Source organism: uncultured Dysgonomonas sp. (assembly GCF_900079725.1).
Lineage (GTDB): Bacteria > Bacteroidota > Bacteroidia > Bacteroidales > Dysgonomonadaceae > Dysgonomonas.
The window spans coordinates 2,075,259-2,132,929 of record NZ_LT599032.1; the positions used below are offsets into that span (position 1 = coordinate 2,075,259).

Here is a 57,671-nt window from a genome sequence, read left to right on the forward strand (position 1 = left end):
TTATTTAAAGCTTTCCTATGCCATGTGTCCGAATTGAGTAATTTGATAAAGATTTTTTTCATGGTCTAAATATTAAAAAAGGTTATACAACTAATTTTTCATTTGTTTCGTTTGCGAAAAAGGGTAAGCGTCAGGCTGTGTACCTCTTTCCTGGTTCTCTTTGTCACTCATCTCAAAATCAATAACTACTCCTTTGGATAAAGAAGAAAAAGAAATGTAGTTTTTAGAATGTTCTTTCTTATCGATTGATATAGAGTTGACATATATATTCTGCTTTGAATTTTTGGGTGCATTTACGACTACTTTATTACCATTGGCCAATGTTAGTTCTGAGTACTGAAACAGCGGACTGCCAAAAACATATTCATTTGCCGTAGGGCATAAAGGATAGAACCCTAATGCCGAGAATACATACCAAGCCGACATTTGCCCATTGTCCTCATCGCCGCAATAACCATCAGGTGTCGCTTGATATAGCCTGTCCATAACCATGCGAACCCAATATTGTGTTTTCCATGGTGCTCCATAGTTATACATATATATCATATGGTGCATGGGCTCGTTAAGGTGTGCATATTGTCCCATTTCTGCATTCTGCATTTCACGTATCAAATGAATAATACCTCTTTTGTAATATGAGATATCGTAGGTTTGAGGTTGAGAAAATACAGAATCCATCTTTTCTATAAAGTCCTGATTGCTTCCCATCAAGTTTGATAAGCCGATAGGATCATGAGGTACAAACCATGTATATTGCCAGCTGTTGCCTTCAGTAAAATGATCGCCCCAACGGTATGGGTCAAAATTCTTTTGAAATATACCCTGACTATCTTTCGGGCGCATCAACTTTGTTTCTTGATCAAATAGATTACGGTAATTAAAACTTCTATTGTAGAATATGTTAATCTGCTCATCAGGTTTGTTTAACATTTTGCTCAACTCGTAAATACAAAAATCATTATAAGCATACTCCAGCGTGCGCGAAACATTTTGGTTTATTCCTGTATCAAATGGAATAAAGCCCATAGAGTTATACTCTTTTGCTCCTAGCCGTCCCAACGAACTTATTTTTTCATTGCTTTCTCTAGTATTTTTCATAATTGCTTCATACAACAGGTCAATATCAACATTGGTGATACCTTTCATATATGCATCTGCAATTATTGAAGAAGAGTGAGAGCCAATCATACAATCTCTGTGTCCCGGGCTTATCCATTCGGGTAACCATCCGCTCTGTTGGTAGATGTTGGTCATACTGTGCAATACTTCTTCTACAATCTGAGGATATAGTAAGTTCATAAAAGGGAATTGTGCTCTGAACGTATCCCAGAAGCCATTGTCTGCATACATGTAGCCTTCATGAACCTTCCCTGTATAGGGGCTGTAGTGTACGACCTTACCCTCGCTATCTATTTCATAGAATTTTCTGGGAAATATTAGCATTCGGTAAAGACATGAGTAAAATGTCTTATATTGATCATCGGTACCTCCCGAGACTTTGACTTTTGACAATTCTCTGTTCCAGATATTATAGGCTTTCTCTTTCGTTTCATCAAAACCAGCATTTCCTATTTCTTTCAGGTTTATATTGGCCTGCTCAAAACTTATATAAGATGAAGAGACTTTCACATTTAATTTTTCGCCTTCTTTCATTTCAAAATGCAGTATAGTACCTACATGGTTATCTTCAATTTCTAATTTGTTATCATACAAGGTATCTTTACTCCATACAGCTCCATCTCTTAGGGGTTTGTCAAACTCCATTACAAAATAATTTTTGAAGTTACTTGGAGCCCCTCCGCTTTTTGTACTCGAATAACCTATAATTTTTTTATCGTCCTTTAGTATCTTGACATATGATCCCTTATTGAAAGCATCTACAACCAAAAACGCACTGTCAGGATGAGTATATGATATGCGAAAACAGGCAGCGCGCTCTGTTGGCGTTACCTCAACATGGGCCTGATGATCTGCCAGATACACAGAGTAATAATGAGGTTTTGCGATCTCTGTCTTATGCGAGTACCAACTCTTTCTTTTTTCTTGAACAAACTGTTGTTTATTGCTAACCGGCATTAGGGAAAACTGCCCATAATCGCCAATCCAGAGACTAGCTTGATGAGTTTGACGGATACCATATAAGTAATTGTTCTGGTATGCATACTGAAAATTGTCCCCCACTTTACCTGTATGCGCAGACCAATTGTGCATGGCAAAAGGCATACATACAGCCGGGTACGTATTGCCTGCCGAAAGTTCCATTTTAGACATTGTACCCACCAACGTGTTGACGTAGTCTACCGGATTAATCTGTTGCGCATATGCGAGATGTGGCATAATCAATAGAAATAAAAGAATTCTTCTCATCATTTTTATTCTTGTTTTAGACATTCTATATCTAGTTGATAGTTATATAATATACACTTACCGGAATATTGATTTGAGGATTATCCAACTCGATAGTGATAGAACTAGTTTTTATTTTTTCTCCCAATTTGATAACATTGATAGTCTGATAGTTTTCTATTTTTTCGTAAATAATATTTCCTGTCTGATCTTTTATCCTGTAGTTCTGTACACAAAAAGGGATTATATTTTCAGGATGCCCCATTTGCACAGATTCCAGAGCATGGTCATAGTCTGTATCGAAATAGAGGGTTATGCTATTTATTTCTTTCTCCGACTCCCACAATACACTCATACACACTTCTTTATCCGAAATATCAGAAGCCCATGCATTAGGTTGGTTTGTCGGTCTGATCAGCCCTTCCAATAAATTTTCTTTTCCAAAAGTTTTCAATGCCGGTACAATCTTCATAGCAATATTATGCCCTTGGGGACGCCTATCCGGACACCAGAATTCAAAAGATTCTATTCCTGAATCGGGAGGAGCAATTTGTGCACCGTTATTATTCACTGCATAATTAAATTTATTGAAGACAGAGACAATTCCGGAGAAACGATCTTCACTCATTTCTATTTTTGCTTTATCATTTTTCAGAAAAGTAAGGAAACCGTACTGATCATTCGGCAGCCCTTTATTAAAAATCAGCTTTATACTCTGTTTCCCTTCAACTAATTCTATCGATAATTTATCTACAACTATATCAGGTGTATAATTATTTATCTTTGACGAACAACGCAGTTCAACTTCAAGTATAGTTTCTTCAGCCGCATCGACCTGTATTTCAAAGGAGTAACATTGTCCTTTCTTTAGCGGAAGCATCTGAGCTACAGAATAATCCAGATTTATCCATATTCCTGCTTCCCGTATTCGATCTAATATCAATTCGCTGGATACAGAAATATTGGCAGAGGCTAAAAGATTGTTCTGATTTTCTATTCTTGTATTAGGTATACTTTGCCCGATAATATTTAGTTGTTGTTGTAGTTCTTTGATTTCTTTGATGTCAATTATATCTTTAGGCTTTAAACCCTTTTTTATACATTGCGCGGCGGCAATTCCAACAGCCTGCCCCCCGAAAGCAGAGGTTGCCATTACCCGACTCGAACCATGAGCTACATGTGAAGAGCTGATATTACGCCCCGCAAAGAAGAGATTCTCTATATCCTTGCTGACAAAACATCTGTAAGGAATTTCATACACACCTTTGGAATGATATTGGATGCATCCGCCTTTTTCGCTATAGACTCCATCTGCCGGATGAAGGTCTATTGCCCAACCTCCAAATAAAACAGCATCGTCGTGATGCCTTTGCTCCATTATATCTTGTTGGACAAGAGTATAAAGCCCAACAAAACGCCGGCTTTCTCTCTTCCCCGGTATAGTGCCCACCCATTCAAGAGTCAAATTATCTGCTTCTGGAAACTTGCCCGAATTTTTTATATAATCCCATACTCCACATACTATACTCCATAATTCCCATTTTATTTTTTCCGTATCATGGATGGTATCCAAACGTCCACCATACTCAAGCCACCAAAATTTACAGCCATGCTGGCCTGAATTGATATTACCAAAACGAGGAATTTTCTTTATATCTTTCAATGCATAAGATGGTGCTACATATTTTATAGGATTACCTACGTTTTTTGTGTAGAAATAAAGGGAATGCCCCAGAAGTTCTCCGTATTCGCTAGTGTCTGGTGCAAATTTTTCATTATACTCTAATTTATCCTCTGCACCCATCCTATATGCTGCACCTGCCTGATATGCAACTATACCATCACCTGAAGCATCGCAAAATAAGGTACCTGCAATTTCGTATCTTATGGAATTTTGACTATTAAAAGCCAAAACAGCAGAAACCCTATTTTTCTCTGATTTTATTGTTTCATAAACAGAGGTGTTCAGTAATAGTTGGATGTTAGATTCTTGTTGTACTTTGTCTAGAAGAATTGTATCAAAAATGACAGGATTGCCTTCTTTATTTTTGTATAAATTTTCCAATAAAATTTCATCGATGATCCCTCCTTCTCTAGACCATCTATTGTTACTACCCATATGCGATGTTGCACCTAATACCCATAGTCTGACTTCACTTGATGCATTGCCTCCTAGTACAGGTCTATCTTGAATCAATACTACCTTTATTCCGGCTCTTGCTGCGGCAATGGCTGCACAGACTCCGGATAAACCTCCACCTACAACGACCAGATTTGTAGTCAGTGTAAGTTTTTTCAGGTTTCGTTTATCTTGATTGAAATCTTCTTTAATCATTTTTACTTTTCTTTTTAATTATAAAAATGCCCAGTAAAGCAAACACACATCCGGTGGTTATAACTAATACTCTGCTCGAGTCGGACATACCACCCAACAATGCCACTCCAATCCCCGTGAATAGTACTCCATAACCAATTACTTTCCTACTGAATTGATTATCATTCTTTCTCTCTTCAATTTCTTCTTCATTTATATTGGATACCTTTGTTTGATTCTTTGATTCCCATGACAAATAAGAGTTATACATAGGTGATGTCTGTTTTTTAAGAATGTAGTACACTTCGAAAACAATCATACACAGAATGGGGAAGCTGACCCCAAGTAGCATCTCCTGTTCTCTATTTAAAGTGAAATTAAAAAGAGGGGCTACAAATTTGAATATTCCATTAACAACTAAACTTATTACAGTTGTAGATACTGTTGACACCTTTGTCTGTCGTTTAGAGAACAATGTCCAGATAACAGGTAAGTATAAAGGAACTCCGGTCAGAGCAGCCAAACTTATAACGACATTTACTACCCCGCCCATCATAGGTATTAGTAATGCGATTAGAATAGTTAAAATCCCAAAAGCGATTGTAGATAGACGGGCTACCTGCATCAATGTCTTATCCGAACTATCAGGCTTAAGCCTTTTGAATATATCGTTTGTAACAACACCTGATGATATATTCAGCTTTGAATTGAGAGCACTTGTTGTTGCAAAAATCATCCCTCCTATCATCAAACCCAATATACCATGCGGAAGTACATCTTTGCACATCATTAGATATGCTCCTTCTGCCTCTACATCGGAGAGACTCCCATTGTACATTTTGTAGACCATTGGAGGCAGCATCCATAGGATTGGGCTGATTATGTAAAGCACTCCAAACATCCAACCTACTTTTTGGGAATCAGCTTGGGTTTTTACACATGTATATCGTTGTACATATGCCCAATTTCCTCCTAAAAATATAGTGTTATATATAGTAAATGCAATTATAAAACCGAGGGTGTATTCTCCATTCAGAAAATTAAAGAACGAATCGGGAGCTTTACCCACAAAGTTGGTTATACCTCCTATTTCCTCTAGAGAGAGAGGTACCACGATAACTACAGCGGCTGTGAGTATTACAAATTGTAAAATATCTGTTGATATTACGGCCCACAGTCCTCCTGCCGAAACATATAATATGCAAAAAGCACCTAGTAATAGGATACATAAGTTCAGGGGTAAAGCTGTTGACACTTCCAATATTTTAGCAACAGGATATAAGAATGATGCTGTCAGAAAAAGTGATATAAACAGGAATAAATAAGTGTATATTTTTTGGGTAGAAACCCCCAACCGTTTATTTATATATTCGGCAACGGTCAATGCTCCTGTCTTGTGCCAACGAGGTGCGATCAGTGTCCCAACAACAAAACCGGCTATAGCCATTGTCCATTGTATGGTAACAGACACCCACCCATGTGAATAGGCTATTGATCCCCAAACAACAAACGTTCCGGCAGAGAAAAACCCCATAAAGAGAGATAATCCACTCATGCTCCAAGGCATCGCTCCTCCTCCGGCAAAGAATGATTTCATATTTTTCCCTTGTTTTGAAAAGGACATCCCAACAAGAATTATTCCCAAGGAAAATATTACAATGGTAATAATATCAATAAAAGTCATAAGGTTATTATAGTATTAGAATAAAGCAATCTTTTTATTTTTTTAATTTAATTACTTCGCTTGCAGCCAGTAGGAACGCTCCCGGACCATAGCTTTCACTACTACTGTCTGCTGAAAATTTTGCTTGCGGTGAATCGGTTATTGGCTGTACCCATCCTACTCGTCCTTCGTCGTTCACACATTGTATCAATGCGATCCAACTCTTTTTTACAACAGGAAGGTAAGATTCATCTAATAGTCCGTTATTGATTCCCCAAGCCAAAGCATAACAGAAAAAAGCAGAGCCACTTACTTCGCCGTTCGAGTAAGATTCAGTATCTAATAAACTTGTACGCCACAATCCATCTTCAGGCTGTAGTTTAGCTATACGGGCTGCTATTTCCTTAAATAGTTGTTCATAAAAAGGTCTTTCTTTATAGGTAGACGGGAGATCTGTCAAAACAAGGGCTAATCCTCCCATTACCCAACCATTTCCGCGTGACCAAAAGATAAGTTCTCCATTTTTTTCGCGGCGCGTGCTGCCATCTTCTTTGATTACATAATTTAAGTCACGGGCAAAAAGAGATTCTTCTTTATTGTACAGCAAGTCATAACATTCTTTATAATAAATATCATTGAAAGCTAAATAACTTTTATCACTGGTTTCTTTGGTTAACTTTACAAAAACAGGAGGTACCATAAATAAGGCATCGCACCACCACAATTTAATCTTTTCAATATCCTTTTTTGAAGGATAAGGTTTAGCTACAAATTTGTTAATCACATCAATAGTCGGTTGTATCATTGCGATTTTCTTTTCTTTGTGATATAGATCTAAGTATGTTTGACAAATAGCTATATCATCGGCATGAAACCAACGGTTATAAGGTTTCCAATTCTGACTATCACCCATACCCATTAAAGCCTGATAAAGAGACTTGTTTTTTGTTGTTTGCCAGGCCGAGAAAAGACCTGAATAAAAAGTGGCATTTGTCCAATGTCTCATATCTCTCTCCGAAGGATTATTTAACTGCCAAAGTGAAACTTTTTCGATTTTATCTTTAATATACTTTTTGCTAAATACATCCTTGTTATAAGATCCTTGAGCGAATGTTGTGATGCAGAATAATAGCAATATGAATTGCATGCTTAATTTTTTAACTGATTTCATAATGGTAATATTTAATATCTCTTTATAAGGTTATATTCAATAGTGAGTTTTTATTATTTTGATTTAATTACTTCGTCACCAGGCAGAAAAAGCGCTTCTGCACCATAGGTTGCCTAGTTACCTCTAGCAAAAAATGGTATCATATTTTTCTTTTTTGGAAAATGATATCCCGACAAGCCTTATTTATATGGAAAATATTATAATGGTATTAACATCAAAAAAGGTCATAAGGTTATTTATAGTACTAGAAAAAACGACTCATTTACTCAATATCAAATTTAGGGCTATTTATGTAATGTTTGCAACATAATTAACCAATATCGTCGGGAACGTTTGCGGGAACGTTCCCATAAAAAGCAAAAGTTAAATCTCAAGGATTAATGAATTAAAAATTATAATTTTGAGAGAAACAAAGTATTTATTATGACCAAAACACGAATAACAATAAAAGATATAGCAAAGGAATTGAGAATTTCGACTTCTACTGTTTCAAGAGCTTTAGCAGACCGATGGGATGTAAACCCTGAAACAAAAAAAGCAGTTTTGGACTTGGCAAAAAGATGGAACTATAAGCCAAATCCTATGTCAAAAAGATTGCAAGAGCAACATTCGAAGCTGATTGGAGTTGTTGTGCCAGAATTTATTAATTCTTTTTTTGCAGAGGTTGTCATTGGCATCGAGAGCATATTACAACCTGAAGGATTCAATATCTTACTAATGCAGTCTAATGAATCTCATACAAGTGAACTAAATAATCTTAATATTCTTGAAGGACAAATGGTCGATGGTATAATCGTATCGGTTTGCCACGAAACAAAAAACTCAAAGAAATACGCTGCGCTTCAGGCGAATAATTATCCTATCGTTTTTTTTAATCGTATTTGTACCAATATTGTAGCTCCTAACGTAATTATAGATGATTATAAATGGGCTTATAAGGCTGTGGAGCATCTTATAAAGCAAGGGGCTAGACGTATAGCTCATCTTGCCGGCCCTGAAAGTCTTACTGTCTCAAAAAGCAGGAAGAGAGGATATTGCGATGCACTAAAAGATTATGACATCCCTATTGATGAAGAATTGATAATTCCATGCGGACTGAAAATGGAAAGGGGAATAATGGCTGCTTATAAACTTTTGGAGATGGAGGAAAAACCCGATGGAATTTTTGCATTTAACGACCCGACAGCTATTGGAGCAATGAAAACTATGCAAAAATGCGGATATAAAATTCCTATTGACATTGCTGTTGTTGGATTTACTCAATCTAGAATGGCAATGATTATAGAACCCAATTTGACAAGTGTGGAACAACCAACTTTTGAAATGGGTAAAGTTGCTGCAGAATTGATGCTGGAGCAGATAAGAAATGGAAATGAGGAAACAATTTCATCGAGAACAGTAACCCTCGATGCTATCTTTAATATTAGAGAATCTTCTTTGAAAAAATTGAAAAAACAGCAGATGCTAAAATAAATCATGAAATATCATCACTATGTAAAATGAAATAGTCACGATTTAATCTAAATATGTCTGGGTAATCTTTTCAGAACTATGCCCTAAAGATTCAGAAATAATAGAATAGTTTTTAAATTCTTGTTTATATGTCCTGTGTATTTGTAAATAGGATTAAACTTCTGTATTGCTGTTATATGTATTTTCTTATTTAAAATAGGAAAAATATAATCGTATTCCGATTTATCTGCATCATAGTATTTGTTTATAATATTTTTTGCTTCACCCTGTTATAGGTTCTCTTTGTAGATTCGATAAGAGTAGATGCTGTAAATTCTTTGTCTTTTGCTTTCAGTTCTAATATTTGCTTTTGATATTCCATCTGCTTATCTAGAATAGTCTTCTTAATATAGTCGATATTGGGACAATTGAATTTTGGTACATCCTTTTTAAAGTCCCAATATTTGGGATCCAAAGATATGCCAAGACTAAGATATTTCACCTTTCCTTGCTTGCAAATACGTAGCATAATTGGATGTTCTCCGTTTTTAATGTCTTTGACTTGTAACAAACCGCATTAATAGTAGCATTCATAATGGTTTTTCGGTTTAAGTCTTGGTTTAAGTCTGACTTTAAAAACCATAGAAAAATAGGAGAGTATAAAAAGAAAAAGACTCACGATTCTCCGTAAGTCTTTAATTTTAAAGTGGGCGTTGACGGATTCGAACCGCCGACCCTCTGCTTGTAAGGCAGATGCTCTGAACCAGCTGAGCTAAACGCCCTTGTTGAGGTTGCATTTTCTCTCAAATGCGATGCAAAGATATAGCTTTTTTCAATATTACAAAACATTTGAAATCTTTTTTTGAAAAATATTTTGAAACGAAATGACTTCAAGCATTTTAAAATCTTAATTTTTATCAATTAGCTAAGTAGATTGCAAAGATTTAACTAATTTCGCAGCAACTATAAATATATGACTTTAAAACGATGAACATAAAAATTATAAATAAATCACATCATCCACTACCCGAATATGCGACACCTTACTCTGCCGGAGTAGATCTGAGAGCAAACATTACAGAACCTGTAACATTGAAGCCGCTGGAACGGACTCTTATTCCGACTGGTCTGTATTTGGAATTACCTCAAGGATATGAAGCGCAAATACGTCCCCGCAGCGGTTTGGCTTTCAAGCATGGACTAACAGTATTAAATTCCCCCGGGACTATCGATGCAGACTACCGTGGAGAAATCCGTGTCATCCTTGTCAACTTATCAAATGATGAGTTTGTTATAAATGACGGTGAGCGCATTTGCCAAATGGTTATAGCTTCACATGAGCAAGTACTTTGGGAAGAGGTGGAGACAATTAACGAAACGGAGCGCGGAGCCGGAGGCTTTGGCCACACAGGAAAACAGTAATATTCAGAAACGTCATTTTTGATATGCATAAAAAAGCACGTGTTTTTTATTTAATCTTACTTGTCATCGCAGGCAATCTTCCGTCTTTTGCTCAAAGCAGTCAAATTTCCAGTCCAATTGCAGAGAAGCTTTCTGTTGACGACAGTCGTAAATTCGACTACTTCTTTTATGAGGCAATGAATGCCAAAGCCACCAATCAATACGATGCGGTTTTCGACTATCTCAAATACTGTATGGCTATCGATTCTACAAATGCAAACGTATTATATGAGCTAGGCAATTACTACAATTCCATCGAAAGCAAAAATAAGGCTATAGATTATTATCGCAGGGCCACAGTATACGATAGCGACAACCATTACTATAATATGGCATACGGAAGCATGTGTCTCGAGTTTAAACAATATAGCGATGCCATAGAACAATTCGAAAAATTAGTAGCCAAAGATCCCGACAATACGGATTTATACATCTATCTATCGGAATCGTACCGTATGGACGGAAATTTCAAAAATGCCATATCGACACTGGATAAACTGGAACAGATAGTGGGGATGAACGAAAAAATAAGCCTCCAGAAATACCAGCTATATACGATGATGAAGCAAGAGAAACAGGCCTTTGCTGAAATACAGAAATATATAGACAAATATCCGCAGGAAATCAAATATCAGATTCTTCTCGGAGATTTGTATTTACAGGCTGGAAAAACGCAGGAAGCATACATGGTATACAGCCGTGCCAAATCCATTGATCCTGATGATCCCTACCTCATTTCATCTATGGCCGAATACTATCAGCAGACAGGAAATAAGGATGCTGCAGAAAACGAATTGCACATTGCTCTTGTTAGCCCAAAAATGGACATCGATACCAAACTATCCATCCTTGCACAGTACGTAGGCACTTTGCAAAGAACTCAAAAAGATACGCAGGCAGCTAACGCCTTGTTCGATACACTGATGATACAGCATCCGCAAGAACCGAAACTCAACCTGATGTATGGCAACCTGTTGATGATGCAGAATAAAAAAGAGGAATCCCGTTTTCAATATCAGCTGTTTGCTGAAGCTAATCCTACAAATCCTGTTGGATGGGAACAGATGTTGTATACCACTTTCCCTGACAGCATCGATTTATCCATAAAAGTATGTGAACAAGCACTCACCTATATCACCGACCAACCACAGTTCTATTTCTATTTGGGAGTATCTCAATATATGAAAGAGAATTATAAGGACGCACTCGATGCTCTGCAAAAAGGAGTTGTATATGTAGATGAGAACAATACAAAGCTTCTGGCCGACTTCTACGGACAGATAGGAGACCTTTATTATCAGATAGAAAAACGCGATAGCGCATTTGCTATCTACGATAAGGCTCTTTCCTACGATCCTAATAACCTGGGTGTACTGAACAATTATAGTTATTATTTGTCTTTAGTAAAAAAAGATCTCGACAAAGCGGAACGAATGAGCAGTATCACTGTAAAGGCCGAACCATCGAACCCAACATATCTGGATACATATGGCTGGGTATTATTTGAACAGGGAGCTTATACCATCGCTAAAATTTATATCGAGAATGCGATAAAATACAGCGAGGAAAAGAAAGAAGATGTCAGTGCCGAAGTACTGGAACACTACGGCGATGTATTATACAAAACGGATGAACCCGAAAAAGCCTTGGAATATTGGGAGAAAGCAAAGGAAAAAGGGGGTAGCAAGTCCAAAACATTGGAAAAGAAAATAGAAACGAAAACTTTTATTGCTGAATAATGAGACTAAACGGATTAAATAAAATAGCTGTACTACTGTTCATCATATCCGCATTATTTGCAGGAAGCAGTTGTAAATCAAAAAAAATAATTACCACAGGTGGGACTCTGGAAGAAAAGTCCCATAATCGTATAATTGAAGATGCATTATCCTCGGAAGTCAATTTCAAGACATTAACAACTAAAGGGAGTGTCGAATTCAAGGCCGGAAATTCTTCTCAAAAAGTACCTGCTGTATTCAAAATAGTAAAGGATAGCATCTTACAAGTATCGATTCGTATCCCGATCCTTGGAGGGGAAGCCATGAGGCTGACTATCACTCGCGACAGCATTTTCATGGTAGACAGGATGAAAAAGCAATATATTGCAGAACGTTTCAAAGATTCGAAAGCTATAGCCGGTTTCGACTTTAACTTTTATAATTTACAGGCTTTATTCACCAACAAATTATTTATTCCGGGCAACAGGGAAGTAACCGAGAAAGACTTTCAGAAGTATGATATATCATCAGCAAACGATGTATACATGCTAAAGACAAAAGGAAAAGGCGATTTGTTATACAACTTTGCTGTAGACGCCACCAACCATGTGGCATCAACATTGATCTACAATGAAAAGAAAAAGATAACCCTGCAATGGTCTTACAACGATTTCATCAAAGACAACAATCTGGTATATCCGACTAATATGCAGGCTAAGGTCGATGTTGCAAAAAGGCGTGTCGACATTAATATCACATATGACAAATTGGAAATAGACAAGAGTTTCAGCATAGATAATTCCATATCATCTAAATATACCAAAGTGGATTTCTCTGATCTTATAGGCACATATATCAAAAAGAAATGAGAGTAGCAGCTTTTCTCTTTATTCTCCTTATCAGCATTTGTTCTTTCGCTCAAAATTCGAAAATAAAAGAACTCGAACAGCAAAGGAAGAACGCCCTGCGTGAAATATCGAACACCGACAAACTGCTGAAAGAGACTAAAAGAAGCACCACTACCTTGCTGGACAGAATACAGCTTATATCCAACCAGATATTCTCACGGCAAAAAGTATTAGACCTTCTGGGACAAGAAATAACAGGTATAAATGTAGAGGAAAAACGGATCGAAGCCGAAATAACGATACTTGAAGCCGAACTTAAAGACAAGCAGAAAAACTACTCGAAAGCTATTGACGGAATGCTTCAGAACCGCCAAAGTGAGAATAAAATGCTTTTCGTACTCTCCGGGAAATCTTTGACAGAATCGTACCGGAGGCTCCGTTACCTACGCGATTACTCGGAATGGAGAAAAGAACAGGCCACAGAAATTAAAGATAAAAGTGCGAAATTAAAAGAGCGGAAAGAAGCGCTAATAAAAACAAAACAAGAGAAAACGGCCTTATTAGGGCAACGTAATACCGAACAGGAAAACTTAAAGAAGGAAGAAACAAACTACCAGACAGAAGTAAGTGAAGCACAAAAAAAGCAAAAAGACCTGCAAAAAATACTGACTCAAAAACGCCAGCAGGCGGAAGCCCTCGACAGACAGATAGCTAAACTGATAGCAGAAGAGGTTGCCCGTCAGGAGCGGGAAGCAAAACGCATTGCAGCTGAAAAAGCCCGCGCCGAAGCAGCAAAAAGGACCTCGAAGAAAAGCGGATCTGGTACTACCACTGTGACACCTCCTAAAGAGGATGCAGCTAAAGTCGTAGCAACACCCGAAAACATAGCTTTATCAAACAACTTCGCTTCGAACAGGGGAAGACTCCCTTACCCTATAACAGGCAATTATACCATAACCACACGATTCGGTTCTCATCAGCATAGCCGTTTCGTTACCACATCGAGCAGCGGGATAGATATACAGTCGCAATCGGGAGCCGAAGCCAAATCCGTATTCAACGGCGAAGTGACTTATGTAGCAGCCATACCGGGATACAACACCTGTATTATTGTGCGTCACGGAAACTACTATACATTCTACGGAAATATACAAAGTATATATGTAAAGCAAGGCGACAAGGTAAAAACAGGCCAGTCGCTCGGCAAAGTATATACAGATGCGGATACAGGCCTTTCGCAACTGCATTTCCAGTTGTGGCAGGGGACCAACAAACTCAATCCTGAGCCTTGGTTGAGATAAAGTAACCGGATTGCTATGAAAAGAGAACAATTCATCGAATTACCGGGAGTCACGGATCAAAGGGGAAGTCTCTCTTTCATCCAAGCCGGAGATCATATTTCTTTCCCTATTTCGTCTATCTGTTGGAAATATGACAGTCAGCACAATGACAGCGATATACATAAAGCCCAGGATAAGATAATAGTGGCTTTATCGGGAAATTTTACCATTTTGCTTGATAATGGAAAAGATGAACGAAGCTACATTCTAAACAATCCGTCTCAGGGCCTTTATATTCCAGCCCTAGTGAGTTGCAGGCTTGAAGGCTTTTCACCTGACTCCGTATATCTGATTATTTCATCAGCGCCTTCTACTGCCGGGCTATCCGGTGAAACAGAGAAAAATCAGTTAAAGACATTCTCTGTAGAAGATTGTACACTCATTAAGTTTCCACTGGTACAAAATAGCGCCGAAAATATTCCGTTCGATATAAAACGTATATTTTATATATATGATATCCCATCGGGGCAAACAAGGGGTATGCATGTCCATAAATATTGCCACGAAGTATTGGTTGCAACAAGCGGTAGCTTTCAGGTAGAGTTGGATGACGGAACCAATAAGAAAATAGTATTACTCGACCGACCTGATCAGGGACTGTATATACCACCTGGCATATGGGCAACAGAAACAGAGTATTCGTCCGGAGCTGTTTGTCTTGTTTTGGCCTCTGATGTATATGACGCGGAAAATTATATACATACCTATTCGGAATTTAAAAAATACCGGCAGCATGAAAATTAAGCTTTATAGTTCGGAATATAAGGACGCATGGGATAAATTTGTACGCACCTCTAAAAATGGTACATTTCTTTTCTATCGCGACTTTATTGAATACCATGCCGACCGTTTCAGAGATTACTCCCTGATGTTTTATCTGAACGATGTTTTGGTGGCTTTAATGCCTGGGCATATGAAGGATAGGATATTTTATTCGCACAAAGGGCTTACATACGGAGGTCTTATTATGGGTGATAAGACTACTGCTGCAAATGTACTTTCCATATTCGAGTATCTTACAACGACATTCCGCCATCAGGGAATCAGGAAGATTATATATAAGGCTATTCCGCATATCTATCATATTCGTCCTGCCGAAGAGGATTTATACGCGTTGTTCAGATATAAGGCGACACTCACATCATGTAATATATCTTCTACCCTATTACTTGCGGACAGAACAAAATTTTCGGACTTGCGTAAACGGGGTGTAAAAAAAGCTCAAAAGAACAATTTGTCCGTAAAAAAGACTACAGATTATTCCGGTTTCTGGCAAATACTTTCCCGGAATCTGAAAGATAAATACGAAACAGAGCCTGTTCATTCTTTAGCGGAAATTAATTATCTGAAAAGTAAATTTCCACGTAACATACATCTGTTCACTGTCGGGAATACAGATAGTAGCATAATAGGCGGCTGCCTTGTCTTCGAGACAGAAAGAGTAGCACACGTCCAGTATGTAGCAGCAACGGAGGAAGGTAAAAGACTCGGAGCGACAGATTTGGTTATCGACCATATAATAAATACAGCATTCGCTCACAAAACATACTTCGATTATGGCACATCGACAGAAAACGGCGGCTGGCACCTGAACGAAAACCTGATACACCAAAAGGAAGGATTTGGGGCACGGGGAACTGTATATAATATTTATACGATTGATTTATCTATATAGTGTGGCTGATCGTTTTCAGCCGATAGCCGGCTCTTTGATATTCTGTATTTACATTTAAGATTCAATGTTTAAGGATTTAAAAATTGATTAGAAAAGTAAAGTAAAAGTGTAACCTTTGTTACCTTTTTAAAGTAGTAAGTATTGAGTTAATAAGTAAAGGTATTCTAATTGTTGACTGTTAACTGAATCATGTGTTACCTTTGTTACCTTTTTGAGTCTTTTCCTTTTGGGAGAGATTTTTAAACACACAAAAAAGAGTAATACAGAGTTTTCAGAAAAATAGTAACAATAAGAAATTATGTAAAAGTGTCAAGTTTGTCAACTTTTATAATGAATAGAAAACTCTCTTTAGAATTATCACATAAACGAAATGAGTTTAAATTCCTTTTTTAGAAAAAAAAATATCGATAGTATATCCGGAGATGGAGACTCTATCGGGTCGGGAATGAAAAGAGTATTGGGCGTAAGAGACCTTACTCTTTTCGGTATAGCCGCCATTGTAGGCGCAGGCATTTTCAGTACTATCGGGCGGGCGGCATTTCACGGAGGCCCGGCGGTATCGCTTCTCTTTGTATTTGTGGCTATCGCCTGTGTGTTTACAGCCTTGTGTTACGCACAATTTGCATCCATGATCTCAGTCAGTGGCAGCGCCTATACCTACACATATGTATCATTGGGCGAAATATTCGCGTGGGTGATCGGATGGGCGTTGATACTGGAATATGCCGTATCGAATATGGTAATTGCCATCTCCTGGTCGGAATATTTCACTACCCTGCTCGAAGGTTTCGGCATCATGTGGCCCGACTGGCTTGGCATTGGGTATTCGACAGCCTATAAAGCATATAATATAGTATCGCAAGGTGTAACAGATTTACCATACCACACCATCAAAGCAGCGCAGACATACCAGAATGCGCCCGAGCTTTTCGGCACAAAAATACTGATAAACCTACCCGCCGGATTAGTGGTTACAGCCCTTACATTCCTTGTCTTTATAGGCATTAAGGAATCCAAGTTTGTGAACAACCTCTTGGTGTATCTCAAAATCGGCATCATACTATTAGTCATCGGAGTAGGGGTCTTCTTTGTAAAACCCGAAAACTGGTCGCCATTCGCACCAAACGGGCTGCAAGGAGTGCTCGGAGGAGTCGCTGCTGTATTCTTCGCCTTTATCGGATTCGATTCTATATCTACCACTGCCGAAGAAAGTAAAAATCCGCAACGGGATATGCCCCGTGCCATGCTCTACTGCCTGGGTATCTGCACCATACTTTATGTAACGATAGCGCTGGTACTGACCGGAATGGTCAACTACAAAGAATTAGGTGTGGACGATCCTCTTGCGTACGTATTTCAGGTGGTGAATATGGACTTTGTAGCAGGCGTTATTTCCGCTACTGCAATTATTGCGATCACAAGCGCCATCCTTGTCTTTCAGATAGGGCAGCCTCGCATATGGATGAATATGAGCCGGGATGGTCTCCTTTGGCCTAAGTTTGGAAAGATTCACCCGAAATATAAGACTCCTGCTTTCTCTACTATTATCACGGGAATAGTTGTCTGTATACCGTCGCTGTTTCTGGATATGCAGTTTGTTGTAGACCTTACCAGTGTGGGCACATTCTTTGCTTTCATCCTTGTATGTGCGGGAGTGTTGTTCCTCGATCATAAAGGAGACAGTAAAAAGGCGAAATTCAAGGTGCCTTATATAAATGGACAGTATATCATTTTCATATTACTCATAGTTGCCGTATATTTGTTCGTCAGTAAGACGGATTTCCTGACAGTCATAAGCGAAAAACCGCTATTGATCGTTTTCTGGGCTGTGTGGCTGGGATTATCGGCAGCGGCATTCAAGTATAAGTTTTCACTATTGCCTGTAATGGGGATTCTTACCAACTTATACCTGATGACAGAGCTTGGCTGGTCCAACTGGGTCATGTTCATCATCTGGCTGGCAATAGGATTAGTCATATATCTGGGATACGGATATCACAAGAGTAAACTGGCTACTGCTAAAACAGTGGCAACACATATAAAAGAATAAGAAGAATGAAGGAAAAGGAAATGATTTTCGGCATACGTGCTGTTATAGAAGCGATCGAAGCCGGAAAAGAAATAGATAAGGTAATAATCAGGCGTGAACTACAAGGCGACTTGTCGAAAGAACTACTCACCCTGCTCAAATCTCATGATGTTGCCGTGCAACGCGTGCCAAACGAACGGTTAGACAGATTCACGCGCAAAAACCATCAGGGTGTTATCGCGTTCCTTTCGGCCATCACTTACGAAAAAATTGAAGATATAGTTCCTTTCCTTTACGAAAACGGAAAAGATCCCTTTATCCTCGTACTGGACGGCATTACCGATGTCCGCAATTTCGGGGCTATTGCCCGTACCTGCGAAGTGGCAGGCGTTAATGCGATTGTTATTCCGGCAAAGGGGAGCGTAACCGTAAATGCGGATGCGGTAAAAACATCGGCAGGAGCATTACTCAAAATTCCGGTTTGCAAAGAGCCGAATCTCACTTCTGCAATTCAATTCCTGAGAAACAGCGGAATAAAAGTTGTGGCAGCCAGCGAAAGAGGAGCAGATATCTACACCGAGATAGATTATACAGGCCCCATAGCCTTTGTGATGGGTGCTGAAGATACCGGTGTGGCGAACGAAAACCTGCGCATAGCCGATAATCTGGTAAAAATTCCTCAATTCGGCACTATCGGCTCACTGAATGTATCTGTGGCCGCGGGGGTGCTCATCTATGAAGTTATCCGCCAAAAGGGTTTAAAATAAGACAAAATCTTAAAATATAAAACGATGAAGAAAGTAATAGCCACTGATAAGGCTCCAGCGGCAATCGGCCCATACAGCCAGGCAATAGAAATAAACGGATTAATATTTATTTCGGGACAGTTACCGATCGATCCTGCTACCGGAGATTTTCCCTCGGAAGACATTAAGGAACAAACAGCGCAATCCTTCGCAAATATCAAAGCCATACTTGCCGAAGCAGGACTTACGACAGATAATATAGTAAAAACAACTGTATTATTGAATGATATAGCAAACTTTGCCGGGATGAACGAAGTGTATAACGCCCAGTTTACCGGAACATTTCCCGCCCGCTCGGCCTTTGCAGTAAAGGATCTTCCGAAAGGCGCATTGGTAGAGATAGAAGTTATTGCTGCTCGCTAATCGCTGAATAAAAAACAATATAAATAAAATATCCTTTTGATTATTGCGTTTCTCATTTTGTAGAAACTCAGAAAAATGACTGTTGAAGAGAAATATATGTACCGCTGCCTGCAATTGGCTCAGAATGGGAGAGGCTTCACAAGTCCTAACCCAATGGTAGGTGCAGTTATAGTCCATCAAGATAAAATTATCGGCGAAGGCTACCATCGTCAGTATGGCAAAGCACATGCCGAAGTAAATGCGGTAAACAGTGTTAAGTACAAAACCTTGCTAAAGGATTCTACAATTTATGTTTCTCTTGAGCCATGCTCTCATCATGGAAAAACCCCGCCCTGCGCCCAACTAATCATTGACAATCAAATACCTAAGGTGGTAGTTGCGTGCCTCGATCCCTACCCTGCCGTATCGGGACGAGGAATAAAAATGCTGCAAGATGCAGGTATAGAGGTTTCTGTGGGCGTATTGGAGAAAGAGGCGCAGGCTCTTAACAGAGCGTTTTTCACCACGCAAATCCGCAATCGCCCCTACATATATCTGAAATGGGCGCAGACACAGGACGGCTTTATAGATAAAGAACGATGTGAAGGGGAAAAACCACAGCCTACCCCTATTTCGAATGAATTTTCACGTATGCTTGTGCATAAGAAAAGGGCGGAGACCGCAGCTATTATGATAGGAACTAACACTGCAGTAAACGACAATCCATCCCTGACCACGCGTTACTGGTACGGGAAAAGCCCTGTGCGGGTCATCATAGACAGACAGGGCAGGATACCTTCAGGTTACCAATTATTTGATGGAAAAGTAAAAACAATCATATTTACAGAGAAGGATTTATACGAAAAACAAACCGACAGCGTTATTTATATCCGGACGGACTTTAACGAAAGCCTCTTTGAAAATATATTCTCCATATTGAAAAGTCACAAAATAGACTCAGTCCTCGTCGAAGGCGGACGTGAACTCTTGCAAAGCCTGATAGATATACAAATGTGGGATGAGGCATATATCGAGACTTCAAATGCCTGTTTCGGCAAAGGAGTAAAGGCCCCCGACATCAGGGGATATGTCTTAAACAAAGGACATTGGGGATCATCTGAATATGTGCATTTAAGCACTACAGATACTTATAAAATTATATAAATATTAGATTTATTGACGCGTAAGCCGAAATTCTTTCTATTTTTGCACATTGATACTGAATAAATCTGTTTAAACTAATGAGATTGAAGCAAATTACTAAATTATTATTCATCTTTTTATCTGTCTTTGCACTAAGTTCATGTAATGACAGTTCATCTGAATACGATACTTCCGCATTATCGGGAGACTCACAGATTTCGAGCTTCAAAATAGCGGCATTGCCCTATACTGCTATAGATACGGTAAATTATCCGTCACTGACAACAACAAGGTTCTCTATAGACCAGTTTAGCCGGCTGATATACAATCCCGATTCGTTGCCTTACCAAACTACACTGAGGAAATGTGCAGTTACTCTATCGTATACCGCCGGGAGTATAGGAAAAGTAGAATTAGTATACCCTAAGGATTCTATAGTTGATTGGAATACGACGGATTCGGTAGATTTCTCTACTTATCTGTATCCTAAATTCAGGATTACTCCTCTCAACGGTCAAGATCCAAGAGAATATACCGTAAAAATATTGGTGCATAAGGTAGATCCGGATACATTAGTTTGGAAAGAAAAAACCGTAACTAACTATCCTGCTTCTTTCAACAAACAAAAAACCTTGCTGGTCAATGGAGTATTCTATACATTCACTGCCGGCACCGACAATAAAGTATATTTATCCAAAGCAGATAAGCCTGAAAAAGCAGAAGACGCCCTGTCTTATGGAAATAAAGAAGCTGTTTCGACACTCGATGCTTCCACACTAATTCTAGAAAGTATAACATTCTTCAATAATGAATTTTATGCAGTAGACAAGAATAAGCAAGGCTATACTTCTGATATAGAAGGTACATCATGGAGCAAAGAAGGAATAAGCAATAATGTGACAAACATTGTAGGAGTAATACCTACGTTAGATGCTGCAACGGACCTACTCCTTGTCATTACCGGTGATCAGTTCGCTACAACTACGGATTTGAAAACATTGGTAGCTAAGGGTACGATAGACAGCGATTTCCCGACAACAGGATACTCATCACTAACTCATAACGACAGAAATAATCTGAATAATTGTATATTAACTGTTACAAAAAATATCAGTCCGGGTTATGTGAAGACATGGTCTATAAAGATAACCAGTGATAACAGTCTCCAGGTTGCGTCTAATCAGTCTAATCCGGTGATCCCGAAAAAAGATGGGGTTGTAACTTTCTTATATAATGGGTATATGTATGCCCTGACAGGAAATAGTTTTTACAAAACACTAAGCTATGGTTACAAGTGGACTACAGCTCCTAACAAGGAGATCTTAGACACAAGAATACCTAAAGCTTCGGGGCAATCGGTTATTGTAGATGACGAAAATTATATCTGGGTATTCGGCGGAGTACCGGATTCGGGAACAAGCCCTATACAAAAAGTCTGGATAGGCAGAATAAATAAACTTAGACCAAAACTTTAGAATTGAGATTTGAGTGATATACTTTTAGTCCTGCTTTCTGCGTTAGATAAATAAGAATAGAATACAGATTAATAAATGGGTAAAAGAAAGATATTATTTACTTTACTGTTGATTATCATCTATTCTCCCCTCTCATTCATCGAACTGAAAGCGCAAGATGATTACAAGTATGAGATAGGAGGGATGGCTGGTACGTCCTTTTATATGGGGGATGCCAATAAGAGTAAATTGTATCAGAACCCGGGCCTATCTGCAGGAGTTGTTTTCAGATACAACAAAGACCTGAGATGGTCAGTGAAGAGTAATTTTGTAATTGGAAAAGTTTCGGGCGACACTCGCGATTCGGGAAATAAATACCCGTTTGGACAAGAAACCTCCTTTAGCCGGATGTTTTACGAATTAGGTAGCCAGATAGAATTTAATTTCTTCAATTACAGCGATAAATTCGGTTACCTGGGAGCTAAACGCATATCTCCTTATATATTTACAGGGATAGGGCTTACATTAGGCTCCGGTAGCAAAACATTTTTTGATGCCAACATTCCAATCGGGATTGGAGTAAAATATAAATTGAAGGATAGACTGAATCTTGGATTTGAATTCTCTTTCAGAAAACTATTCAGTGATTCGTTCGACGTTACAAAAGATGGAGATGGTCTGAGTTTGGATGCACCATACAAGATAAATGGCGGCATTTTCAAGAACAACGACTGGTATTCTCTTACCATGATAAGTTTAACATGGGATTTTGGAGCACGAATATGTCCTTGCCTGAATATTGATTAATTTATTAAACCAAAATACAGATGTCATATCTTGACCAAATAGATAAAACGCGGGTACCTAAGCACATTGCTGTCATAATGGACGGTAACGGGCGGTGGGCCAAACGGCAGAACTTGGACCGTACATTCGGTCACAAGGAAGGAATTTCGGCCGTACGCAGAGCTATTGAAGGCGCATCAAGAGCAGAGGTCCGTTATCTTACGCTTTATACATTTTCTACCGAAAACTGGAAACGCCCGGAAGAAGAAGTGAAAGCCCTGATGAGCCTGATGGTACAGGCTGTAGCAAATGAAACACCGGAACTGGTTAAGAATAATGTCCGGGTGAAAGTTATCGGAGACATTGACCGGTTACCCGAAGATACGAAAAAAGCATTGGACTATTGCCTTGAAACCACATCTGTATGTACCGGTACAACCGTTATTTTAGCGTTGAGCTATTCTTCTAAATGGGAGTTGACCAGAGCTATGAAAAATATAGCGATTGACGTTAAGTCGGGAAAGATAGAACCAGATGCAATAACAGAAGACCTTGTCACATCTTATCTGGAAACAAAAGGTATTCCGGATCCTGATATATTGGTGAGAACCGGGGGGGAGTTACGCATAAGTAATTTTCTTCTTTGGCAAATCGCATACTCCGAACTCTTTTTCTCCGATGAATTGTGGCCTGATTTTAATGAAGAATCCTTATACAAAGCGATTGTCGATTTCCAGAACAGAGAAAGGCGATTCGGAAAAACGAGTGAACAAATTTCAGGAAAATCCTGATCTTTTTATGTCAACTCCATACTATAGATAATAAAACAGGTTTAAATATTAGAAAGTAACTACGAAACAAAATATGTTCAAAAAAAGTTTATTTTTTCTATTCATTATCTTCTTCTGCTCAATTTCAACAGCCGTAAAAGCTCAGGGAATTACAGACAGCACAGAAATTAAAAATGTGAATAAGGCCCTTCAGGTAAATGTGGACAGCCTGCCTGTTATCTCTTACAACAGTAGTAAGAAATACGAAATAGCAGATATGAAGCTTTCCGGCATCGTGAATCCGATGTACGAAGACTTCACGTTATTCGGCTTTGCCCAACTGCAAGTAGGGGACAAGATTGAGATCCCGGGACCAGAAATAACTAATGCAGTTAAACGTTTCTGGAGACAAGGATTATTCTCTGATGTAAAAATTCTGGCTACCAAGATTGAAGGTAATAAGATATGGTTGGAAATAAACCTGAAAGAACGCCCGCGCATATCTGATATAGTATATACCGGGATGAAAAAAAGTGAGCGGCAGGATATTGAGGCCAAGATAGGGATGGTAAAAAATCTGCAAATTACACCAAACCAAATGGACCGGGCTAAAACTATCATAAAAAAATATTTTGACGAAAAAGGGTTTACCAAAGCTGAAATCACATTGAGCGACAAACCCGACTTATCTAAGGAAAATCACGTTATCCTTAATATCGATGTAGTTAAGAAGAACAAGACAAAGGTCAACAAGATAACAATAGAAGGTAATACTGAAGTTAAGGCCAGAACACTGGAGAAAGCAATGAAAAAGACTCGCCACAAGAGTAATTTTCAGGCTTGGATAGCAAACTTCCTCCGTTCTACCAAATTCGTATCCGAAAGCTATGAAGAAGATAAAGAACTCCTGATAGAGAAGTATAATGAACTTGGTTACCGGGACGCTATAATCACATGGGACACCGTATATGCTGATGCTCAGAAACCGGACAAAGTGGATATCGAAATCAAGGTGGATGAAGGAAAACAATACTTCCTCAAAGATGTAAAATGGGTTGGAAACACTGTTTATCCGACATGGCAGCTACAACAATTGCTGAACATGAAACCCGGAGATGTATATAATCAGAAGAAACTGACAGAACAATTATCTGTTAATGAAGAGTCTGTAATGAACTACTTCTATCAGAACCACGGTTATATATTCTCTAACGCCGATCCTGTGGAAGTAAATATAGCCAATGATTCTATTGATTTGGAAATACGTATCTCTGAGGGTCCGAAAGCTTCGATCCGGAAAGTAACTATAGCTGGTAACGACCGTGTATATGAAGATGTTGTACGTCGCGAATTACGTGTTAAGCCGGGAGCACTTTATAGCCGCGACGACATTGTACGTTCACTACGTGAAATCGCACAGACAGGGCACTTCGATCCTGAAAACTTAAATCCGGGTATTGTGCCGGATCCCGAATCAGGAACAGTGGATATCAACCTGCCATTAGTATCTAAAGCAAATGACCAGGTAGAATTTTCTGCCGGATGGGGACAGACCGGTATTATAGGAAAATTAAGCTTGAAATTCTCTAACTTCTCTTTAAAGAATATGTTAAACCCTAAATCATATAAAGGGATTATTCCTCAGGGAGAAGGTCAGACTCTTACATTAAGTGCTCAGACAAATGCTAAATACTATCAATCATACTCTGCATCCTTTATGGATCCTTGGTTTGGGGGCAAGCGTCCAAACTCTTTATCAGTAGGAGTATATTATTCAAGACAAACAGACATCAATAGCCGCTATATCAACAATAATTATGGATACGGGTATGGCTATGGATACGGATATGGGTATGGAAGCGGATACGGAAGCGGATATAGCGACTATAGTTTCGCAGCTGACCCTAATAAATCTATCCAGATGATCGGAGCCTCGGTAGGATATGGTAAACGCCTGAGCTGGCCAGATGACTACTTCTTTGTACAAGCCGAATTATCTTATCAGTTATATAGAATGAAAGACTGGGCATACTTTATTGTAAAAGATGGAGTTTGTAACAACCTAAGTGTGAATCTATCATTGAACAGACGCTCTATCGACAATCCGGTATATACCCGCCGTGGTACGGATATATCCCTTAGCTTGCAGATAACACCTCCTTTCTCTGCTTTTGACGGCAAAGATTATGCGAACATGAAATCAGATGAATATGGTTATGAACCAGGCGAAAAGTTCAAATGGATAGAATATCATAAGTGGAAATTTAAAGCCAAAACTTTCACCTCCTTATATGATACACAAAAGACACCGGTGTTGATGACCCGCACAGAATATGGATTTGTCGGATATTTCAACAAAAATAAGAAATCTCCATTCGAAACATTCTATATGGGAGGTGATGGTATGTCAGGATATTCAAGCACATATGCTACAGAAACGATCGGACTACGTGGTTATGAAAACGGTTCATTAGGTACACAGGCAAGTGCATACTCACGTTTAGCACTAGAGTTAAGATACCCTCTTATTCTGGAACCATCATCAACAATATATTTGCTGACGTTTGTTGAAGCCGGTAATGCATGGAATGACCTAAAGAAATTCAATCCATTCGATCTTAAACGTTCTGCCGGAGTAGGTGCACGTATCATGCTCCCAATGATCGGACTTATGGGTATAGACTGGGCATATGGATTTGATTCTGTTAGCACTACAGGTGAAAAGAGTGGTAGCCAATTCCACTTTATTATCGGACAAGAGTTTTAATCAACCGGCAATTAACATTATTTATAGAAACCGGAATAAACAAATGCATAAACTGTGTGTCTAATATATATCATCAAAAATCAACAGTTATGAAAAGAATATTTTTACTATTTGCTTTATTTATAGGAATAACCGCAGGAAGCTATGCTCAAAAGTTTGCTCTTATAGATATGGAATATATATTGAAAAATATAAGTAGTTATGAGACCGCACAGGAGCAACTTGACGTAATGTCTAAAAAATGGCAAGGTGAAGTAGAAAAAGTGCAACTCGACGTAAAAAACATGTACAAAAAATATCAGGCCGATCTTGTTTTCCTATCTGCTGAACAAAAGACCAAAAGAGAAAATGAAATCGTAGAGACAGAAAAAAGCCTGCAAGAACTGAACAAGAAATATTTTGGGCCAGAGGGTGAACTCTTCAAGAAGAGAGAAGCCTTAGTGAAGCCCATTCAGGATGATATATATAATGCAATAAAAGAGATATCCGAAGCCAAAGGCTATCAGCTTGTTCTCGATAGGGCCTCAGCCGAAAGTGTTATTTTTGCTTCTCCAAGAATAGACATTAGTAATGAAGTTCTTGCAAAACTCGGATATTCAAAATAATTATTTATATTTGTCCTCAATAATATAGAATTAACCACTTAAAAGAACTTATAACTATGTTTAAAAAGCTAATCCTATTGCTTATAGTAATAGCGCCAATGTCGATGTTCGCTCAGGATAAAATTGCATACATCAATGCAAATGAGATCTTCTCAAAAATGCCTGAACTAAAAGACGTTGAAACTAAACTTGCAGCAAAAAGCGAAACAATTAAAAAGAATGCAGCAGCTATAGAAGCTGAATACACAAAGAAAGTAGAAGAGTTTCAAAAAGACACTACAAACTTAACAGAAAGCGTTCTTCTCGACAGACAAACTCAATTGGATGGACTAAGAGACAGATATCAAAACTTTATTCAAACAAGCCAAGCAGAATTTGAGAAAGAACAACAAACGCTAATCACTCCTATTCAGCAAAAAATGAGACAAGCAATCAAGGATGTTGGCGATGAGAACAACTATGCATATATCTTAGATGCTGCAACTTTATTACACATAGGCTCACATGCAACAGATGCGAGCAAAATGGTAAAAACTAAGTTAGGAATTACAGACTAATAAGTCACATAACATAATAAGGATAGGCTAACCCGATAAGGATTAGCCTATTCTTATTTTAAGCGGTTGGTTTTTTTATATCTTAGCCAAAGCTTGTTCCAAATCGGCCTTTATATCATTAACATTCTCAATGCCGACAGAGATACGCAGTAAGCCCGGTATTGCTCCCGTAGCCACTTTCTCTTCATCCGACAACTGTTCATGAGTAGTTGCTGCTGGATGGATAATCAGAGACTTAGCATCTCCCACATTCGCCAAATGGCTTATCAGCTCAAGAGAGTTTATCACTTTGTCGGCATTTTCGCCTGAGCCTTTTACCTTAAAGGACAGAACCCCGCCAAATCCGTTCTTGAAATACTTCTTAGCCAGACTATGATAAGGACTGCTATCGAGTCCCGGGTAGTTTACATATTCCACTTTAGGGTGCTGTTCCAACCATTTTGCAATAGCCAATGTATTTTCTACATGACGTTCAACACGCAGAGACAATGTTTCCAAACCTTGCAACAAGAGGAATGAATTGAACGGGCTGATTGTATTACCCCAATCACGAAGGCCCTCTACACGGGCACGGATAGTAAAGGCAATATTACCGAACGGACCATTTGCCCCAAAGACATCCCAAAATACCAAGCCATGATAACTTTCAGAAGGTGCTGTAAATTCCGGGAACTTACCATTACCCCAGTTAAACTTTCCACTATCTACAATAACACCTCCAAGAGAAGTACCATGTCCGCCAATCCACTTGGTAGCACTCTCTACGACGATGGTAGCCCCATGTTCCAAAGGACGGAATAAGTAGCCTCCTGCTCCAAAAGTATTATCTACAATCAATGGAATATCGTGTTTATCCGCCACAGCTGCAATAGCCTCAAAATCGGGTATATTCAAGTCAGGATTACCAATTGTTTCCAGATAGATTGCTTTTGTTTTGTTGTCGATCAGTTTCTCGAAAGAAGCAGGTTCGTCATCCGGTGTAAAACGTGCTTCTACTCCTAAACGTTTGAATTGCGATTTGAATTGGTTATATGTACCACCGTAAAGATGAGATGTAGTGACAAAATTATCTCCGGCCGACACTATATTATTTAATGCAATGAATTGTGCAGACTGACCGGAAGAAGTGGCCAGCGCGGAGGCTCCACCCTCAAGAGCAGCAATACGCTTTTCGAAAACATCTGTGGTCGGATTCATCAGACGGGTATAGATATTCCCAAACTTGCGCAGACCGAACAAATCGGCTCCATACTGGGCATCGTCGAATGTATATGAACTTGTCTGATAGATAGGAACTGCACGCGAACGCGTTACCGGCTCTTTTTCCTGTCCGGCATGTACCTGAAGGGTTTCAAATTTATACTTACTCATCTCTATAATTTTTTATATGATATATATTATTAAAAATAAAAAGTAACAAAAGTTACACATTTTCCATTTTTTCATTGTGCCTTTCTTGAGAATACCATGCTATATCTTTTATTCTGTGGTCAAAATATGATCTCAGTTAACATTGTAAAAGGTAACACCTCTCACTGTTAACGACGAAATATCAGAAAACCATATACTAACCGATGCATATATATAGATAAATATTTACCTAAAAATAACAGTTACTATAATAAGTATGAGTAACCGGCAACAAGGCCAATTACTCAACTAAATCTAATAACCAAACAATTTAACTATATACATGATTAAAGAGGATACTCCTCAAAGGCATACAACACTGTAGACAAATAGCGCTCACCTGTATCAGGTAAGATAACAACTATATTCTTACCTTTATTTTCAGGTTTCCTCGCTAACAAAGTTGCGGCATAAGCAGCTGCACCAGAAGATATTCCGACTAGCAGACCTTCTTCTCTGGCCAACTCACGGCTTGTGCGTATTGCATCATCGTTGCTCACTTGAATTATTCCATCTACAACAGAAGCATCATATGTTTTAGGTATAAAACCGGCCCCGATACCTTGTATTTTATGTGGCCCAGGTGTTCCGCCCGACAGCACTGGGGAATCGGTTGGTTCAACTGCTATAATCTTTACATTCGGGTTGTATTTTTTCAATGTCTCCCCTACTCCGCTTACTGTACCTCCTGTACCTACTCCGGATACAAAAATATCAACTTTCCCATCTGTATCCCGCCAGATTTCTTCAGCCGTAGTACGTTTATGAATTGCAGGGTTAGCAGGGTTAGCAAACTGCTGCAAGAGCACAGCTTTTGGATTTTCTTTCTGTAATTCTTCAGCCTTTGCAATAGCGCCTTTCATACCCTCCGGACCCGGTGTTAAAACGATATTAGCACCTAATGCTTTCAACAAATTACGACGTTCGATACTCATCGTCTCCGGCATTGTCAAAGTCAGTTTATACCCTTTAGCCGCAGCTACAAAAGCTAGTCCGATACCTGTATTACCGCTGGTTGGCTCAATCAGCTCACTATCAGGCTTTAAAACACCTGATGCTTCAGCATCTTCTATCATCGCATTGGCAATACGATCTTTTACACTCGATGCCGGATTGAAATATTCCAGTTTTCCGATTACTGCAGCTTCAAGTCCGTGTTTTTTATTATAATTTGAAAGCTCCAGCAATGGAGTGTTACCAATAAGGTCTGTTAGTTTTTTAGCAATTTTTCCCATAAGATTATAATTTTAATATCTGATTTTCAATAATACAAAGGTATATGGTATTCTGCATTTATGAAATCGCTAAAGTAAGGTATTTTCATACCATAAACATGGTATATTTTAAGTCTGATATCCTACTTCCAGCTATCCTCAGACCTTTAAAACTATTTTCTTACCTGTATATGATAATCTCCTGATTGCAATTCAAAAACCATATATCCGTTATCAGACTTCAGGCATTTCACCCCTTTTAATGATGAAAGAGGTTTACCCCCTTCGGTTACCTTATCGGCGGAGGAGGCTTTCAGGCAAAGCGTTGCCGAAGTATTGGCCGGAATGGAAAACTGATAATGGTAAGCATCACCCCTTATTTCCCAGAAACTTTCTATACGGCCGTACATCGAGTCATAATATCCTTTTGCATACGTCATTTCACCACTAGGGTCAGGTTCCGGCTTTAGAATAAAATGTTTGAATCCGGGATAGGCTTCGTCCCTCTCAATTCCTAAGGAATAATTATACATCCATGCTCCGATGGCTCCAAAAGAGTAATGGTTAAAAGAATTCATCCGGTTATTCCCTCCAAATCCATCTGAATGAGTGTAGGAATTGAGGCGTTCCCATATTGTAGTCGCCCCTTGCTCTACTGAGTATAACCAAGACGGATAATCTGTCTGCTGAAGGAGACGATAAGCTATATCTGTACGCTCGCAATCAGAGATAGCTTTGTTGATCCACGCCGTCCCGATAAATCCTGTCATAAGAGAGTAAGGAGGGCATATAGTTCCTATATCAGCTATGTTCCTCCGAGTGATAGTTGAAACAAAGTTATTCAATGCTTTTTCTTTGTTAGAATCATCAAAAATATCAAAGACAAGAGCCAAGGCATATGACACCTGTGTATCTATCAATCTCTTTTGTCCCGTATCATCTTTATCAGGAAAAACTGTTTTACCTGTTTCACTGTCAATATAAGTCTTATTAAAAAATGCTTTACGTTCTGTGCATAGTTCCTCATATCTGTGGGCGTCTTCTTTTTTATCCAATACAGTTGCTATCTTTTTCATTAATGTCAGATCATAGATGAAATAGGCTTCCCACATAAGCGATTTTTCACTCTTATCATATTCGGGACTAAGCCAATCACCGAGGCTTCCCCAGTTTTGCCTGTATTTATTTCCCATTATATTGGTATCTGGATCAATTTGCCGAATCAGAAAATCAACATAGCTTTCCATCGCATCGTAGTGTTCCGCCAACATCTGTGTATCATTATATTGCTGATAGTTTTCCCAAGCCACCGTTATACCTGCGCTACCCCATAAAATACCGCCAAAACCACCACCCAGAGGAGCTACATCGGTAAACCTACCGTCTTCTCTTTGGGTATCTCTCATCGCCAATAAATGCCTATTGAGGAATTGCGACACATTCGCCAGATAGGTCGCTGTGCGGGAAAACACAGATATATCCCCGCTCCATCCCAAACGTTCATTCCGTTGAGGGCAATCGGTAGGTATGGATAGAAAATTACTGAATGTAGACCAAGTGATATTCTTCCAGAGTTTATTGACTTTAGGGTTCGATGTCTCATAGTGTGATGCCAGTTCGTGTATCGAACTCAGCACTTCACCTTCTACAGCATTCAGAGGCAAAGGTTGTTCTATTCCTGTTATTTCAATATAGCGATATCCATGGAAAGTAAAGCGAGGATTGATCGTTTCATCTCCCCCTTTTGTTATGTAAATATCCTGTGCCATAGCTGCACGGATATTTTCCAGCATGATCATTCCCGTATTATCTTTATATTCCGGCAGATCGGGATATTTAACTTCGGCAAAACGCAGTGTTATTCTTTTCCCTGCACCCATTCCCTTTAGCTTTATTTGGGGAACTCCTGCCATATTTTGTCCCATATCATATACAAAAACACCCGGACGAACTTCTTCTACAGAAACAGCAGTAAGTTGTTTTATCTTTTTTACAGTTTCGCCAAACTGACCGATAAGCCTCATGTTGGTATAGTCGTCTGCCATCGGCATATTATGCTGCTTGTTTATAGGATCTGTACTAATATACCCGGTTAAGCCGGTTTCCACCGCATTTTTCCATTCGGAATCGTCATAATCCGCCATAGACCATCCCTCGACCAGCGAATCCCGGGAAGCATCATATACTGCTCCCTGAAAAAAACTGCTATAAACTAAGGGTCCGTTATTAAAATAGTTCCATGTCGAAGGATTAGTCACGATGACCTCTTCTTTTCCGTCAGAATAAGTTATCACAAGTTTTGCCAGCAAGGATTGCCTGTCTCCGAAGAAATTCCAGAATTCACCTGTATAAGTAGCACCGCCACTCCACCAGCCTTCGCCTAATGTCGCCCCTATGGCATTTTGTCCGGTAAGCAAATGATCTGTAACATCATATGTCTGATACAGATGAGTTTTGTTGTACTGGGTTAGTCCGGGATTGAGATAATCATCACCTATTCGCCTGCCATTCATAAATATTTCATAAACTCCGCGGGAAGTCACATACAACCGGGCTTTGGATATCTCCGATCCGGATGTGGCAAAAGTAGTACGCAACATTGGCATTGAATTCCTTTCCGGATTTGCAATTATAAAAACACCGGAGTCTTTTCCTTCGATCTGATAAGAAGCGTTTTTTACTGTTAAATTCTTGCTAAAAGCAGAGAATATTCCCACATACTGTTGTTCTTTCAGATCCTCCGAAAACAGAATATTAGACGGACTGCGATAATTACGAATCTCCACATCCGAGAAATAAGCTGTTTGGCTTTTGGGCACAAAAAAACCTATTTCGGCAAGCATAGGAAAAGCAATAAAATCACCACCCTGTCCTAAAGGGTTAAGATTCATCTCTCCTAATAAATTATCTTTTTCTGTTCCATCCATATAAATATGGGTGTATCCGAAAACGGATGACAGATAAACTCTATGGATTTCATACTTGTTCCTATCATTAATTATAGCAGTCGGAACAGGGATACTCTTCAAAGGTACATCCTTCTTATCCTGAGGGTCATATCCGGCCCTATAGATATGCAAATATGCAGAACCATTTACCGATAAGGAAGAAATATCCAATTCTACAAGAAGAAAGGAAGTATCTTTTCCGTTTTCCAGTTTGTAGAGGTTCTTATATTTATCCATTAGCCGGCTATCGTTAGCTCCGTAAATGAATCCGGCTTTAGTCGTTCCTGAAGCTTCATCCAACTTTAATGAGAACCCGATTTTGAAAACGGGTAGATATGAAGAATATAAGATCATATCCTTATTATCTCCACCAATCCATTGAGCCCCATTCCAGGCTGAGAGCAGAGGATCGGGATTCATCAGGCCTGTTTCAAACCATGATTCCGCTGTATGTTTTGTATTACTCTGATCCCAAACAGAAACTTTCCAGATATAGCGTGTAGCAGGTTTTAAAGGAATGCCTGCATATATTATATTCAGTGAAATATTCTCTTCTGTTTTTTCCGAATCCCATACTTTTAGACCCTTCTCATCTGTAACCTGTATCTGGTAGGCCTTTTGATAACACCCCTGTTCTGTAGATTTCATTTGCCAGCTGAACCGGGGTTTTTCCACATCGATACCTAGAGGAGTCTCTGTGTATTCAGTTTTCAGATTCACGATTTTGATATTCTCAGCACCCAAAAGAGAGAAAGAGAAGCAACTATACAGTAAAAACAGGACTGAAATAATATTTATTTTATACATAATAATTCTTTATTATTAGTACCGACTAGGTGTAAATATAAAGATAATCCCTCAAATAATGAGCATATTAAGTATCACTAATTAATACGCTTGTATTATAATAGAAGATTCGGGCAATCCTTCCGCAGACACGCTAAGGTTTATTTCACCTTTGCTTTCATCCGGTTGAATAATGGCTATCGCTTTTCCACGGAAAGTGTTTGGGTTCAACGAGCGAAAACTTTTCATATCATCATACGCGGCATTTCCTGCAGCAATAACGGAACCGTTACCTGTACATTTTATATTAACAGGCAGTGTTGCGTCGGGTATAACATCTCCGTCTTCATCTACAATCTCTATTTTGACATACGAGAGATCGTTCTTGTCTGCCTTTATTGTTTCACGGTCGGCTGTCAGTCTGATAGAGGCCGGTATTCCTGTTGTTTTCAGTACAGAAGTTGCTGTTTCTTTATTCTTATCTAAATTCACAGCCCTCAGTATTCCGGGAGTATACGCCACATCAAAGGTCGCAGTATAATTCTCCTTATCTGTTTCCTTTTCGCCTATCAATTTATCATTAAGGTATAGCCTTACTTTAGGTGAGCGGCTGTATACATTCACTCTCATTGTCTGTCCTTCCATCCCTTTCCAGTTCCAGCTTAACAGTTCATCGGTCCATCCCCAACCATTCACTATTTCCTTTTTCCCCGGAGCTACCGGAGGGCGGACGGCCATAGATATTTTACGTTCCCGCCACAGGATATCCCGATAATAAGATTGCGGTTTTTTATCTCCACAGAAATCAATGTCGCCACACCATGCATTATACCACGGCCAACCCATAAACTGAGGGTTATGTTCTCCTTCGGATAGTTCGAGTGTATGACCCAATCCGGCTTCCCCGATATAGTCTATAGCTGTCCACACAAAATCGCCAATGATATACGGATGTTTTTCTACCAGATTCCAATTCTGAGCGGCATCTTTCGGGTATGATTCACTTCCGTAGATTATCCGGTCGGGATAAGCCCTATAATCGCTTTCGTATTTCCACCATACATAGTTATATCCTGCAATATCTACATTATCAAATGCCCTGTGAGAATCCTTGTCCCAGCTAAACTGCCGCCTATCCCAAAAATCATTTGCACCGACAGTAGTATAGCGGCTCGTATCATATTGCCTGATCGTATTTACCAGCCTCTTTGCTATCACTTCGCCCACAGAGTCGGCACGCTGTTCTATTTCATTTCCTATACTCCACATAATTATCGACGGATGATTCCTATCCCGGCGGACAGAGGCTGCAAGGTCCTTATCGCTCCATTCGTCAAAGAACCGATGATAATCCTGCTCGCGCTTAGGCTTCTGCCATTGGTCAAATGTTTCGTGGATAACCAGAATACCCAATCTGTCACAAGCATTCAGAAATTGTTCCGAAACTTGATTGTGGGCGCACCTCACTGCATTATACCCGTTAGCTTTCAGCAGTTCCACTTTCTTTTCCTCTGCCCTGTCTATGGCGGCGGCTCCTAACAACCCATTATCGTGATGTACACAACCTCCTTTCAGTTTAATGGATTTTCCATTCAATAAGAAACCTTTTTCGGAAGAAAAGGAAATAGTACGTATCCCGAAAGGTATCTTTATGTGATCATAATTTTTCCCATTAGCCTCTACCGATACCTCTGCCGTATATAGCATTGGTTTATCAACCGACCATAATTCCGGATTTTTCACATTAAAAGACATTGACACAGGGGTTTCTGCAGACAATACTGCATTGTAATATGTAGAAGAGACTTCCTGTCCCGAAGGTGAAACTATCTTAATCTTCAGCTTTGCAGAATCGCTTTGCATATCCCGATTACGTATAATTGTGGAAAATCTGATTTCTGCATCTTTCCCTGCTAACCGGGATGCATCTATAAATGTATCCCATTCATTCAGATGTATTTTATCCGTTTTTATTAACCATACATTCCGGTAAATACCCGACCCTGAATACCAACGACTGTTTTGTCCGGTGTTGACCGCTTTCACAACTATTATATTCGGTATGCCGGGAGCATTACAATATCCGGTTATTTCTGTTTTAAAAGATGTATAGCCATAAGGATTGAAATAGACTTTCTTACCGTTGACCCATACTTCCGATTGATTATATATTCCTTCAAAATAGAGGGTGAACAATTTATCCGCATCTTCTTTTTCGATTGTAAACTCTTTACGATACCATCCTTCACCTCCAAGTGTTTGTCCCGTATCCGCTCCTCCTGCCCCGCTTTCGTTGATTTTGGAAAAAGGACCGACTGTGATTCCCTCTCTTTGGACAGGAACAGGTTCGATACTCCAATCGTGAGGCAAATCAAGTGTCCTCCATTTAGTATCATTGAAAGCCGGCTGCTCAGCGTTTGAAGTGCTACCCCGATGAAACTTCCACCCCTTGTTTATGCTTATTCTTCGATCCGAAGCAGATATGTCGCTGATACAAGCTAGGATAAGGAATGAAATAACGAATAACTTGAATTTAATATTCATAACTAAAATTATTTTATGACAAACGTATTAAATGACTTCGGTTCGAGATTCACAGACATGTAATCGTCATTCACCTTTATACTTACTCCAACTGGTGTCTCTTCATAATTAGCCGCAATCAGTATTATATCATTCCCCGGAGTTTTGAAGGCCAGCATATTAGGCTCTTTTCCGTTAGCACTTTCTACAGGAAGTCTTTTTGAGCCGTTAGGAACCATAGAGATAACATGCTTATACACATAATATTCAGGAGTATATATAACTTCTTTCGTATCACTCATAATACGGATCAATGCATTCTGTTTCCAGCACCATGTGCTGCTACCATCATCTTTGAGAACAGAATTCCAGTTCATATAAGAATTAGCTCCACCATTAATATAGCGCTTCATCAGGTTAAAAGTATGTTCGGCATGTTTCCAGCTGAAATCACCCCATCCACATTCGCTTTCAGACTGCATTAACTTGAAGCCCGGGTATAATTCTCTCAGTTTTGGGAATATATCACGCCCTTCCCATTGCACACCAACTCCTTTTATATATTTTTTCGAATCGGGATGATTTAATACAGCTTCATATACCTGAGGATCGGATGTATTAAATGTACCTGCATATATCTCAACTTCAGGATGGGTCTCTGCCAGATGCGGACCAAGGTATTTCATATTAAAATCAGCAATGCTCTGAGGTTTCCATGATCCATTTGGCCATTGGCTGAATGTAAAAGCTTCGTTCTGATACATTATCATTGATATATCGATACTTTCCTTTTTGTAAGCATCCAAATATTTAGAGTAATAAAGAGCCAATGCCTGAAGATATTCCGGCTTCTGAATTACCTGGTCGTTATAGAGAGGGACTTCCTTTTCCTTAGGTAAATCATTGCAAGGGCCGCTCTGATTTGCATAATATTTATTCGTTTTCATCCATGTAGGTACACTCCATGGCGAAGCCCACAATTTTATATCGGGGTTCAAAGCCAACGCGGACTTTATAAATGGTATTACAGTCTCTTTATCGCGTTCGATACTGAAATTCTTCATTTCGAAGTCGCCATCCGTTTCATTATAGCTATACCATTCCCGCGAATAGTCGTTTGCAGCAATAGATGTCCTGCAAAATGTAAAATTTAACCCGTCTTCAGGATCAAACAGATTCCTCAATATTTCCTCTTGCTTTGCCTTATCAACCAACTGGATAGCATCCCAGCATAATTCATTAAAGCAAGTGCCGAATCCTTCTATTGTCTGATCAGGGTTATCTACCATGATCTCATAGTAATCAGCAGTTTTCGGCGTGTTTTCTAATATTACCCCCGCTTTGTATTGCCAGGCATTATCGGCAGTGGTACTTATCCAGTTAGCTTTTTGGGATGTACATGCACCCATCGATAGAAATGAGAGTGCAATAATAAACAGATTCGTCTTTTTCATGGTATGTATTTAAATTATTTTGAAATATTTATTATTTTATTTTCATGTTCATTTAACAAAGATATCTAACAGAGGCTTCTACCAAGAGACGCTAAACGGTAAAAAACAAACTCTATTTATTCAAACACCATCATACAATACTTTTTTCGTATAAGGGTTACATAAAGTCGTTATATTTGTATTTATAGAAATCTGCTGCCTGAATCATGATGCTAAGAAAGAAATTGTTCCTGCTTATTTTTTTAGGGGTTTCTCTCCCCTCCTTTACTATGCCGCCTGTAATCGAAAAGATGGGAATAGAAAAAGGCCTGTCTGATAATTATATTCTCTGTGTAGCTCAGGATAAAAATGGTTGTATGTGGTTTGGTACCGAGTGGGGCCTGAATAAGTTCGATGGCTACGTTTTCAAAAACTACAAAACTCATTCTTTGAATAATAATACAGTAAGCAGCAATGGTATAAACAAGATATTAGCCGACAAGGATGAGAATATTATATGGATTGCTACTAAATCGGGAGGACTAAACGTTTTCGACTGCTCCACCCAACAATTCAATCATTATCCGGTAAGCTCAGACGAACCCAACAGCACAAAATCAAATGGAATAACAGACCTCTGTTTTTCGGAAGGCGGCAATATATGGATTGCCACTTATAACAACGGATTAAAAAAGCTGGACAAGAAGAGTAATACAATTACTCACCTGAATTCATTGAATTTACCACAGCTAAAAGATTACAAGATAAAATGTATAGCCGATGATATGAACGGCAACCTGTATATAGGCCATTGGGGTGAAGGTTTCAGCATTTTATCGACTAAAAACAACACAATAAAATTTTTCGAACACAATCCCGATGATCCCCATAGTTTACCGGGAAATGAGGTACTGGATATGTGTATCGATTCCAGAGGCCGCATATGGCTTGCTACACACAAGGGGCTGGCCTTATATAATCCCGGCAGCGAAAAATTCACCATATTCAAACATAATAAGGAAAATCCATTTAGTCTTTCCAGCGACGATATCCATTCTATTTGTGAGGTAAACAATTCCCTATGGATAGGAACATGGAGAGGCGGGGTTAGTATCCTTGATCTAAGTACAAAAAATTTATCTTCTCCTGAAGATGTTCACTTCGACCATATTAGGCCCAGTGATTCACAAACAGGGTTATCATCATCGTCTATCGTTGAAATTTTCGGGGATTCTTACGGGAATGTCTGGATGGGAACTTATGGCGAAGGTCTTAACATAATTAAGCATATAGAGCCCTATTTCAATACACTATCTTATTCACCAATAAGGGGTGATGATAACGGGCTGAGTGATAAAATAGTGTCATGCATCAGTTATGATCCTCTGAACCAGCTTTGGGTAGGTACGGCAAACGGAAATGTCGATGTTTATAAAGGGGGAAATAAGGTGCAACATTATAGTAAAGCCAATAACAAACTACCCGGTAACGATATCATTTCATCTTTAGCCGATGGCAAAGGAAACATTTGGCTCGGAGTAGACAGGAACGGCCTTATGCGACTTAATAAACATAAGAATATATTTGAAAAAATAAAATTAACAGAAAAAGGTGAACTATATCAATACATTACCTGTATATATGAAGACAAGTCTCATAATATATGGATAGGTACACATGACGGGCTTTTGCGATACAATCCGGCCACTAATGAGATTAAAGAGCAAAACCTGCAAAAAGCCGAATTACCATACGGACTTATCACCTCTATATTTCAGGATGTTAATGGCAATTATTGGATAGGAAGCCGTATCTATGGATTAAGTCTCACTACTCCCGAATTTGATTTGATCCGGAAATTTAGCCTTGAGAGCGACTTTATTTCTAATAATATAAATTATATATACCAGGACTCTGATAACAGGATATGGATAGCGACAGCCGATGGGCTAGCAACCTTCCCCTCTGTTGCTTCAAAAAAATATGACTTTGATGTTTTAGGTCAAAGTAACGGTATTCCCGATAATAATATACGTGCTATAGTAGAAGGAAAGAAAGGGGAGATGTGGATAACAACAAATGCCGGAATCACTAAATTTTCGGTAAAAGATAAGCACATCGAAAATTATGATTTCCATGATGGTATACCATGGGGAACCTTTATCAATGCAGCAGTGGCTAAAGCCCCGGATGGAACGGTCTTCTTTGGTTCTCAGAATGGGATATGTTACTTTAATTCCAACATAAATCCCGGAAACTACAAGATACCTCCGGTTGTCATCACCAATTTTAGTATCTATGACACGGAGGGCATTCAGTCCAACAATACGATCGATATGCCCATAAGCCCTGGAGCAAAACTAAAATACGATCAGAATACCTTTACCATTGATTTCAGTATCATGGACTACGCCCTGAAAGACCGCATAGAATATGCTTACTTTCTCGAAGGTGTAGATAATGCCTGGTACGAAACAAAAGGTCAGAATCAGGTTACTTTTCGTAATATTTCCCCGGGGAAGTATATATTTCATATCAAATCGAGAATACGGAACCAGGAATGGTCAACCAATATAACGAGTCTAAAAGTAGAAATCGATCCCCCTTTCTGGTTCTCATGGTGGGCCAAAACTCTTTACTCGCTTATTCTAATCTCTATCATTACAGGTATTATATGGTTCTATAAGCGAAGATTATTTTTGGAAAACCAACTCTATCTCGAAAAGCAAAATCATTTGCAGGAGCAGGAATTAAATGACGAAAAGCTACGTTTCTATACAAATATAACACATGAATTAAAAACCCCTTTAACCCTTATCATAGGGCCTTTAGGAGACCTCACAGAGGATAAACTAATGCCCGGACAGGCAAAAAAAATATCACTTATCCACAAGAGCGCAATACGTTTGTCTAATCTGATCAATCAGATTATGGAATTTAGTAAAAGTGAAACGCATAACAGAATATTGTCCGTTTCGTTCGGAAACATATCAGGTCTTATACAGGAAATAATTCTTAAGTATAAAGAGTTGAATCAAAATAAGGATATCTCGGTCAATATGTTTCTTGAAGCAGATCCACTACTCTATTACGACAGCGAAGTGATAACGATTATTTTGGACAATATCATATCCAATGCTCTGAAATACACAAAGGAAGGCTATGTATCTGTCATACTTCGCGAAGTTTCTTCCGAAGAAATAAGATACATGGAAATTGAAGTATGCGATACAGGATATGGTATGCCAAAGGAAGTCCTGGATAAAATTTTTGATCGGTATTATCAGGTCAAAGGAGAATACCAGGCCTCCGGTACAGGCATAGGACTGGCTTTAGTGCAAAATATGGTAAAACTGCATGAAGGCTCTATCAGCGTAGAAAGTAAAATAAACAAAGGCACTTCTTTCTATTTCAGGCTCAAGATAGACAACGATTATCCTGATGCTTTACATGATGTAAAAGAAGAACTCATCATTGAAAAGAAAAGTGATTTTGCCCCTTTGCTTTTAGTAATTGAAGACAATGAAGATATAAAAGACTATATCTCTGATTCATTATCTGATTCTTTCGAGATTATTACAGCCAAAGATGGAAAAGAAGGACTAAAGCTGGCAATAGAAAAAATTCCTGATATTATTATCAGTGATATAATGATGCCTGTAATGACCGGAACGGAACTATGCCGTACATTGAAGGAAGATATGCGGACCAGTCACATTCCGATTATTTTACTGACCGCCAAAGATTCGGAGAAAGATAAAACTGAGGGCTATTTGGCTGGAGCCGACTCTTATATAACAAAACCGTTCAGTGCAAATCTGCTAAAAACCAGAGCAATCAATTTACTGCAAGGAAGAGAAAAAGTTGCCAAATATTTCTCAACAGATACCTACAAGAAAGTGGTATCTTCAAATTCGCTTAATCAACTGGACAATGAATTTGTTGAAAAAACGATTTCTATTATTGAAGACAATATGCAATCCGAACAGATAAATGTGACCTTCCTTGCAGAACAAGTACATATGAGCTATTCCTCTTTCTCACGCAAAATGAAAGCTCTTACCGGAATGACCGTAAATGAACTGGTACGGAAGATAAAAATGCAGCATGCCGAACAGTTGCTTCTATCACGCAAGTACACAGTTTCAGAAGTGGTTTTTCTGGTAGGATACAACAGTATGGCCTACTTCCGGGAGGCCTTCAAGTCCGAATTCGGGGTTCTGCCGTCTAATTATCTTAAGGATTTGGGAAAAATAAACGAGGATTCAAACGAGAATTAAGTAGGCTTGAAAAGGTTGTTAATCTCCGATATTTCCGAAGACCCGTTGTTTATTATACTCACTTCTGTATTCTGAAGGGGTTTGGCCGACATGCTGTTTAAACATCCGGTTGAAATATGAAATGTTATCTATCGCCAATTCGAGAGCAATATCCCTTATAGAAATACCGGTAGTAAGTAACAGCAATTGAGCCTTTTCTATCTTTTTCAGATTTATATACTTCAATGGCGTACATTTCATTTCTTTTCTGAATAACCTGATAAAATGGTCTTTGGTTATACAGGCTATCGCTGCCAGCTGGTCTATAGATATATCTTTATCTGTATTTTCATGAATATATTTCAATCCGCTGATTATCCGGCTATCTCTATTATCCGATTTAACTTTAGCCGTTTCAAAAAACTTAGCCATCAGCTGATATAATATACCTTGCGTTTCGATGATGGAATGACGGGGTATCTTATTGTTATCGGCTATATATTGTGAAAAATTCGGAAAATTGTCGTATAACTCCGGATCTAAATTTCTTAAATGGCGTTCAGGATTAATCTTTAGCAGTCTCTCTGTCAGCAAAAAATCCAATGATTCAGCTTTTATCCCTATTGGGAAATCATATTTGTCAAATACAGATTCCTTATTCATCACTCTTTCATAGAAATGGATGTAGTATAGCGAAAAATAGCCGTCACATTCATCATTGTGCAGAGTAAAAGGCGGTGTCAGGTAGATATGATCGGGCTTTAGTGTATATAGTTTACCACCAATCTTTGTACGTGCCTCTCCTCCTTTCACATAATATATTCTGGCGAAAGGACTATAGATATTTTTCCAGTTCCAGTTTGCATTGAGCTCCGAGTAGCCAATGTTCAGAAGAATAAAATCAAAGTTATCGGCAATAGTATACATAGACACGTATCGCTTTAATGTTATTTAAATAAATTATAAATATACTTATTTATAATATATAATCAATTATTCCAGGTACAACATATCGATATAATACTATCTATCCATCGAAAAAGTGACAGTTATTCTTGTATTTTATCCATAAATTCGCATTATAACCTGAATCAACCTTCTTCGGTAAGAAGCGACTAAGATATACCGAACAAATAATTTTAAATCTAAATCGATATCATGACAACAAAAAGATTTCAAGGCCAATGGCCGAAAATTGGCATCCGTCCCACTATCGACGGCCGTATGGGTGGTGTACGCGAATCACTCGAAACCCAGACAATGAACATGGCGAAAAGCGTAGTATCTTTATTGACCTCAACGCTGAAATATCCGGATGGTTCTCCTATAGAGTGCATCATTGCGGATTCAACTATCGGACGTGTAGCCGAAAGCGCCGCCTGTGCCGAAAAGTTCCGGAAAGAAGGTGTAGGCGTTACCATTACCGTTACTCCGTGCTGGTGCTATGGCAGTGAAACGATGGATATGGAACAACACACCGTAAAAGCCGTTTGGGGATTCAATGGAACAGAACGCCCCGGAGCGGTATATCTTGCGGCGGTATTAGCCGGACACGCACAAAAAGGATTACCCGCATTCGGCATCTACGGACGCGATGTGCAGGATGCAGGAACAACGGAAATCCCTGCCGATGTGAAAGAAAAACTGCTCCGTTTTGCAAAAGCCGGTCTGGCTGTGGCTACCATGCGAGGAAAATCATACTTATCTATTGGAGCCGTTTGTATGGGTATCGCAGGCTCTATCGTAAATACCGATTTCTTCGAAGATTACTTAGGCATGCGCTGCGAAGGTGTCGACGAAGTGGAAATCATCCGCCGTATGACCGAAGGCATATACGATAAAGAAGAATATGAAAAAGCGCTGGCTTGGGCTAAAGCGAATTGCAGGGAAGGCGAAGATACTATCAACCGGGCAGACCTAAAAAAAGATCAGAACGGAAGAGATAAAGACTGGGAGTTCATCGTGAAGATGACATTGATAGTCCGCGACCTGATGATAGGCAATCCGAAACTGAAAGAAATGGGATTCGGCGAAGAGGCTTTGGGACACAACGCTATTGCCGCGGGATTCCAAGGACAACGCCAATGGACGGATTTTTATGCAAACGGTGATTTTACCGAAGCAATTCTGAATTCATCTTTCGACTGGACTGGCATCCGCTCTCCTTATATACTAGCTACCGAAAATGATGCACTGAACGGAGCGGTTATGTTATTCGGCTATTTACTTACCAATACAGCACAGATATTTGCAGACGTACGTACATACTGGAGTCCCGAATCTGTGGAACGTGTAACAGGTAAGAAATTAGATGGTCTGGCTTCCGGAGGAATGATCCACCTGATTAATTCAGGCGCTGCAACCCTAGACGGCAGTGGCCGTCAGAACGACAAGGATGGAAAGCCTACGATGAAGCCATTCTGGGATATTACAGAAGCGGAAGCAAAAGCCTGTCTGGACGCGACAACATGGATGCCGGCCAACCGTGAATATTTCAGGGGAGGTGGCTTTTCTTCCAAATTTCTGACACGTGGAGGAATGCCTTGTACAATGGTTCGCCTGAATCTGGTAAAGGGTCTGGGCCCTATATTGCAAATCGCCGAAGGATGGACAGTAGATCTGGACCCGGCAGTGCACAAGATATTAGATGAACGCACCGATAAGGGCTGGCCTACAACATGGTTTGTCCCTCGCCTGACAGACGATCCTAACTTCAAAGATGTATATTCGGTAATGAATAACTGGGGGGCTAACCATGGTTCTATCAGCTGCGGGCATATCGGAGCTGATCTGATTACACTGGCTTCTATGCTTCGCATTCCTGTATGTATGCATAACGTAAGCACTGATGATATTTACCGTCCGTCTTCATGGAACGCATTCGGTATGGATAAAGAAAATGCCGATTACCGGGCATGCCTGACATACGGGCCTCTTTATAAGAAATAAGAAGAATGATGAAAGACCTGAAAGAAGGGTATAAAAAAGAACCGGCAGGGGCGACAAAACACTTCTGCCAGTTCCTGAAACTAAACCCGGATACCTTAGAACAATATAAATATTGGCACAACAGCCATAATATCTGGAAGGAAATTCCTCAAGGCATTCGCAAGGTAGGCATTCTGGATATGGAGATATATGTGATAAATGATATAGCCTTCATGCTAATAGAGACAGCTCCCGATTTCGACTGGGATGTTTCTTTCGGTAAACTGGCTACATACGAAAGGCAGTCCGAATGGGAAGAATTTGTATCTCAATTTCAGATAGCCGGAGAGGGGCAGCGTTCGGAAGAGAAATGGCAACTTGTAGAACGTATATTTTCCCTTACCGACGCATTGACGTGATCCACATTGTAAACTAAACATTAAAATGATAACAAAAGAACATATTGCAAAATTTATAGAACAAGCTCATCGTGTCGGAAAAGAGCGATTGCAGCTTTGCAGCAGCGGTAATCTTTCGTGGCGTGTAGAAGGAAATACTGCATTGGTATCGGGTACAGGCTCATGGCTTCCACGTCTGGCGGAAGAAAATGTAGCCGTATGCGATATATCGACAGGATTGCGGATAGATGGACCGAAACCCTCTATGGAAAGTGTCTTCCATCTTGGAGTATTACGAGAGCGGAAAGACATGAATGTAGTGCTGCATTTCCAGTCGGAATATGCCACAATCGTTTCATGTATGAAAAACAAGCCCGAGAATTTCAATGTCGTAGCCGAAGTTCCCTGCTACTGCGGCCGTGAAATTCCGGTAATACCCTATTTCCGTCCCGGTTCTAAAGAATTGGCTGATGCTGTGACAAATGCCCTGAAAGAACATGACTGTGTATTGATGAGCAAGCATGGTCAGGCAGTTTGTGGAAAAGATTTCGATGATGCCTTCCAAAAAGCGGTCTTCTTTGAATTTGCATGCGGCATAATTGTACGTGCAGGTGAGGGTAATTATCAGACTTTGAGTGATGAAGAAATTCGTGATCTGGAGGTTTATATCTTAGGAAAATCCGGAAAATAATAGTTATGAGTTATGGTGTTACGTTATCTGCTTATTAATGGGCACATTGGCATATTAATCAATTAGATCATTATCATGGCATATCTGGCTTTAGACCTCGGGGCAGGAAGCGGCAGGGCGATTGTCGGCTTCATTGAAAACGGGAAAATCCGGCTGGATGAAGTCCATCGCTTTAGCAATCCTCCCATTTCGTTAGGCAATACGCTCTATTGGGATTTCCTGTCGTTGTTCTCGAATATAAAAGAGGGTATCCGTTTAGCCGCAAAAAAAGGCTATACACTGAAAGGCATTGCAGTAGATACCTGGGGTGTCGATTTCGGGCTGATAGACAAATTGGGACATTTACTATCCAATCCTGTTTGCTATCGTGATCGCCGTACCGAAGGTATATCTGCCATAGCATCCGTATCTATCTCTACTGAAGAACTGTATGCAATTACAGGAATTCAGCAGATGGAAATAAATTCCGTTTTCCAACTTTTAAGTCTTAAACAAAAAGAAGACCCGGTATTATCAATCGCCGATAAATTGTTGTTTACTCCCGATCTTATAAACTATTTCCTTACGGGAATTGTCTGTAATGAATATACTATAGCTTCTACATCCCAATTATTAGACGCGCAGACACGGCTCTGGAGCAAAGTTATCCTTGATAAGCTGGATTTACCATATCGATTGATGGAAAATATCATCTACCCCTGCAATCTTATTGGTAAACTAAGGAATGAAATTGCAGAAGAAACAGGAGCTGATGGTATCAATGTGTTTTCTGTTGGCTCGCACGATACAGCCAGTGCTATTGCCGCCATTCCGGCAAATGGTAAAGACTGGGCATTTCTGAGTTCGGGTACATGGTCGCTGTTGGGTGTAACAACAGACAAACCTGTTCTTACAGAAGAAGCCCGAAAAAATAATTTTACAAATGAGGGCGGTGTAGATGATAAGATTCTCTTTATGCGAAACATTACAGGGCTTTGGCTTTTGCAAAGACTGATTGACGAATGGGAGAAAGCAAACGAAGAATGCAATTATGAGTACCTTTTCGCAGAGTGTAATAAGGCAGAACCTTTTCGCAGTATTGTAGACAGCGATAACCCGGTATTTACCCATCCCGCTTCTATGGAAAAAGCCATTCGGGAATATTGCCAACGCACCAATCAACCGATCCCCGTATCGAAAGGAGAATTAGTTCGTTGTGTATTGGAATCTCTTGCCGTTAAGTATTATTCTGTAATGGACAAGTTGCAGGAATGCACAGGTCTGGAAATAAAATATATCTTTGTGGTGGGTGGCGGAAGCCGCAATGAGTTGCTGAACCAATATATAGCCGACGCATTGAATATGGAGGTGATAACAGGCCTTACTGAAGCAACGGCAGTGGGTAATATTATTCAGCAGGCAATAGCCGACAAACAAATACAGGACTTAGAAGAAGGACACAAGATTATAAAAAACAGCTTTGAACAAAAAATATATTATCCCGAAAACACAAAAAGATGGACTGATGCAATAGCTAAAATAAAACATCTGTTCCTATAAATCTTGGAGCAACTTAACCTTTTTAATACCGATACATACCATGCAAAATAACTTGAAAAGTAATTCCATGTTCAAGGGGAAGGATGGCCAGAACTATCTGTTTCCGTTTATACTTGTCACCAGCCTGTTTTTCCTGTGGGGATTCGCTCATGCCTTACTGGATGTTCTTAATGCCCACTTTCAGGAAATATTGCAAATCTCCAAGGCTCGCTCTGCATTAGTACAGTTTGCCCTGTACGGCGGTTATTTTGTGATGGGTATCCCCGCCGGATTAATAATAAAAAAATATGGATATAAGAAAGGAATTGTTTTCGGTTTATTGGTCTTCGCAATCGGAGCATTTCTTTTTTATCCGGCAACATTGATCAAGACATTCCTGCCTTTTCTGATAGCACTGTTTGTCATTGCCTGCGGACTGACCTGCCTCGAAACGGCAGCCAATCCTTACACAACGGTTTTAGGCCCTGCCGAATCGGGGGCAAGGCGCATCAATCTGGCTCAATCCTTTAATGGTCTGGGTTGGATATTAGGCCCTCTGGTGGGAGGATTGCTTATCTTTTCGGATAAAGGTGATCCTTTCGCAGCATTGGCTACGCCTTATATTGGTATCGGGGTGGTTGTACTGCTTATCGCTGTATTGTTTATACGCACTCCTTTACCACAGATAGCAGCAGGAGAAACGGAAACGTCTGATAATACGGCAACAACAGATACCAAAAGCCGTTACAGAGACCTGTTGAAGCATCCTCTTTTTATATTTGCAGTCATAGCGCAGTTCTTTTATGTGGCCGGACAGACAGGCATAGGCAGTTTCTTTATCAATTATGTAATTGAGGTACGTCCCGACATTTCGCATCTGGAGGCTTCCCAAATACTTGCATTCGGCGGTATGGGTATGTTTATGATTGGCCGTATATCGGGAAGTTATATGATGAAATTTTTTAATCCTAAGAAATTGCTGGCAATATATTCTGTAATGAATGTCTTATTGATGATTGTTGTGGTTATGGGATTGGGTATGGTATCGGTGGTATGCCTCTTTGCTTCATATTTCTTTATGTCTATCATGTACCCTACGATATTTGCGATAGGTATAAGCGGATTGAAAGAAAATACAGAGAAGGGTTCTTCCCTTATCGTTATGGCTGTAGCCGGAGGTGCTGTTATCCCTATGCTGATGGGACGTATCGCCGATCTGTACTCTATGGCTACCGGATTTATCATACCACTGATCTGCTTTGCTGTGATATTCGTTTTCGGAATGAATAAATTGAAGAATTAAAGGTTTATCTCTTTCATCGGGTTCCAGAATACGGATTTCCAGTTCTTTATCCTGTCGTTTGCTACAATAACTCCTTCGGCTTCGAGCAGCGTCTGCATTTCTCCGGAACTGCCGAATGCTTCCTTGGCCGATAATACCCCGCTGCTATTGACTACACGGTGGGCAGGAATACCGCTTTTAGCCGAATTACATTCGCCCATAACACGCCCGACCATCCTCGACATGTTGGGATGACTGATAGCTTTAGCTATCGCTCCATAACTGGTTGCCCGCCCGTAAGGTATCATTCTTACAATTTCATAGACGGCTTTAGTAAAATCTTCTTTATCGAGTTTAGACATAATCCGATATTTATACAAATATAATATTAAAATCGGATGAATAAATGATGATGTTTTTATAAGAGGTTTATCTATATAGAGTTGATAGCCTTTAGCTATTAGCTGATAGCTCTTTGAAATAATTAATTAGCAGATTTGTAAATTAGCAAATGAATGAAAAAGTGTAACCTTTTAGTCTCTCCAACCTCCCCTAAGGGCAGGACTGTTAAGTTCTCTACTTTGTTCTGTTATTTTCTGCTGTCATCCTGAGTGGAACGAAGGAACCCGACCCTGAGAAACGAGATGTTTCACTCCGTTCAACATGACACAGAGGGTATAAAAAATTAGAACTTAACAGCCCTGCCCCATGAGAGGCTACAGAGAGCGTAAAAGCTAATTATTAATTGCTCTTTGTGTAAGCTTTACATACGCTTTGCTCCTGTGACCGTTGGTTGTTACCTTTTGAAAAAAGATACAAGTTGTTAACTGTTGACTGTTTACTGTAAAAGTTGTTACATGTGTTACCTTTTCGGAAGCTGTAGGGGCAATCCCTTGTGGTTGCCCGGTATTGGAAAAGGCAGGTACCCACAAGGGTACCCCTACGAAAAATAGCAAAAGGTGTTACATGTGTTACTTTTTAACAATTGAGAGTTGCAGCCAGATGAGATACGAGTAGATAAGACGCGAGATACAAGTTGCTAACTGATGACTGTTAACTAAAACACTGTAACCTTTGTTACTTTTTGTGCCTTGGCATCTTTGCGGATGGTCTTTTAATTACAGAGTATGTGTAGTGACGAAGACTTATTGAAAAAAGTAGCAGATGAAAAATCTGTAAAAAGTGTCAACTTTGTCAACTTTTTTGAAAGAGTTATAAGTAAACAAGATCTAAGTTGCTAATGTCTATTGGTTAAAAGCTAAAGAAACTAATAAACAACATAAAAAAACTTTTGTAAGTTTGTGATTGTAAAAATACATTACTTATATGAATAACTACGGATTTGTCCGCGTTGCGGCAGCCAGCCCTTCGCTAAAGGTTGCTGATTGTGATTATAATACAGACGAGATACTTAAACAAATAAATGAAGCGCAGAGTAAGGGTGTTTCGGTCATTGTATTTCCCGAACTGGGTATCACCGCCTATACTTGCGGCGACCTGTTCCTGCAAAGGCTGCTCCTCGAAGAAGCGGAGAAATCGCTGCAACGGATATGTGATGCTACACGCGACTTGCCGGTGACAGTCATTGTCGGTGCGCCTGTCGAAATATCGGGCAGGCTTTATAATATGGCAGTAGTTGTCGCTGCCGGGTATATTCATGGAGCAGTACCGAAAACTTTCCTTCCCAATTATAATGAGTTTTACGAAAAACGTTGGTTCTCGTCCTCAGAGGAATTGAAAGCGCAGTCGGTATCCCTCTGCGGACAGTGCGTGCCTCTCGGTATTAATTTGATATTCAAGATGTCCGGATTCAGCTTTGCAATAGAAATATGTGAAGACTTGTGGACACCGATTCCTCCATCATGCGCGGCAGCGTTGAGCGGGGCAGAACTTATATTTAACCTGTCGGCCAGTAATGAGACTACAGGTAAGCATGGTTATCGCAAAGCTCTGGTGAGTCAGCAATCGGCTCGTTGCATTGCCGGATATGTGTATGCGGCAGCCGGAGNCGACCCTGAGAAACGAGATGTTTCACTCCGTTCAACATGACACAGAGGGTATAAAAAATTAGAACTTAACAGCCCTGCCCCATGAGAGGCTACAGAGAGCGTAAAAGCTAATTATTAATTGCTCTTTGTGTAAGCTTTACATACGCTTTGCTCCTGTGACCGTTGGTTGTTACCTTTTGAAAAAAGATACAAGTAAACGAGATACAAGTTGTTAACTGCTGACTGTTTACTGTAAAAGGTGTTACATGTGTTACCTTTTTGCGCCTTTGCATCTTTGCGAGCGTCATCTCTCATCCCTGATTAAGATGAAGTTACGGATTTTTTAGAAGAAAATGTGACAATAAAAATTGTGTAAAAAGTTGTCAGGTTTGTCAAGTTTTGTACATAAGCTATCGGCTAACAGCTAATAGCTAAAAATGTGTTACTTTTGTTACTTTTTTTAAGATAAAGATGGCATGGGCTTTTCCGCCCCCTCAAACATTAAAGGAAACAGGGGCGCCATGTTATGACTACCCCTGCAACAAAGTATATTGTGTAATTATTTCCTTGTTATTTTGATTACATAGCCTCCACCCGGAGCCATAGATACCGGTAGCTTTTTATTTGACGGAATATCTATTGTTTCTTTCTTGTAGTCGCGGGCGGCACGATCGGCATTTATCCCGTCTTTGAATATTTCACCTTTGAAGTTGCCTTCCCCTAAGAAAGACAGGTCCAGTTCCATGTTACGTGCATCCCAGTTAGTCATAGCTCCTACATACCAGACATTATCTTTTTGACGGGCGATAGATACATACTTTCCTATTTCTCCACTCAATGAGATGGTATTATCCCACACTGTGGGTACGGTGGCGATAAACTCTGTACATTCCGGTTCCGACATGTAATTGGACGGACTATCACATAACATGTTCAGAGGGGATTCGAAGATGATGTATTCGGCCAGTTGACGACAGCGCGTGCCCTGACTCATGGCTTCATTATACACATTTTTGTAATTTCCTTTTGTCGCATTACGCATTGCGCCTTGTGTATAGTCCATCGGACCTGCTACCTGACGTATAAACGGAATAGTAACATCATAGGTGACCTGATCGAGTTCGGGACCGGACCATTTCAACTGCTCCAGACCATTTACCCCTTCAAAGTTGATTACATTCGGATAGGTACGTTGCAATCCGGTTGGCTTGTATGTACCGTGGAAATCTATAAGTACTTTGTATTTAGCCCCCATTTCAGCTGCACGGCGGTGAAAGTCTACCATGATCTGGTCATCCCTATCCATGAAATCGACTTTAAATCCTTTGATGCCCATCTCGCTATAATGCTTGCAAACCTTTTCCAAGTCCCTGTCGAAAGCATGATATCCGGCCCAGAGGATAAGGTCTACATTCTTTTCTTTAGCATAATTGACTAGTTCCGGCAAGTTAATTTCTGGTATTACCTGAAACAGATCGGCTTTTTTGTTGACAGCCCATCCCTCGTCGAGGATTACATATTCAATGCCGTACTTAGATGCAAAATCGATATAGTATTTATATGTCTCATTGTTTATACCTGCGCGGAAGTCAACACCATACAGGTTCCAGTCATTCCACCAGTCCCAGGCTACTTTTCCGGGTTTTACCCAAGAATAATCCCCTTGGGAGGGAGTTGCAAGTTTGTATACCATATCACTGTCGGCGAGTTCCGAATCTTTTTCGGCAACAATAACTGCTCTCCATGGGAAGTTTGTAGGGCCATCGGATTTTGCTATAAATGATTCACGTGAATCGACCAATATCTGGAGTTCATTATGTCCTCCCTGACGGGTATCTTTAGGGTAAGGGGCGAATACACCTTTCAGACCATTTGCTGTTTCAGCCGGATACAAAAACATTCCGGGGTAATTCATCAGGTCAGCCTCTGTAATGCAAATCTTTTTACCTTTCGCTCCTTCGACTACCAACGGTGAAATACCGAGGCGCTTTTTGTTCCATGCAGATAGAGCTATATTGTGATATGGTTGCTCAAATGAGTTGGAGAACTGACCCTCAAGAGGGGCGGATTCCGGTTTGTTGGCATAGGCAACAAATACTTTCTGATCGGCAGGGAAATTAAACTCAGCTTGTTCATTCTCTATAACAAACGGTTTCTTTGAGGTAGAGACAAAGCGATAAGCAATACCATCATTATAGGCGCGAAATATGATATTGTAATCACCTTTGAACTTTAGAGTCAACTCATTGTAGTTATCCGCGATCTTATTTCGTTTATAAACAGAAGCGTCAATGGTTTGATTTACAGATTTTACGGATGAGCCGGATAGCTTGGTATTAATACCAAAGGCACTGCCATCAGCCAAGGTCATGGATACCGGCGATTTAGCCAGCATTATATCCCCATCATGAGACACTGAATATTCGACTGTTTTGCCCACGCTGATACTGGCTTCCAGCTTGCCATCAGGAGATTTCAGGGCGAACTGCTTTTGGGCAGTGACTGTCATTGTATAACAGAATAAAAGACAGAATAAAGACAGGATTACCGGATTGTTTTTTCTCATTATTAGTTATATTTGAAGGTTTATTATCCAATTTATAAGCTATCCTTTCAGATTAACAACAAGCCTGTTTACGATTTCACACATCTTCTCGTAGTTCTCGTCCATCGACTGCAGGAGTTTATATTGCGCATGTGTGCGTATCAGGTTATGAGTATTATTCTTCACTTTGTAATAGTTATCACCGTCAATGTAATCCATGAGAAAGCGGAGAACCTGCTCGAACGTTATGTATTTGGCGGAAAAGGCTAAATTCTCTATTTCGGCCGGAGTAAGGAATGTAATTGCCTCAGATAGGTAGCCTGCCGTGTATCCCTCAAAGATGTCCATCTTGATATACACATTATCCGAATTCTCATCATCTTCTTTACCGGCATTGGTATATGAACGGATAGCATCACCATAGTCATTAAGGCACATACTGCTCAGGACTGTATCCAGGTCTATTACACATAATACATTACCTTGTTTATCAAACAATATATTGCTGATCTTGGTATCATTGTGCGTAACCCGTACCGGGAGTTCACCAGCTTCGAATTTGTTCCATAAAGCAAGCATTTCGTCGCGACGGTTCTCTATCCATCCGATCTCTTTCAGCACATATTTTTTGCGTCCTATGGGATCTTTCGCCAAGACCTCATCCCATTGCTGAAAACGGAACTTCATATTATGAAAACCAGGTAATATATCAGCTAACGGTTCCTTCATATCGGCCAGCATGGACTGGAACTTGCCGATTCCCCGTCCTCCTTGTGCTGCTAATGCGGGGGAATCTGCGTAGTCATAAGCAATTGTATTATCAATGAATAAACATGCAGCCCAATATTCTCCGTCTTCATCCAGATAATATAGCTTATTATCCAGCGTAGGAGTTATTGTAAGAGCCTCACGCAAGGGATTACCTCCTTGTCTGACAATCTTTTCTTTCAAGTGACTACTTACCTTATAGATGTTATCCATCATGGCAGGAATATCTTTGAAGATATTCTTGTTTTTCTTTTGCAGTATATAGTTAGGGCTATTTCCTATAGTTTCTACAAAAAAAGTATCATTAATGAGTCCTTCGCCTAAAGAGCGTATTTCCTGTACAACCCCATCGAAAGCAAAGTGTTTTCCTACATTCATCGGCTGGTGGCGTTAATTTAAGATATATAATGCTGGATGCATTTTAAACTAAAGAATAGAACGAAGATAGAGGTTTCATTTATATTAACATCTATTTTTTATACTTTTTATTGGAGTCTGTATAAAAATTAATTGATAAAAAAAGGCTCTCTATAGTACAGAATAGTATATAAAAGAGAATCTAAATATGATTTTGGTAAAAATAAAGAATAAGTGATCAATCGGTAGATTGAAGGACCTGCTTTTACTAATCGTTTCATCTCTCGAAAAAGACTTAATTGGATCGAGTAATAAGTTTTAAGTTATAGATATATTTTTCAGATATTACAAAAACATAGTAAAAAAAGCCTTTAATAAAACTTACGTTTGTTCACTGGTTTCATAATATAAGATTCCTTTATTTGCTATCCTCCTAAAAGAAGGTATACGATAAAAGTTCCTATGATTAGAAATAAAATTATTGATAGAACTGCTATAATAATTTCTTCACTAATGCCACCCTCTTTATTCTTCGGATAAGACTTGAAGGACTGCCAGTTTAATTTTAGATGAAATATATTTAAGATTATAAAAGCGATTCCGGCTAAAGCATGACATGATACGCTAATATGTTTTTCAAGGCTATCAGGATCATCTTCAAAGAATTGAATTAATATAGCTGTAATAAACAAAATGATNGGAACTTCATATTATGAAAACCAGGTAATATATCAGCTAACGGTTCCTTCATATCGGCCAGCATGGACTGGAACTTGCCGATTCCCCGTCCTCCTTGTGCTGCTAATGCGGGGGAATCTGCGTAGTCATAAGCAATTGTATTATCAATGAATAAACATGCAGCCCAATATTCTCCGTCTTCATCCAGATAATATAGCTTATTATCCAGCGTAGGAGTTATTGTAAGAGCCTCACGCAAGGGATTACCTCCTTGTCTGACAATCTTTTCTTTCAAGTGACTACTTACCTTATAGATGTTATCCATCATGGCAGGAATATCTTTGAAGATATTCTTGTTTTTCTTTTGCAGTATATAGTTAGGGCTATTTCCTATAGTTTCTACAAAAAAAGTATCATTAATGAGTCCTTCGCCTAAAGAGCGTATTTCCTGTACAACCCCATCGAAAGCAAAGTGTTTTCCTACATTCATCGGCTGGTGGCGTTAATTTAAGATATATAATGCTGGATGCATTTTAAACTAAAGAATAGAACGAAGATAGAGGTTTCATTTATATTAACATCTATTTTTTATACTTTTTATTGGAGTCTGTATAAAAATTAATTGATAAAAAAAGGCTCTCTATAGTACAGAATAGTATATAAAAGAGAATCTAAATATGATTTTGGTAAAAATAAAGAATAAGTGATCAATCGGTAGATTGAAGGACCTGCTTTTACTAATCGTTTCATCTCTCGAAAAAGACTTAATTGGATCGAGTAATAAGTTTTAAGTTATAGATATATTTTTCAGATATTACAAAAACATAGTAAAAAAAGCCTTTAATAAAACTTACGTTTGTTCACTGGTTTCATAATATAAGATTCCTTTATTTGCTATCCTCCTAAAAGAAGGTATACGATAAAAGTTCCTATGATTAGAAATAAAATTATTGATAGAACTGCTATAATAATTTCTTCACTAATGCCACCCTCTTTATTCTTCGGATAAGACTTGAAGGACTGCCAGTTTAATTTTAGATGAAATATATTTAAGATTATAAAAGCGATTCCGGCTAAAGCATGACATGATACGCTAATATGTTTTTCAAGGCTATCAGGATCATCTTCAAAGAATTGAATTAATATAGCTGTAATAAACAAAATGATCAGGGCAAAAAATAGTCCGATGGATATGAACGCTCGATAATTAAATCCTCTTTTATATGATACTTTCATAGTTTATTCTTTAATGGTATAATCTTTAACATCGACCTCTGATAGTCGGAAATATCCATAAGCAAAATTTTTACTGTCGGTCTGATTTACAATATTGCCCCGAACAGCAGCCGGTGTTGGAGCAAACATAGGTCCATCATCATTACCTGATGCTAGTAGTAGTTTAGCCATATAGTCATAATATCTTTTAGATATCCCGTATAACTTGAGGTTTAGAACATCGCCTACTTCCAAATCCTCATGTGAATAATAAACAGCGGTTAAGGCTCCCTGATTCATTTCGTTATTTTCGACACTGTATTGTGGAAATACTATATGTCTCATCTTAACGCTATACAGATAGTAGTTATACTCAGCACCATTGTCCTGATAGTAGTATGTAATTTCAATCTCGTCACCTGCCATACCTCCTTTATTGTTCTGTTCGATTGTATCTTCGATCTTTGGTGTCCCGATTAGAGTTTCCATAGCTGTATATGTTTCTCCATTCAGGTTAACAGTCAATGTATACGTTTCTCCAATAACAGGTTCAAAATCGGTACAGACATATTCTCCTTTACCGGCAGTCTCAATAAAATCAAAAACCATATCTTTTGTATTGGTTACAGTTATGGTTGCTCCTGAAACTGTCGGGAATTTATCCTCGTAATAACCTGTTGTAGTTGTCAATTTAATTTTTTGTTCGTTGCCCGTTGTACCCTTTATCCAGTCAATAGATGCATCTATTACCAGTCTTGGCTCGGCTGTCTCTAAATCAACTTTGATAACATCTTCATAGCACGCAGTAAAGGACAAAGCGATTATGACGATTAGAATTATATTTAATGATTTCATCTTATGATTTTTTGAATGTTTATTTTAAAACTTGAAATTGTAAGTGATTCCGGGGATAATACCGAATATGGACATTTTCTTAACTTCACTCAATCCTGTCGTTGCATTTTGTCCGAAATTGTAAGAAGCTGCATTGTGCCTGTTGTAAACATTGTAGATACTAAATACCCATTCGCCTTGCCATCCTTTTTTCTTATTCGGATTTGGCGTGTAAGTTGCCGATAAATCTAAATGGTGATATGCTGCTAATGAATTTGCGTTTCGTGTACCATAATTCGCAATAGTTATTCCCTGATACTCGTATTTTCCATTCGGAAATGTTGCGGCTTTACCCGATTGAAAAGTAAAAGTGCCTCCTAAAGACCATTTTTTACTTAGTTGATAAGCTCCTGTAAGTGAAAGGTTATGCAATTTATCATAATTGGCCCGATACCATTTGCCATTATTGATTCCCGGTTCAGTGGCATTCCTCCCCGGAGTCTGTTGTTCTGCTTTAGAAAGGGTATAAGAAAGCCAGCCTGTCAGTTGTCCTGTATTTTTTCTTGCCATCAATTCCAACCCATATGAGCGAGCCTTACCATTCAGGAGGACTCTTTCTATTGCTTTATGTGCAATTAAATTTGCCCCA

42 protein-coding genes and 1 tRNA gene (2 of these 43 cut by a window edge) are annotated in these 57,671 nt (G+C 39.2%); 24 read left to right on the plus strand and 19 right to left on the minus strand.

The genetic code is table 11. From position 1 onward, the window contains the following. The 5 genes in view from QZL88_RS08735 to QZL88_RS08755 are tightly spaced (at most 34 nt apart) and all read right to left on the minus strand, a layout consistent with a single transcriptional unit that may run on beyond the window. Positions 1-62 carry the 5' end (the start) of a TonB-dependent receptor gene (locus QZL88_RS08735; RefSeq protein ID WP_296940176.1) on the minus strand. 3,079 nt of this gene lie to the left of the window's left edge, so 62 of the gene's 3,141 nt are visible here — the first part of the coding sequence; it begins with the start codon at positions 60-62; the stop codon falls past the left edge of the window. A 28-nt stretch (positions 63-90) separates the two neighbouring features. Beyond that, positions 91-2,367: a GH92 family glycosyl hydrolase gene (locus tag QZL88_RS08740; protein ID WP_296945043.1), complete on the minus strand. Its 2,277-nt coding sequence runs from the start codon at positions 2,365-2,367 to the stop codon at positions 91-93. A gap of 31 nt (positions 2,368-2,398) precedes the next feature. After that, entirely contained in the window at positions 2,399-4,681 is a 2,283-nt protein-coding gene (locus tag QZL88_RS08745; protein WP_296940178.1) for an FAD-dependent oxidoreductase, read from the minus strand. After that, positions 4,674-6,344: a sodium:solute symporter family protein gene (locus QZL88_RS08750; protein ID WP_296940180.1), complete on the minus strand. Its 1,671-nt coding sequence runs from the start codon at positions 6,342-6,344 to the stop codon at positions 4,674-4,676. The genes QZL88_RS08745 and QZL88_RS08750 overlap by 8 nt, the downstream gene beginning before the upstream one ends. A 34-nt stretch (positions 6,345-6,378) precedes the next feature. Then, positions 6,379-7,494: a glycoside hydrolase family 88 protein gene (locus QZL88_RS08755; protein WP_296940181.1), complete on the minus strand. Its 1,116-nt coding sequence runs from the start codon at positions 7,492-7,494 to the stop codon at positions 6,379-6,381. 423 nt (positions 7,495-7,917) lie between these two features. Here QZL88_RS08755 and QZL88_RS08760 point away from each other — a divergent pair, with 423 nt between their 5' ends. Beyond that, positions 7,918-8,967: a LacI family DNA-binding transcriptional regulator gene (locus tag QZL88_RS08760; RefSeq protein WP_296940183.1), complete on the plus strand. Its 1,050-nt coding sequence runs from the start codon at positions 7,918-7,920 to the stop codon at positions 8,965-8,967. A 244-nt stretch (positions 8,968-9,211) separates the two neighbouring features. Here QZL88_RS08760 and QZL88_RS08765 read toward each other — a convergent pair whose 3' ends face one another. Next, positions 9,212-9,475, minus strand: a complete 264-nt coding sequence (locus tag QZL88_RS08765; protein ID WP_296940184.1) for an Arm DNA-binding domain-containing protein — start codon at positions 9,473-9,475, stop codon at positions 9,212-9,214. Positions 9,476-9,653: 178 nt separating this feature from the next. After that, a tRNA-Val gene (locus tag QZL88_RS08770) sits at positions 9,654-9,728 on the minus strand. A gap of 205 nt (positions 9,729-9,933) precedes the next feature. On the opposite strand from QZL88_RS08770, the gene dut reads away from it, so the two are divergent. From dut to QZL88_RS08850, 16 genes are all read left to right on the plus strand, one after another. Then, positions 9,934-10,368, plus strand: a complete 435-nt coding sequence (gene dut / locus QZL88_RS08775) for a dUTP diphosphatase (RefSeq protein ID WP_296940186.1) — start codon at positions 9,934-9,936, stop codon at positions 10,366-10,368. A 23-nt stretch (positions 10,369-10,391) separates the two neighbouring features. Further along, the gene (locus QZL88_RS08780) at positions 10,392-12,146 is read left to right on the plus strand and encodes a tetratricopeptide repeat protein (RefSeq protein ID WP_296940188.1); all 1,755 of its coding nucleotides are present in this window, start codon (positions 10,392-10,394) and stop codon (positions 12,144-12,146) included. Next, entirely contained in the window at positions 12,146-12,994 is an 849-nt protein-coding gene (locus tag QZL88_RS08785; protein ID WP_296940190.1) for a DUF4292 domain-containing protein, read from the plus strand. Before QZL88_RS08780 ends, QZL88_RS08785 begins: the two co-directional genes overlap by 1 nt. Continuing rightward, complete coding sequence (locus QZL88_RS08790) at positions 12,991-14,274, plus strand: peptidoglycan DD-metalloendopeptidase family protein (RefSeq protein ID WP_296940192.1); 1,284 nt, start codon at positions 12,991-12,993, stop codon at positions 14,272-14,274. Before QZL88_RS08785 ends, QZL88_RS08790 begins: the two co-directional genes overlap by 4 nt. A 15-nt stretch (positions 14,275-14,289) precedes the next feature. Further along, entirely contained in the window at positions 14,290-15,057 is a 768-nt protein-coding gene (locus tag QZL88_RS08795) for a WxcM-like domain-containing protein (protein ID WP_296940194.1), read from the plus strand. Continuing rightward, positions 15,047-15,988: a GNAT family N-acetyltransferase gene (locus QZL88_RS08800; RefSeq protein ID WP_296940196.1), complete on the plus strand. Its 942-nt coding sequence runs from the start codon at positions 15,047-15,049 to the stop codon at positions 15,986-15,988. The genes QZL88_RS08795 and QZL88_RS08800 overlap by 11 nt, the downstream gene beginning before the upstream one ends. A 370-nt stretch (positions 15,989-16,358) precedes the next feature. Next, a complete protein-coding gene (locus QZL88_RS08805; RefSeq protein WP_296940199.1) occupies positions 16,359-18,038 on the plus strand; it encodes an amino acid permease in 1,680 nt (559 codons plus the stop codon). A gap of 5 nt (positions 18,039-18,043) precedes the next feature. Beyond that, positions 18,044-18,784 (plus strand): 23S rRNA (guanosine(2251)-2'-O)-methyltransferase RlmB, encoded by a 741-nt coding sequence (gene rlmB / locus QZL88_RS08810; protein WP_296940201.1) that lies wholly within the window; start codon positions 18,044-18,046, stop codon positions 18,782-18,784. Positions 18,785-18,808: 24 nt separating this feature from the next. Beyond that, complete coding sequence (locus QZL88_RS08815) at positions 18,809-19,186, plus strand: RidA family protein (protein ID WP_296940202.1); 378 nt, start codon at positions 18,809-18,811, stop codon at positions 19,184-19,186. A gap of 75 nt (positions 19,187-19,261) precedes the next feature. Next, positions 19,262-20,329 (plus strand): bifunctional diaminohydroxyphosphoribosylaminopyrimidine deaminase/5-amino-6-(5-phosphoribosylamino)uracil reductase RibD, encoded by a 1,068-nt coding sequence (gene ribD, locus QZL88_RS08820; RefSeq protein WP_296940204.1) that lies wholly within the window; start codon positions 19,262-19,264, stop codon positions 20,327-20,329. A 77-nt stretch (positions 20,330-20,406) separates the two neighbouring features. Continuing rightward, on the plus strand, positions 20,407-21,783 hold the full coding sequence (locus QZL88_RS08825; protein WP_296940206.1) for a DUF6242 domain-containing protein: 1,377 nt from the start codon (positions 20,407-20,409) through the stop codon (positions 21,781-21,783). 75 nt (positions 21,784-21,858) lie between these two features. Beyond that, positions 21,859-22,569 carry a DUF6089 family protein gene (locus QZL88_RS08830; RefSeq protein WP_296940208.1) on the plus strand — a complete coding sequence of 237 codons (711 nt, stop codon included), beginning with the start codon at positions 21,859-21,861 and terminating at the stop codon, positions 22,567-22,569. Positions 22,570-22,589: 20 nt separating this feature from the next. Next, positions 22,590-23,339: an isoprenyl transferase gene (locus tag QZL88_RS08835; protein WP_296940210.1), complete on the plus strand. Its 750-nt coding sequence runs from the start codon at positions 22,590-22,592 to the stop codon at positions 23,337-23,339. Positions 23,340-23,412: 73 nt separating this feature from the next. Then, positions 23,413-26,085 (plus strand): outer membrane protein assembly factor BamA, encoded by a 2,673-nt coding sequence (bamA, locus tag QZL88_RS08840; protein ID WP_296940212.1) that lies wholly within the window; start codon positions 23,413-23,415, stop codon positions 26,083-26,085. An 89-nt stretch (positions 26,086-26,174) separates the two neighbouring features. Beyond that, positions 26,175-26,690 (plus strand): OmpH family outer membrane protein, encoded by a 516-nt coding sequence (locus QZL88_RS08845; protein ID WP_296940214.1) that lies wholly within the window; start codon positions 26,175-26,177, stop codon positions 26,688-26,690. Positions 26,691-26,746: 56 nt separating this feature from the next. Next, entirely contained in the window at positions 26,747-27,247 is a 501-nt protein-coding gene (locus QZL88_RS08850; RefSeq protein ID WP_296940216.1) for an OmpH family outer membrane protein, read from the plus strand. Between the two features lie 75 nt (positions 27,248-27,322). Here the strand turns inward: QZL88_RS08850 and QZL88_RS08855 are convergent, their stop codons facing one another. The 5 genes from QZL88_RS08855 to QZL88_RS08875 all read right to left on the minus strand — a co-directional run bounded on the left by QZL88_RS08855 (position 27,323) and on the right by QZL88_RS08875 (position 37,582). Continuing rightward, on the minus strand, positions 27,323-28,618 hold the full coding sequence (locus tag QZL88_RS08855) for an O-acetylhomoserine aminocarboxypropyltransferase/cysteine synthase (protein WP_296940217.1): 1,296 nt from the start codon (positions 28,616-28,618) through the stop codon (positions 27,323-27,325). Positions 28,619-28,944: 326 nt separating this feature from the next. Further along, on the minus strand, positions 28,945-29,892 hold the full coding sequence (gene cysK / locus QZL88_RS08860; RefSeq protein ID WP_296940219.1) for a cysteine synthase A: 948 nt from the start codon (positions 29,890-29,892) through the stop codon (positions 28,945-28,947). A gap of 152 nt (positions 29,893-30,044) precedes the next feature. Beyond that, positions 30,045-33,626, minus strand: coding sequence for an alpha-L-rhamnosidase (locus QZL88_RS08865; RefSeq protein WP_296940221.1), 3,582 nt, complete (start codon positions 33,624-33,626; stop codon positions 30,045-30,047). Positions 33,627-33,707: 81 nt separating this feature from the next. Then, the gene (locus tag QZL88_RS08870; RefSeq protein ID WP_296940222.1) at positions 33,708-36,149 is read right to left on the minus strand and encodes a glycoside hydrolase family 2 TIM barrel-domain containing protein; all 2,442 of its coding nucleotides are present in this window, start codon (positions 36,147-36,149) and stop codon (positions 33,708-33,710) included. Between the two features lie 8 nt (positions 36,150-36,157). Then, positions 36,158-37,582 (minus strand): glycoside hydrolase family 30 protein, encoded by a 1,425-nt coding sequence (locus QZL88_RS08875; protein ID WP_296940223.1) that lies wholly within the window; start codon positions 37,580-37,582, stop codon positions 36,158-36,160. Positions 37,583-37,788: 206 nt separating this feature from the next. Between QZL88_RS08875 and QZL88_RS08880 the strand changes: the two genes are divergently transcribed. Beyond that, positions 37,789-41,841, plus strand: a complete 4,053-nt coding sequence (locus QZL88_RS08880; protein WP_296940225.1) for a two-component regulator propeller domain-containing protein — start codon at positions 37,789-37,791, stop codon at positions 41,839-41,841. A gap of 18 nt (positions 41,842-41,859) precedes the next feature. Here the strand turns inward: QZL88_RS08880 and QZL88_RS08885 are convergent, their stop codons facing one another. Continuing rightward, complete coding sequence (locus QZL88_RS08885; RefSeq protein ID WP_296940229.1) at positions 41,860-42,747, minus strand: AraC family transcriptional regulator; 888 nt, start codon at positions 42,745-42,747, stop codon at positions 41,860-41,862. Positions 42,748-42,978: 231 nt separating this feature from the next. On the opposite strand from QZL88_RS08885, the gene QZL88_RS08890 reads away from it, so the two are divergent. From QZL88_RS08890 to QZL88_RS08910, 5 genes are all read left to right on the plus strand, one after another. Beyond that, on the plus strand, positions 42,979-44,769 hold the full coding sequence (locus tag QZL88_RS08890; protein WP_296940233.1) for an L-fucose isomerase: 1,791 nt from the start codon (positions 42,979-42,981) through the stop codon (positions 44,767-44,769). A 5-nt stretch (positions 44,770-44,774) separates the two neighbouring features. Beyond that, positions 44,775-45,167 (plus strand): L-rhamnose mutarotase, encoded by a 393-nt coding sequence (locus QZL88_RS08895; protein WP_296940234.1) that lies wholly within the window; start codon positions 44,775-44,777, stop codon positions 45,165-45,167. 25 nt (positions 45,168-45,192) lie between these two features. Beyond that, positions 45,193-45,837, plus strand: a complete 645-nt coding sequence (locus QZL88_RS08900; RefSeq protein ID WP_296940236.1) for a class II aldolase/adducin family protein — start codon at positions 45,193-45,195, stop codon at positions 45,835-45,837. 75 nt (positions 45,838-45,912) lie between these two features. Beyond that, the gene (locus QZL88_RS08905; protein ID WP_296940238.1) at positions 45,913-47,376 is read left to right on the plus strand and encodes a rhamnulokinase family protein; all 1,464 of its coding nucleotides are present in this window, start codon (positions 45,913-45,915) and stop codon (positions 47,374-47,376) included. A 40-nt stretch (positions 47,377-47,416) separates the two neighbouring features. Then, the gene (locus QZL88_RS08910) at positions 47,417-48,658 is read left to right on the plus strand and encodes a sugar MFS transporter (RefSeq protein WP_296940241.1); all 1,242 of its coding nucleotides are present in this window, start codon (positions 47,417-47,419) and stop codon (positions 48,656-48,658) included. On the opposite strand, the gene QZL88_RS08915 is transcribed toward QZL88_RS08910, so the two are convergent. Further along, positions 48,655-48,999 (minus strand): MGMT family protein, encoded by a 345-nt coding sequence (locus QZL88_RS08915; RefSeq protein ID WP_296940243.1) that lies wholly within the window; start codon positions 48,997-48,999, stop codon positions 48,655-48,657. The two genes, QZL88_RS08910 and QZL88_RS08915, sit on opposite strands and share 4 nt — an antisense overlap. Before the next feature lie 964 nt (positions 49,000-49,963). On the opposite strand from QZL88_RS08915, the gene QZL88_RS08920 reads away from it, so the two are divergent. Further along, entirely contained in the window at positions 49,964-50,686 is a 723-nt protein-coding gene (locus QZL88_RS08920) for a nitrilase-related carbon-nitrogen hydrolase (protein ID WP_296940246.1), read from the plus strand. A gap of 498 nt (positions 50,687-51,184) precedes the next feature. On the opposite strand, the gene QZL88_RS08925 is transcribed toward QZL88_RS08920, so the two are convergent. From QZL88_RS08925 to QZL88_RS08945, 5 genes are all read right to left on the minus strand, one after another. Further along, the gene (locus tag QZL88_RS08925; RefSeq protein ID WP_296940248.1) at positions 51,185-53,191 is read right to left on the minus strand and encodes a glycoside hydrolase family 97 protein; all 2,007 of its coding nucleotides are present in this window, start codon (positions 53,189-53,191) and stop codon (positions 51,185-51,187) included. Positions 53,192-53,230: 39 nt separating this feature from the next. After that, a complete protein-coding gene (locus QZL88_RS08930) occupies positions 53,231-54,316 on the minus strand; it encodes an aminoglycoside phosphotransferase family protein (RefSeq protein ID WP_296940250.1) in 1,086 nt (361 codons plus the stop codon). 1,551 nt (positions 54,317-55,867) lie between these two features. Continuing rightward, positions 55,868-56,209: a DUF4405 domain-containing protein gene (locus QZL88_RS08935; protein WP_296940252.1), complete on the minus strand. Its 342-nt coding sequence runs from the start codon at positions 56,207-56,209 to the stop codon at positions 55,868-55,870. Positions 56,210-56,212: 3 nt separating this feature from the next. Then, entirely contained in the window at positions 56,213-57,043 is an 831-nt protein-coding gene (locus QZL88_RS08940; protein ID WP_296940253.1) for a DUF4249 domain-containing protein, read from the minus strand. A 24-nt stretch (positions 57,044-57,067) separates the two neighbouring features. Further along, positions 57,068-57,671 carry the 3' end of a TonB-dependent receptor gene (locus tag QZL88_RS08945; protein ID WP_296940256.1) on the minus strand. The gene runs 1,766 nt beyond the window's last position, so the window shows 604 of its 2,370 coding nt (coding positions 1,767-2,370); its start codon lies beyond the right edge, outside the window — the gene reads right to left on this strand; the stop codon is at positions 57,068-57,070.

Bases quoted from the DNA above. Each gene is read 5' to 3' on its own strand.
- QZL88_RS08930 (WP_296940250.1), bottom strand. From the start codon at position 54,316: ATGAATGTAGGAAAACACTTTGCTTTCGATGGGGTTGTACAGGAAATA.
- QZL88_RS08780 (WP_296940188.1), top strand. From the start codon at position 10,392: ATGCATAAAAAAGCACGTGTTTTTTATTTAATCTTACTTGTCATCGCA.
- QZL88_RS08850 (WP_296940216.1), top strand. From the start codon at position 26,747: ATGTTTAAAAAGCTAATCCTATTGCTTATAGTAATAGCGCCAATGTCG.
- QZL88_RS08790 (WP_296940192.1), top strand. From the start codon at position 12,991: ATGAGAGTAGCAGCTTTTCTCTTTATTCTCCTTATCAGCATTTGTTCT.
- QZL88_RS08880 (WP_296940225.1), top strand. From the start codon at position 37,789: ATGATGCTAAGAAAGAAATTGTTCCTGCTTATTTTTTTAGGGGTTTCT.
- QZL88_RS08760 (WP_296940183.1), top strand. From the start codon at position 7,918: ATGACCAAAACACGAATAACAATAAAAGATATAGCAAAGGAATTGAGA.
- QZL88_RS08800 (WP_296940196.1), top strand. From the start codon at position 15,047: ATGAAAATTAAGCTTTATAGTTCGGAATATAAGGACGCATGGGATAAA.
- QZL88_RS08835 (WP_296940210.1), top strand. From the start codon at position 22,590: ATGTCATATCTTGACCAAATAGATAAAACGCGGGTACCTAAGCACATT.
- QZL88_RS08915 (WP_296940243.1), bottom strand. From the start codon at position 48,999: ATGTCTAAACTCGATAAAGAAGATTTTACTAAAGCCGTCTATGAAATT.
- QZL88_RS08905 (WP_296940238.1), top strand. From the start codon at position 45,913: ATGGCATATCTGGCTTTAGACCTCGGGGCAGGAAGCGGCAGGGCGATT.
- QZL88_RS08825 (WP_296940206.1), top strand. From the start codon at position 20,407: ATGAGATTGAAGCAAATTACTAAATTATTATTCATCTTTTTATCTGTC.
- QZL88_RS08885 (WP_296940229.1), bottom strand. From the start codon at position 42,747: ATGTATACTATTGCCGATAACTTTGATTTTATTCTTCTGAACATTGGC.
- QZL88_RS08750 (WP_296940180.1), bottom strand. From the start codon at position 6,344: ATGACTTTTATTGATATTATTACCATTGTAATATTTTCCTTGGGAATA.
- QZL88_RS08745 (WP_296940178.1), bottom strand. From the start codon at position 4,681: ATGATTAAAGAAGATTTCAATCAAGATAAACGAAACCTGAAAAAACTT.
- rlmB (WP_296940201.1), top strand. From the start codon at position 18,044: ATGAAGGAAAAGGAAATGATTTTCGGCATACGTGCTGTTATAGAAGCG.
- QZL88_RS08830 (WP_296940208.1), top strand. From the start codon at position 21,859: ATGGGTAAAAGAAAGATATTATTTACTTTACTGTTGATTATCATCTAT.
- QZL88_RS08805 (WP_296940199.1), top strand. From the start codon at position 16,359: ATGAGTTTAAATTCCTTTTTTAGAAAAAAAAATATCGATAGTATATCC.
- QZL88_RS08855 (WP_296940217.1), bottom strand. From the start codon at position 28,618: ATGAGTAAGTATAAATTTGAAACCCTTCAGGTACATGCCGGACAGGAA.
- QZL88_RS08740 (WP_296945043.1), bottom strand. From the start codon at position 2,367: ATGAGAAGAATTCTTTTATTTCTATTGATTATGCCACATCTCGCATAT.
- QZL88_RS08755 (WP_296940181.1), bottom strand. From the start codon at position 7,494: ATGAAATCAGTTAAAAAATTAAGCATGCAATTCATATTGCTATTATTC.
- QZL88_RS08785 (WP_296940190.1), top strand. From the start codon at position 12,146: ATGAGACTAAACGGATTAAATAAAATAGCTGTACTACTGTTCATCATA.
- ribD (WP_296940204.1), top strand. From the start codon at position 19,262: ATGACTGTTGAAGAGAAATATATGTACCGCTGCCTGCAATTGGCTCAG.
- QZL88_RS08940 (WP_296940253.1), bottom strand. From the start codon at position 57,043: ATGAAATCATTAAATATAATTCTAATCGTCATAATCGCTTTGTCCTTT.
- dut (WP_296940186.1), top strand. From the start codon at position 9,934: ATGAACATAAAAATTATAAATAAATCACATCATCCACTACCCGAATAT.
- QZL88_RS08875 (WP_296940223.1), bottom strand. From the start codon at position 37,582: ATGAAAAAGACGAATCTGTTTATTATTGCACTCTCATTTCTATCGATG.
- QZL88_RS08765 (WP_296940184.1), bottom strand. From the start codon at position 9,475: ATGCTACGTATTTGCAAGCAAGGAAAGGTGAAATATCTTAGTCTTGGC.
- QZL88_RS08925 (WP_296940248.1), bottom strand. From the start codon at position 53,191: ATGAGAAAAAACAATCCGGTAATCCTGTCTTTATTCTGTCTTTTATTC.
- QZL88_RS08910 (WP_296940241.1), top strand. From the start codon at position 47,417: ATGCAAAATAACTTGAAAAGTAATTCCATGTTCAAGGGGAAGGATGGC.
- cysK (WP_296940219.1), bottom strand. From the start codon at position 29,892: ATGGGAAAAATTGCTAAAAAACTAACAGACCTTATTGGTAACACTCCA.
- QZL88_RS08890 (WP_296940233.1), top strand. From the start codon at position 42,979: ATGACAACAAAAAGATTTCAAGGCCAATGGCCGAAAATTGGCATCCGT.
- bamA (WP_296940212.1), top strand. From the start codon at position 23,413: ATGTTCAAAAAAAGTTTATTTTTTCTATTCATTATCTTCTTCTGCTCA.
- QZL88_RS08845 (WP_296940214.1), top strand. From the start codon at position 26,175: ATGAAAAGAATATTTTTACTATTTGCTTTATTTATAGGAATAACCGCA.
- QZL88_RS08895 (WP_296940234.1), top strand. From the start codon at position 44,775: ATGATGAAAGACCTGAAAGAAGGGTATAAAAAAGAACCGGCAGGGGCG.
- QZL88_RS08865 (WP_296940221.1), bottom strand. From the start codon at position 33,626: ATGTATAAAATAAATATTATTTCAGTCCTGTTTTTACTGTATAGTTGC.
- QZL88_RS08795 (WP_296940194.1), top strand. From the start codon at position 14,290: ATGAAAAGAGAACAATTCATCGAATTACCGGGAGTCACGGATCAAAGG.
- QZL88_RS08870 (WP_296940222.1), bottom strand. From the start codon at position 36,149: ATGAATATTAAATTCAAGTTATTCGTTATTTCATTCCTTATCCTAGCT.
- QZL88_RS08900 (WP_296940236.1), top strand. From the start codon at position 45,193: ATGATAACAAAAGAACATATTGCAAAATTTATAGAACAAGCTCATCGT.
- QZL88_RS08935 (WP_296940252.1), bottom strand. From the start codon at position 56,209: ATGAAAGTATCATATAAAAGAGGATTTAATTATCGAGCGTTCATATCC.
- QZL88_RS08815 (WP_296940202.1), top strand. From the start codon at position 18,809: ATGAAGAAAGTAATAGCCACTGATAAGGCTCCAGCGGCAATCGGCCCA.